Origin of the sequence: Trinickia fusca (assembly GCF_003628145.1) — a bacterium.
Lineage (GTDB): Bacteria > Pseudomonadota > Gammaproteobacteria > Burkholderiales > Burkholderiaceae > Trinickia > Trinickia fusca.
The window spans coordinates 566,960-610,767 of record NZ_RBZV01000003.1 but is presented as its reverse complement, the minus strand read 5'-3'; the positions used below and the strand labels follow the sequence as shown (position 1 = coordinate 610,767).

General features: G+C 64.3%; 44 protein-coding genes and 2 tRNA genes (1 of these 46 cut by a window edge). 29 read left to right on the top strand and 17 right to left on the bottom strand.

Annotated features, from left to right (window positions below):
- On the top strand, window positions 1–109 hold a 109-nt coding region (locus D7S89_RS28285; RefSeq protein WP_425470785.1), incomplete at its 5' end, for an elongation factor 1-alpha C-terminal domain-related protein.
- A gap of 120 nt (window positions 110–229) precedes the next feature.
- Here the strand turns inward: D7S89_RS28285 and D7S89_RS12080 are convergent.
- Entirely contained in the window at window positions 230–421 is a 192-nt protein-coding gene (locus D7S89_RS12080) for a glycine zipper 2TM domain-containing protein (RefSeq protein ID WP_121277878.1), read from the bottom strand.
- Between the two features lie 125 nt (window positions 422–546).
- A complete protein-coding gene (locus D7S89_RS12075) occupies window positions 547–1,158 on the bottom strand; it encodes a helix-turn-helix domain-containing protein (protein ID WP_245982813.1) in 612 nt (203 codons plus the stop codon).
- A gap of 698 nt (window positions 1,159–1,856) precedes the next feature.
- Here D7S89_RS12075 and D7S89_RS12070 point away from each other — a divergent pair.
- From D7S89_RS12070 to D7S89_RS12040, 7 genes are all read left to right on the top strand, one after another.
- On the top strand, window positions 1,857–2,564 hold the full coding sequence (locus D7S89_RS12070; protein ID WP_121277876.1) for a c-type cytochrome: 708 nt from the start codon (window positions 1,857–1,859) through the stop codon (window positions 2,562–2,564).
- Window positions 2,565–2,590: 26 nt separating this feature from the next.
- Window positions 2,591–3,850 (top strand): c-type cytochrome, encoded by a 1,260-nt coding sequence (locus tag D7S89_RS12065; RefSeq protein ID WP_121277875.1) that lies wholly within the window; start codon window positions 2,591–2,593, stop codon window positions 3,848–3,850.
- Between the two features lie 11 nt (window positions 3,851–3,861).
- Complete coding sequence (locus D7S89_RS12060) at window positions 3,862–4,041, top strand: cytochrome c oxidase subunit 2A (protein ID WP_121277874.1); 180 nt, start codon at window positions 3,862–3,864, stop codon at window positions 4,039–4,041.
- A 17-nt stretch (window positions 4,042–4,058) separates the two neighbouring features.
- Window positions 4,059–4,628, top strand: a complete 570-nt coding sequence (locus tag D7S89_RS12055; protein ID WP_121277873.1) for a cupredoxin domain-containing protein — start codon at window positions 4,059–4,061, stop codon at window positions 4,626–4,628.
- Window positions 4,618–6,243 carry a b(o/a)3-type cytochrome-c oxidase subunit 1 gene (locus D7S89_RS12050; protein WP_121277872.1) on the top strand — a complete coding sequence of 542 codons (1,626 nt, stop codon included), beginning with the start codon at window positions 4,618–4,620 and terminating at the stop codon, window positions 6,241–6,243. Before D7S89_RS12055 ends, D7S89_RS12050 begins: the two co-directional genes overlap by 11 nt.
- Window positions 6,240–7,028, top strand: coding sequence for a c-type cytochrome (locus tag D7S89_RS12045; protein WP_121277871.1), 789 nt, complete (start codon window positions 6,240–6,242; stop codon window positions 7,026–7,028). Before D7S89_RS12050 ends, D7S89_RS12045 begins: the two co-directional genes overlap by 4 nt.
- Window positions 7,029–7,251: 223 nt before the next feature.
- Window positions 7,252–7,962 carry a DUF4336 domain-containing protein gene (locus D7S89_RS12040; protein WP_245982812.1) on the top strand — a complete coding sequence of 237 codons (711 nt, stop codon included), beginning with the start codon at window positions 7,252–7,254 and terminating at the stop codon, window positions 7,960–7,962.
- A 23-nt stretch (window positions 7,963–7,985) separates the two neighbouring features.
- Here D7S89_RS12040 and D7S89_RS12035 read toward each other — a convergent pair whose 3' ends face one another.
- The 6 genes from D7S89_RS12035 to D7S89_RS12010 form a co-directional block, all read right to left on the bottom strand.
- Window positions 7,986–8,363: a copper resistance CopC family protein gene (locus tag D7S89_RS12035; protein WP_121277869.1), complete on the bottom strand. Its 378-nt coding sequence runs from the start codon at window positions 8,361–8,363 to the stop codon at window positions 7,986–7,988.
- 127 nt (window positions 8,364–8,490) lie between these two features.
- Complete coding sequence (locus D7S89_RS12030) at window positions 8,491–9,348, bottom strand: hypothetical protein (protein WP_245982835.1); 858 nt, start codon at window positions 9,346–9,348, stop codon at window positions 8,491–8,493.
- Between the two features lie 176 nt (window positions 9,349–9,524).
- The gene (locus tag D7S89_RS12025; RefSeq protein WP_121277867.1) at window positions 9,525–9,908 is read right to left on the bottom strand and encodes a DUF2946 domain-containing protein; all 384 of its coding nucleotides are present in this window, start codon (window positions 9,906–9,908) and stop codon (window positions 9,525–9,527) included.
- Window positions 9,909–10,041: 133 nt separating this feature from the next.
- Window positions 10,042–10,443, bottom strand: a complete 402-nt coding sequence (locus D7S89_RS12020) for a type II toxin-antitoxin system MqsA family antitoxin (protein ID WP_121277866.1) — start codon at window positions 10,441–10,443, stop codon at window positions 10,042–10,044.
- Between the two features lie 2 nt (window positions 10,444–10,445).
- Window positions 10,446–10,742, bottom strand: coding sequence for a type II toxin-antitoxin system MqsR family toxin (locus tag D7S89_RS12015; protein ID WP_121277865.1), 297 nt, complete (start codon window positions 10,740–10,742; stop codon window positions 10,446–10,448).
- Between the two features lie 244 nt (window positions 10,743–10,986).
- A tRNA-Lys gene (locus tag D7S89_RS12010) sits at window positions 10,987–11,062 on the bottom strand.
- A gap of 237 nt (window positions 11,063–11,299) precedes the next feature.
- On the opposite strand from D7S89_RS12010, the gene D7S89_RS12005 reads away from it, so the two are divergent.
- Both D7S89_RS12005 and D7S89_RS12000 read left to right on the top strand, forming a co-directional pair.
- A complete protein-coding gene (locus D7S89_RS12005; RefSeq protein ID WP_121277864.1) occupies window positions 11,300–11,704 on the top strand; it encodes a PaaI family thioesterase in 405 nt (134 codons plus the stop codon).
- Between the two features lie 65 nt (window positions 11,705–11,769).
- Window positions 11,770–12,639 (top strand): patatin-like phospholipase family protein, encoded by an 870-nt coding sequence (locus D7S89_RS12000; RefSeq protein ID WP_121277863.1) that lies wholly within the window; start codon window positions 11,770–11,772, stop codon window positions 12,637–12,639.
- A 33-nt stretch (window positions 12,640–12,672) separates the two neighbouring features.
- On the opposite strand, the gene D7S89_RS11995 is transcribed toward D7S89_RS12000, so the two are convergent.
- Complete coding sequence (locus tag D7S89_RS11995; protein WP_121277862.1) at window positions 12,673–13,692, bottom strand: D-2-hydroxyacid dehydrogenase family protein; 1,020 nt, start codon at window positions 13,690–13,692, stop codon at window positions 12,673–12,675.
- Between the two features lie 306 nt (window positions 13,693–13,998).
- Here D7S89_RS11995 and D7S89_RS11990 point away from each other — a divergent pair, with 306 nt between their 5' ends.
- Both D7S89_RS11990 and D7S89_RS11985 read left to right on the top strand, forming a co-directional pair.
- Window positions 13,999–15,858: a phosphoenolpyruvate carboxykinase (GTP) gene (locus D7S89_RS11990; RefSeq protein ID WP_121277861.1), complete on the top strand. Its 1,860-nt coding sequence runs from the start codon at window positions 13,999–14,001 to the stop codon at window positions 15,856–15,858.
- A 247-nt stretch (window positions 15,859–16,105) separates the two neighbouring features.
- A complete protein-coding gene (locus D7S89_RS11985; protein ID WP_121277860.1) occupies window positions 16,106–17,200 on the top strand; it encodes a LysR family transcriptional regulator in 1,095 nt (364 codons plus the stop codon).
- A 138-nt stretch (window positions 17,201–17,338) separates the two neighbouring features.
- Here the strand turns inward: D7S89_RS11985 and D7S89_RS11980 are convergent, their stop codons facing one another.
- From D7S89_RS11980 to dprA, 3 genes are all read right to left on the bottom strand, one after another.
- Window positions 17,339–20,008 (bottom strand): DNA topoisomerase III, encoded by a 2,670-nt coding sequence (locus D7S89_RS11980; RefSeq protein WP_121277859.1) that lies wholly within the window; start codon window positions 20,006–20,008, stop codon window positions 17,339–17,341.
- A 212-nt stretch (window positions 20,009–20,220) separates the two neighbouring features.
- The gene (locus tag D7S89_RS11975; protein WP_121277947.1) at window positions 20,221–20,598 is read right to left on the bottom strand and encodes a thioredoxin family protein; all 378 of its coding nucleotides are present in this window, start codon (window positions 20,596–20,598) and stop codon (window positions 20,221–20,223) included.
- A gap of 84 nt (window positions 20,599–20,682) precedes the next feature.
- Window positions 20,683–21,945 (bottom strand): DNA-processing protein DprA, encoded by a 1,263-nt coding sequence (gene dprA / locus D7S89_RS11970; RefSeq protein WP_425470781.1) that lies wholly within the window; start codon window positions 21,943–21,945, stop codon window positions 20,683–20,685.
- Window positions 21,946–22,157: 212 nt separating this feature from the next.
- Between dprA and def the strand changes: the two genes are divergently transcribed.
- The 14 genes from def to D7S89_RS11900 all read left to right on the top strand — a co-directional run bounded on the left by def (window position 22,158) and on the right by D7S89_RS11900 (window position 34,707).
- Window positions 22,158–22,661: a peptide deformylase gene (gene def / locus D7S89_RS11965; RefSeq protein WP_121277858.1), complete on the top strand. Its 504-nt coding sequence runs from the start codon at window positions 22,158–22,160 to the stop codon at window positions 22,659–22,661.
- 34 nt (window positions 22,662–22,695) lie between these two features.
- The gene (fmt, locus tag D7S89_RS11960; RefSeq protein ID WP_121277857.1) at window positions 22,696–23,685 is read left to right on the top strand and encodes a methionyl-tRNA formyltransferase; all 990 of its coding nucleotides are present in this window, start codon (window positions 22,696–22,698) and stop codon (window positions 23,683–23,685) included.
- Between the two features lie 58 nt (window positions 23,686–23,743).
- A complete protein-coding gene (locus tag D7S89_RS11955) occupies window positions 23,744–24,385 on the top strand; it encodes a LysE family translocator (RefSeq protein WP_121277856.1) in 642 nt (213 codons plus the stop codon).
- A 109-nt stretch (window positions 24,386–24,494) separates the two neighbouring features.
- A complete protein-coding gene (gene htpX / locus D7S89_RS11950) occupies window positions 24,495–25,352 on the top strand; it encodes a zinc metalloprotease HtpX (protein WP_121277855.1) in 858 nt (285 codons plus the stop codon).
- Between the two features lie 190 nt (window positions 25,353–25,542).
- On the top strand, window positions 25,543–27,000 hold the full coding sequence (rsmB, locus tag D7S89_RS11945; protein WP_121277854.1) for a 16S rRNA (cytosine(967)-C(5))-methyltransferase RsmB: 1,458 nt from the start codon (window positions 25,543–25,545) through the stop codon (window positions 26,998–27,000).
- Window positions 26,997–27,590, top strand: coding sequence for a DUF4390 domain-containing protein (locus D7S89_RS11940; protein ID WP_121277853.1), 594 nt, complete (start codon window positions 26,997–26,999; stop codon window positions 27,588–27,590). The genes rsmB and D7S89_RS11940 overlap by 4 nt, the downstream gene beginning before the upstream one ends.
- A complete protein-coding gene (locus D7S89_RS11935) occupies window positions 27,580–29,991 on the top strand; it encodes a sensor histidine kinase (RefSeq protein ID WP_121277852.1) in 2,412 nt (803 codons plus the stop codon). The genes D7S89_RS11940 and D7S89_RS11935 overlap by 11 nt, the downstream gene beginning before the upstream one ends.
- The gene (gene esaR, locus D7S89_RS11930; protein WP_121277851.1) at window positions 29,992–30,678 is read left to right on the top strand and encodes a response regulator transcription factor EsaR; all 687 of its coding nucleotides are present in this window, start codon (window positions 29,992–29,994) and stop codon (window positions 30,676–30,678) included.
- A gap of 80 nt (window positions 30,679–30,758) precedes the next feature.
- Window positions 30,759–30,834, top strand: a tRNA-Phe gene (locus D7S89_RS11925).
- Window positions 30,835–31,067: 233 nt separating this feature from the next.
- Complete coding sequence (gene queC / locus D7S89_RS11920; RefSeq protein ID WP_121277850.1) at window positions 31,068–31,799, top strand: 7-cyano-7-deazaguanine synthase QueC; 732 nt, start codon at window positions 31,068–31,070, stop codon at window positions 31,797–31,799.
- A gap of 117 nt (window positions 31,800–31,916) precedes the next feature.
- The gene (queE, locus tag D7S89_RS11915; RefSeq protein ID WP_121277849.1) at window positions 31,917–32,549 is read left to right on the top strand and encodes a 7-carboxy-7-deazaguanine synthase; all 633 of its coding nucleotides are present in this window, start codon (window positions 31,917–31,919) and stop codon (window positions 32,547–32,549) included.
- Window positions 32,550–32,559: 10 nt separating this feature from the next.
- Window positions 32,560–33,003, top strand: coding sequence for a 6-carboxytetrahydropterin synthase QueD (gene queD, locus D7S89_RS11910; protein WP_121277945.1), 444 nt, complete (start codon window positions 32,560–32,562; stop codon window positions 33,001–33,003).
- A gap of 193 nt (window positions 33,004–33,196) precedes the next feature.
- A complete protein-coding gene (locus tag D7S89_RS11905) occupies window positions 33,197–33,979 on the top strand; it encodes an HpcH/HpaI aldolase family protein (RefSeq protein WP_121277848.1) in 783 nt (260 codons plus the stop codon).
- Between the two features lie 41 nt (window positions 33,980–34,020).
- Window positions 34,021–34,707: a tetratricopeptide repeat protein gene (locus D7S89_RS11900; RefSeq protein ID WP_425470784.1), complete on the top strand. Its 687-nt coding sequence runs from the start codon at window positions 34,021–34,023 to the stop codon at window positions 34,705–34,707.
- Window positions 34,708–34,750: 43 nt separating this feature from the next.
- Here D7S89_RS11900 and rodA read toward each other — a convergent pair whose 3' ends face one another.
- The 5 genes from rodA to D7S89_RS11875 form a co-directional block, all read right to left on the bottom strand.
- Window positions 34,751–35,899, bottom strand: coding sequence for a rod shape-determining protein RodA (gene rodA / locus D7S89_RS11895; RefSeq protein WP_121277846.1), 1,149 nt, complete (start codon window positions 35,897–35,899; stop codon window positions 34,751–34,753).
- An 11-nt stretch (window positions 35,900–35,910) separates the two neighbouring features.
- A complete protein-coding gene (gene mrdA / locus D7S89_RS11890) occupies window positions 35,911–38,376 on the bottom strand; it encodes a penicillin-binding protein 2 (RefSeq protein ID WP_121277845.1) in 2,466 nt (821 codons plus the stop codon).
- 20 nt (window positions 38,377–38,396) lie between these two features.
- Entirely contained in the window at window positions 38,397–38,909 is a 513-nt protein-coding gene (mreD, locus tag D7S89_RS11885; protein ID WP_121277844.1) for a rod shape-determining protein MreD, read from the bottom strand.
- Window positions 38,906–39,982: a rod shape-determining protein MreC gene (gene mreC / locus D7S89_RS11880; protein ID WP_121277843.1), complete on the bottom strand. Its 1,077-nt coding sequence runs from the start codon at window positions 39,980–39,982 to the stop codon at window positions 38,906–38,908. Before mreC ends, mreD begins: the two co-directional genes overlap by 4 nt.
- 98 nt (window positions 39,983–40,080) lie before the next feature.
- Entirely contained in the window at window positions 40,081–41,124 is a 1,044-nt protein-coding gene (locus tag D7S89_RS11875; protein ID WP_017772379.1) for a rod shape-determining protein, read from the bottom strand.
- Between the two features lie 373 nt (window positions 41,125–41,497).
- Between D7S89_RS11875 and gatC the strand changes: the two genes are divergently transcribed.
- The 3 genes in view from gatC to gatB are tightly spaced (at most 59 nt apart) and all read left to right on the top strand, a layout consistent with a single transcriptional unit that may run on beyond the window.
- Window positions 41,498–41,797 (top strand): Asp-tRNA(Asn)/Glu-tRNA(Gln) amidotransferase subunit GatC, encoded by a 300-nt coding sequence (gene gatC / locus D7S89_RS11870; RefSeq protein ID WP_121277842.1) that lies wholly within the window; start codon window positions 41,498–41,500, stop codon window positions 41,795–41,797.
- A 59-nt stretch (window positions 41,798–41,856) separates the two neighbouring features.
- The gene (gene gatA / locus D7S89_RS11865; protein WP_121277841.1) at window positions 41,857–43,347 is read left to right on the top strand and encodes an Asp-tRNA(Asn)/Glu-tRNA(Gln) amidotransferase subunit GatA; all 1,491 of its coding nucleotides are present in this window, start codon (window positions 41,857–41,859) and stop codon (window positions 43,345–43,347) included.
- Window positions 43,348–43,349: 2 nt separating this feature from the next.
- A protein-coding gene (gatB, locus tag D7S89_RS11860) for an Asp-tRNA(Asn)/Glu-tRNA(Gln) amidotransferase subunit GatB (RefSeq protein ID WP_183085163.1) crosses the window boundary here: on the top strand, window positions 43,350–43,808 show its 5' end (the start). The gene runs 1,011 nt beyond the window's last position; 459 of the gene's 1,470 nt are visible here — the first part of the coding sequence; the start codon lies at window positions 43,350–43,352; its stop codon lies beyond the right edge, outside the window.

Below are 43,808 nucleotides of genomic sequence, written 5' to 3'. Positions count from 1 at the left end.
CGTGTGCGACACGTACGAGGCGCATCCGGGCACGGGCGCGTTCGTGCTGATCGACGAGGCCACGCATCATACGGTCGCGGCCGGCATGATTCGTGCGTTTTCGGCGTGATGGTTCCCACGTTCACAATCGGTAAGGATTGCGAATCATCGTCAGAACGCCGGTCATCGAAAATCGGCGGGAACGCTGCGATGATCTTGTAAAGCGGTAACGTTGAATGAAAAAGCTGGATTACTTGCCGAGCTCGTAGCCGACGATACCGCCTGCTACGGCACCACCGACCGTACCAACGGTGCTATGCGTCGTTTCGTGACCGATATAGCCGCCTGCAGCCGCACCGCCCAATGTGCAGCCGCTCAGCAGCGCAAGCGCCGCGAGCACGCCACCGATGCTCAAATGCTTGAATCGTCCAGATCGAATCATGGGTTGCCTCTTTGCTCGATGGTTTCGCTATAGGCGAAAGCGAGCAAGAGGCGTGCCTTGTTCTCCGATCCACGTGAAGGGTCCCTGCCACTACCGGGCGGTTCAGCCCGCCCGCCACCGCAACGTCAGTGGCCGGCCTGCGTCAGCCCGCCGAAGTCGAGGATGCGCACCTCCTTGCCCTTCACGGAGATCCAGCCTTTCTTCTGAAAGCGCGACAGCGTGCGGCTCACCGTCTCGAGCTTGATGCCGAGAAAGCTGCCCGTTTCCTCGCGCGTCATGCGCAGCACGAACTGCGTCGGCGAATAGGCGCGCTGCTTCCAGCGGCGCGACAGATCGAGCAGGAACGTGGCGACGCGCTCATCGGCGGTCATGGTGCCGAGCAGCAGCATGAGCCCGCTCTCGCGCACGACCTCCGCGCTCAGCACCCGGTACAGGTGGTGCTGGACGGCGCCCACCTCGCGGCTCAGCAACTCGAGCTTTTCGAACGGCATTACGCAGACGCTGCTGTCTTCAAGGGCGATCACATCGTTCGCGTAGCGGCCTGCCGAGATACCGTCGACGCCGAGTGCCTCGCCGGCCAGGAAGAAGCCCGTCACCTGCTCGCGACCGTCGGGCAGCAGCGAGAGTTTCTTGAACGATCCGGTGCGGACCGCGTAAAGGTTTTTGAAAGAATCGCCGACCCGATATAGGGCCTCGCCTTTCTTCAAGTGACGGTAGCTGTGTACAAGTTCGTCCATTTGATCAGTGGACTCGAGCTCCTCCGGCGTCATCGCGCAGAAGTGGCGCATCGAGCACGACTTGCACGAAGGCCCCTTTGCTTCCCCGTCCTTCATGCGCGTTGTGGAGACAGACTCCTCGCACCCCGCGGCAGGCAACGCCGTACGCTCGCTCGCTACCAACATTTGCTTCCCCTTATTCAATCGTTGTCGGACGCCTACGCACGTCCGTGACACCGTTCCCGTGATACGGCCGGTTGCCGCGGGGAAGGCGCCTTGTCCCACCTGCGACAAGCTTCGCTCGGATACGGCCCGTTGTCATCCGATCGCGCGCGGCTAACCGTCGCACAAAGCCGCCGAGCCAAGCCCGGCGTGGCACCCCCTGCGCAGAAGGGCGCCGACTGTCGTTTGTGCACCATAAAACCGGTGCGGATCATGATCTAGATCAAGGTTTGTGTTATGCGCAACAGGTTTAATAGCCCCGTTTTGGCGACCGAACCGGTCTGGCCGACAAACCTGCATGGCGTGGCTCGCTCGGCTGCGAACGCATGCAGGCAAGGACGCTTGGGCCAGGTCGTGTCATTGACTAGAATCGTCGGCACAGCCACAAAAAGTAGCATTGCCGTTCCGGTTCCCACCGCTGTGCGCGTCGCGTGACACTGACGTGACAAGCCGCCCGCGCGTGGCGTATCGATCGTAACACCGGAGTCGAGATTGTGATGCTGAGAAGAACCGCTGCATGGGCTCTGTCGTGCCTACTGTGGGCAGGGGCGCTCCACGCGCAGGAACCGCACATGGAGCGCGCGCCGGACACGATGCAAGCGCGCGTGCTCGGCTGCGCCGCCTGTCACGGCGCAAACGGCGAAGGCACCGACAACGATTACTTCCCGCGCCTGGCGGGCAAGCCTGCCGGTTATCTGTACAACCAATTGATCGCGTTTCGCGACGGGCGGCGTCAGTACCCGCCCATGAACTACCTGCTCGCCTATCTGCCCGACGCCTATCTGCGTCGTATCGCCGAGTACTTTGCCGCGCAGCGTCCCCCCTACCCGCCGGCGCTTACGGCGGCCGTGACGCCGGCCGTATTGCAGCGCGGTCAGCAGCTCGTGAAGGCTGGCGACCCCGCGCAGCACATTCCCGCGTGCGCGGCGTGTCACGGCGCAGCGCTGACAGGCATGGAGCCGGCCATCCCGGGCCTGCTGGGCCTGCACGCCGAGTACATCAGCGCGCAACTGGGCGCTTGGCGCTACGGCACACGCGCTTCGATCGCACCTGATTGCATGCACGACGTGGCCTCGCGCCTGAGCAACGACGACATCAGCGCCGTCGCGGCGTGGCTCGCGGCATCGCCGGGGCCTGCCAATCCCGCGCCCGCAGCCCAGGGCAGTCTCAAGATGCCGCTCGCATGCGGCAGCGAACCGCAATGACGGAGTAACCGGTGGCAGCTTTTTCCATGATCCCACGCATGATTGCGCGCCTCGGCGCAGGCGTCGCGCTGGCGGCGGCGAGTGCGCTTGCCGTGGCGCAGGGCCCCGCCGGCGCGGCCGACATCGTCAAGCGCGGCGAATATCTCTCGCGCGCGGGCGACTGCATCGCCTGTCACACGAAGCCCGGCGACAAGCTGTTCGCGGGCGGTCGCGCGATGCCCACCCCGTTCGGCACCCTCTATTCGCCGAACATCACGTCCGACGGTGAAACGGGCATCGGCAAATGGAGCGCCGACGAGTTCTACACGATGATGCACACGGGCCGCTCGCGCGACGGTGCGCTGCTGTATCCGGCCATGCCGTTCGCCGCGTACACGAAGATCACACGTCCCGACTCCGATGCCATCTTCGCGTATCTGCGCTCGGTGCCGCCCGTGCGGCAGCCGAATCGCCCGCATGAGCTGCGCTTTCCTTACAACAATCGTCAGCTGCTGATCGGCTGGCGCACGCTGTTCTTCCGCGAGGGCGAGTATCAGCCCGACCCGACGCGCTCGGTCGAATGGAATCGCGGCGCCTATCTCGTGCAAGGGCTCGGCCATTGCTCGATGTGCCACACGGCCATCAACGCGCTGGGTGGCAGCTCCGAATCGAAGGCGTTCGAAGGTGGCCTGATTCCGATGCAGGACTGGTACGCGCCGTCGCTGACGTCGAACAAGGAAGCCGGGCTCGGCGACTGGAGCATCGAGGACATCGCCGACTTGCTGCAAAAGGGTGTGTCGCGACGTGGCGCCGTGTACGGGCCGATGGCCGAGGTCGTCTACGACAGCATGCAATACGTGACGGACGACGACGCGCGTGCGATGGCGGTCTATCTGAAGTCACTGCCGCAGCACGGCAACACCGAAAGCGGCACTGCTCCGGCCACGGCCTCACACGAAGAGCGCGCGCTGCTGTTCAAGCTCGGCGGCAAGATTTACGACGCGCAGTGCTCCACCTGCCACGGCAACGTGGGGCAAGGCAAGCTGCCCGACTTTCCGCCGCTCGCGAACAACCAGTCGATCCAGATGACCTCGGCCGTCAATCCGATCCGGATGGTGTTGAACGGCGGCTATGCGCCGGGCACCATCAAGAATCCGATGCCGTACGGCATGCCGCCGTTCGCGCAGTCGTTGTCGGACGAGGAGGTCGCGGCCGTCGTCACGTTCATCCGCACGGCATGGGGCAATCGCGGCACGCCGGTCACGGCGAAAGAAGCGAACGCGCTGCGCTCGGCTCCGCTTAATTGATCGAGGACGTCATGGAACCACGCAACGACGCGCGCGCATCGTTTGACACGGACGAGCAGCGCATCCACGAAATCGTCGGCGCCGGGCCCAAGGGTGCCCTCGCCGTTGCCGGCATCGCGACGGCGATCGTGATCGCCCTCTGGTTCGCGTTTTACTTTTTGATTTTCCTGCCTCGCGGCGTCATTCAATGATTCACTGATCGAGCCACATGTCGAACCTTCCTCTACCCGGCCACTCCGATGCCGGCGACGTCGCGGCGCGCGTCGAACGCAAGTGGGCGTTCTTCGTTGTCGGCCTGATGTTGCTGCTGGTGGCGATGGTCGTCTACACCGGCCTGCACTGGGCCATGATGCCGCCCTCCCGCGTCGAAACCATCGATCCGACGACGCTCCATGTCTCGGGCGAATTCATCGAAAGCAACCTCGGCACCGCGCGCGAGGCGGACGGCTCGGCGACGGTGCGCATCGTCGCCCAGCAGTACTCGTTCACGCCGCAGTGCATTCTCGTGCCGGCCGGCACGCCCGTGACGTTCCGCGCGACGAGCGCCGATGTCGTGCACGGCTTTCTGATCGCCGACACGAATATCAACTCGATGCTCGAGCCCGGCTACGTCGCCACGTTCAAGACCACGTTCGACAAGCCGGGCGAGCACCTGATGCCGTGCCACGAGTACTGCGGCACGGGTCACGAAGGTATGTGGGCGCATGTGAAGGTCATCGACCGCGCCCGTTTCGATTCGCTCGCGGCAACCGCCCGGAGGCTCAGCTGTGCTAACTAACCGACGACTCGTGCTCGCGCATTTCTGGCTGGCGTTCGCGACATTCGGGGTCGCCTTGCTGCTCGGCGCATGGCAGATGTATGTGCGCAGCCCGCTCAGTGGCTGGCTGCATCACCCCGAGCTCTACTATCGTTCCGTCACGGCGCATGGCTCGGTGATGGGGTATGTGCTGCCCACGCTGATCGCGATGGGCTTCGGCTATGCGATCACCGAGCTCGCGCTCGAGCAGCCGGTGCGCGGCGCGCGCTGGGCGTGGCTCGGCTGGTGGCTCGTCGCCATCGGCTCGGTCGTTGCGATGGTGCCGGTGTCGCTTGGCCACGCATCGGTGCTGTACACGTTCTATCCGCCGATGATCGGCAGCCCGTTCTATTACATCGGTGTCGTGCTCGTCGTCGTGGGCTCGTGGATCTGGGTCGCGCTGATGTCGGTGAACCTCTACGTGTGGAAGCGTGCGAACCCCGGCAAGCCGGTGCCGCTCGCCATGTTCGCGAACGTCGCGGGCTCGTATCTGTGGGGCTGGACCGCGATCGGTGCGGCCATTGAGATCCTGTTCCAGATCCTGCCCGTCGCGCTGGGTCTGAGGTCGACGATCGACTCGGGGCTCGCGCGCGTGTTCTTCTCGTGGACGCTGCATGCGATCGTCTACTTCTGGCTCATGCCGACCTACATCGCCTATTACACGCTCGTGCCGCGTGCGATCGGCGGGCGGCTCTACAGCGACATGATGGCGCGCATCTCGTTCATCCTGTTCCTCGTGATCGCGATGCCGATCGGTATTCACCACCTGTTCGCCGATCCGCAAGTGGGTTCGGGCTTCAAGTTCCTGCAATCGGTGTTCACGGCGCTCGTCGCCGTGCCGACACTGCTGACCGTGTTCACGATCTGCGCCTCGGTCGAGATCGCGGGCCGGCTGCGTGGCGGACGCGGCATCTTCGGCTGGCTGCGCGCGCTGCCGTGGCATGAGCCGATGATGCTCGCGCTTGCGTTCTCGTTCGTGATGCTGGGCTTCGGGGGCGCGGGCGGCCTCATCAACATGAGCTACCAGCTCGACTCGACCATCCACAACACGCAGTGGATCACGGGGCACTTTCACCTGATCTTCGGCGGGGCGATCGTCATCATGTACTTCGCCATCGCCTATGAGCTGTGGCCGTACCTGACCGGCCGTGCGCTCGGGAGCGTCACGCTGATCAAGTGGCAGCTGTGGCTGTGGTTCATCGGCATGCTCGTGACGACGTTCCCGTGGCACTACGCAGGCATTCTCGGCATGCCGCGACGCATGGCGTACTTCGATTACAGCAATCCGGGCATCGCACCCGAGGCCATCACCGTCGTGATCTCGTTCATCGGGGCGTTGATTCTCGTCGCGTCGGCCGTGCTGTTCTTCATCGTGCTCTGGAAGGGGCACACAGGTAAGCGGACTACCGCACCACGCTTCACGTTTGCCAAGGCCGTGCATGAGCCTGCGTCGTTGCCGGTGGCACTGAACAGCTTCGGTTTGTGGATCACGCTGATGATTGCATTGACGGTCGTCAACTATGGCTACCCGATCGCGCAGTTGATGGTGCTCAAGCAAACGTCCGTGCCGGCCGTCTGGATGGGAGCGCCGCGATGAGCCAAGAACGCCTTTTCTCGCTGCGCAATCGGTGGTTCACACTGAGCGTCGGCGCGACGATCGTCACAGTCATCGTGTCGATCCTGATCGGCTTCGTTTGGCTGCCGTCGGCGCAGCGCGACGCGCAGTTCACCGGTATCTGGAACGCCATCTGCAGCGCGGCCGGCGTGCCGCAGAAATGGCTCGTGTCGGAGCCTGAAACCTCGCATGTGAAGACGAGCGAGGTCGTCCTTACGCCGACGACGCTGGCCGGCGCCGACGCGCTGTCGATTGGCCGTGGCGCGACGCTGTCATTGCGCTGCACGATGTGCCATGGCCCGCAGGGGCTCAGTTACGCCAATTCACCGAATCTGGCGGGACAGTATGCGACTGTCGTCTATAAGCAGCTGAAGGATTTTCAGAGTGGTGCGCGCGTCAATGCCGTGATGAGTCCGATGGCGACCTCGCTGACTGATCAGGACATACGCGACCTCGCCGCGTACTATGCGTCGCTGCCGCGGCTCGGTGCTGAGCATCCGGTGGGGCAGAGCGTGCCCGAGATCGTTGCAACGGGTTCGCCGATGCGCAACATTGCACCGTGCGCGGCATGTCATGGGGCGGCTGATCATAAGATCGGTACGCCGTGGCTCGAGGGGGAGCCGGCTGTCTATATTCGTGCGCAGTTGCAGGCTTTCGTTTCGGGCGAGCGGCACAACGATATCAGCGCGCAAATGCGCAATGTGGCGCGGCAGATGACGCCGGCCGAGGTCGAGGCAGCGGCAAGGTATTACTCGGGGCAACCGTAAGCGTTACGCTGACGAACGAGTACAAGAAGGGGGCTGCAAGCGACCGATGCTTGCGGCCCTTTTGCTTTTTGCTATGCGTTGGGACTGGCCGCGTGCCGGTGGCCATAGCGTCGCGCGAAGAAGCAACCAAACGATGCGGACTGCCTGCGCAATTATCTCGCGGGTTTCGGCGTCGATTGGGGGATGTGATCAGGCGTTAATATGTGCTGGCTGAGTATAAAAGTTGGCAACCACAAAGGGCACTTATCCCATGCTCAAGGCTATTACCCAAGATCTCTGGCATGTCCAGCATGCGTTCAAGATAGCAGGCATGCCTGTGTCGTCGCGCATGACCGTCGTGAGGCTCAGCGATCGGTCTCTCTGGCTGCATTCCCCTGTGCCGTTGTCGCACGAGGTTCGTGCTCAAGTGGACGAGCTGGGGCCTGTGCGGTACGTGATCGCGCCCAACAAACTGCATCATCTGTTCGCCGGACCATGCCTCGCCGCATATCCGAAAGCCGTGCTGTTTGGCGCGCCAGGGCTGTCGAGCAAGCGCCCCGACTTGCGGAACATGCGCGAACTCGGCGGGTCTGCGGAGCCCGAATGGGAGACCGATCTCGATCAGGTCTTTTTCGCGGGGATTCCGTTCGGTAACGAAACCATTTGGTTTCACAAGCCATCACGCACGTTGATCGTGACGGATCTGTGCCAATGGTGGCAAGGAGACCTGTCTTTCGGGGCACGCGCCTATGCCGCGCTGACAGGTGTCAGGACGCGGCTGGCGGTGCCCCGCACGATCCGCTTGGCCGTCAAGGATCGCCAGGCCGCGCGCGCCAGCGCCCAGCGCATTCTCGATTGGCCGTTCGTTCGTGTGATCACGGCGCACAACGCGATCGTCGAGCACGACGCACACCGTGCCGTGGAGGCGGCGTTCTCTATCTTCTTGCGCGACTAGGCCGAGTCTGGCGCTGCCTTACCTTATTTGACGGTGAACGTGTAATGGCCTTGCGTGCGGTGTCCGTCGGCCGCGACGGCTACCCACGCCACCGAATACACGCCCGGCGCCAGTGCGGCGAGGCGAACCGACATGCGCTTGGCATTGGCCGGGTCGAACACCGCTTTGCCGCTGGTCACGGATTTGCCGTGCGCATCGGTGACGGCGATCGAGCTGAATGCCGGTTCGAGTGCGTCGTCGAAGTCGATGATCACTTCGTTCTGCGAAGTGTTGACTGTGGAGCCTGCTGCCGGCGCTTGATGAGTCGGATAGGCATGTGCATGCGCGAGCTGCGCGACGGCAAGCGTCAGTGCGGCGGCGAGGCCGCGAGCGCTTAGTGCATTCAAGCGATACGTCTTCATGATGGTCGATGGCTCTCAAGAGAGTCGGCGCGAATGGCCCGCCGACGATAGTTGTTGGACGTTCTGCCCGAGCGGCCCGCTAACCGGTTTCCCATAGCGGGCCGCTCATTGCGGATTGCTTTGCTGGCTACTGGAACAACGGCTTGCCCAATGTCTTGGGTGCGATGTCGTCGAAGAACAGATGGGCCTGCACGAGAATGCCTACGTGCGACCCACTCGCACTGTTGATCGGTATCTGCGCCTCGACGCCGAACTGGCCATAGCGATTGATCCAGATGAAGCCCGGGTTGATCGTGCCGGTCGTCTGGCCCTGACTTCTCGACAACGGCACCTCGACGATCGGAATCAGATTCGCCAGCGGCTGCGGCAGACCGATATCGCGCACGTGCTGCTGCAGGTACGGCAGACTGTACTGCACGGTGAAGCCGTAGTTGAACGCATTGGGCTGGTCGGCGCCGGTGTTCAGCGCGGGCGCGGCTTCGGCGGTCACCGCAATGGGGCGCAGGTATGCCAAAGCATCGGGCAGATCGCCCATCCCCTTGCCTACGTAGACAGTCGGCGAGATCGTCGAGAAGTTGTTGGCGATCGCGTGGCTGCCCGTGCCGCCGAGCTCCGCATGCACACCGACCGACGTCATGAATTCATGGGCGTCGTTCACATACAGCAGATACTTCAGGCCGATGCCGAAGTTGTCGAAGCCGCGCGTGGTCGGGTTGTTCTGCATGACGTAGCTGCCGTCGATCGATGCCGCCAGCCTTGGTGTGATCAGCTTGTCGTATTCGAAGCCGAAGGTGTTGATGCTTTGATCGCCGTTGTCGCCGGAGGTGCGCGTGTGGCTGTATTGGAGGTTGGCTTCGTCGCCGACGCCGGGATCGTCGACGGCCAACGTGGCGGGAAAGACGCGGTCGCCGGCAATGGCGTGGGCGCTAGCGGGGGACGATGCGAGCGACAGGGACAGCGGCAATACGGCCGCGGCGGCGGAAATGAGCGTGATCGAGAAAAGCGGCTTGCTACGGTGCTTGGAGGTGGTCAGCACGTTTCATCCTGCGTTTTGATGTTGTTCGAGGTCGTAGCGACGCCCTCGCACGCTTGATACAAACGTGCGAGGTTCTGCGATGCGATCGATGCATCGCGTCGGCTGCGGTAAGGCTCAACGTAAACTTAGGATGAAATCGGCGGGGCGCGAGGCTGCGTGAAGGTGACCGGCTCGGCGAGGCGAACGCTCTCGAAGGTGGTCGCCGCTTTGTGCTGAATGACCCAGACGGCCACCGCGAAGGCGGATTGCGCGCCAGGCAGCACGACGGGCATATGCGCGAGCAGGCTGCAATAGCCGCAAGTCTGCCAATGGGCGGTCAGCGAGTGGGATGCGTCCTGATTGCCCGGTGTGTCGTCGGGCGCAGATTGTGCGGAGCAGATCGATGCCGAAAGCGCCGCTGCTTGCTCGTGACCGGCTAGAGCATGCGAAATCGTCGGCGCGAGCGTGACCAGCAGGATGGCAAGCAATCCCAAGATGCAGCCAATCTTCTGGTGAAAGCGGTTCAGCACGGCGCCGGCAGTTCGTGGTCCATGAGGGGGGAGCAGCGCGGCGGATTATGCCATGCACGGGAATCGCGTCTGAGCGTTTTTGCTGAGTGTGTTTGCAAGCGACGCTGTGCCTGGCATCGCGCGCGTGTCGATGCTATAGCGCACGCACTTCGGGCAACAGATCCGGGTGCTTGTCCAACACCTTTAGCAACTTGACGAGCGCCACGGGCGGCTTCGTCTTGCCTGTCTCATACCGCGAAAATGCGTTTACGCCACCGCCGAATATTTCCGCGGCTTCGCGTTGATCCAAAGCCAGCTTCTTCCGAACACTTGTGATGAACGCGGGATCGACCAGCGACGCATTGACTTCCTTGGCAAAGGTGTTCATCGCATCCATCACGCGCGTCGATTCGGCCGCTTCCAGAACCGACTCACCGCAAGCTGCGCAGAAATCGCCCGTGACATCGGGAATCGTGGTTGTTTCGCCCTTGTACATATAGGGTATGTCGCGCGTGTCGTGAATCAGATCCGCCGCGCCGCACACAGGACATTTCATTTTCACAACTCCTTGAAGGATACGATCAACACGTCGTCGATCACGGTAAGTTTCAGATACCCATCACCGTGTGGCGTGCGCGGGCGATACACGTCTTGCCAGACAGTGTGATCCGCGTAGGTCGTCATGCTCTTGTAGAAGTCCACCGACTGTAGGGCCGCTACGACTTCGAGCAACCCTTCGTAGTTGAGCCCCAACGCGACTGCGCCGACACGCGCCGAATTTGTGGTGCGCACCTTGCCCTGCTGAACCAAGGATTTGACGACGCTTAGCTTGCAATGTGGGGTTCGTTTCTCCATGAAAGAAGATTAACCTACTAGGTTAGTATAGCAGGTAGGCTAGGGAGAATCAGACGGACTGAATATGCAGACGCGTGGGTGCGTGCTTGAAAACGGTGAGGTCGTTTTGTCCGGGGAGGCCGCGATGCTGCTTGCCGACGCGCGCATTCGAAGTGCTTATTTCGGCATTTGAGATCGAGGGGGGATTCGGGATTCAGAAAGCAAAAAGCCCAGTCACGAGGACTGGGCTTTTTGCTTGAATTTTTGGTGGGGCGTGAGTGACTCGAACACTCGACCTACGGATTAAGAGTCCGCTGCTCTACCAACTGAGCTAACGCCCCAACAGAAGGCGAATTATGCAGGACTTTTTTTCGCTTGCCTAGCCCCTTTCGTCATTTTTTCTTAAAAATTGTGCACCGGGGCCTGCGAAGCCCCGTCCTACAGCCCGCCACTAACCCCGATGTCCCCCTCCCCGGTGCGATTTTCCGCGCGCCGGTATGATTGCGCCACGACAAGCGCCGCTCGCATGCGACCGACACGGTGACGGCGTCCGCAGCAAGCAGCCAGGAGACCTTCCCATGAACGAAAACGCGATTATCGCCCTGCTCGACCGCGTGCTGGCCCCGTGGGTGCGCGCCCTCGGCCTCACGCCCGTCTCGGCGACGGATGAGAGCGCCACGTTGCGCCTGCCCTTCTCCGGCGAACTGCGCCATTCGGGCGGCGTCATCTGCGGCCAGGTCTTCATGGCCGCAGCCGATACCGCGATGATCGTCGCGATTTCCGCCGCGCTCGGCGAATTCCGGCCGATGACGACGGTCTCGCTGAACATCAGCTTCATGCGCGCCGTCCGCAAGGGCGACGTGCTCGTGACCGCGCGCGTGCTGCGCATGGGCCGTAATCTCGTGTTCGGCGAAGTCGAGCTGTTCGACGAGGACGGCAAGATGGCCGTGCACGCGACCACCACCTACGCACTCGTCAACTGACGGTGCGCTCATCGACTAACTAACGACGGGCGCGCGCGCACCGCCAACGCAAGGAAACAGCAAGCATGTTCGATCAGGTCGTCTTTGCTGGCGGCGGTAACCGATGCTGGTGGCAAGCGGGATTCTGGGACGTCGTTCAGCCCGAAATCGCACTGAAGCCGCGCGTGATCGCCGGCATCTCGGCCGGCGCGGCCACCGCATGCATGCTCTACACGCGCGACTCGCAATGGGTCATGCGCTACTACGAGCAGGTGCTGCGCGGGAATACGAAAAATGCCTATTGGGGCAACCTGTGGCGGCGCGGCGCGTCGGTGTTTCCGCACTACCGCATTTATCGTCAAGCACTACTCGACATCTACGGCGAGTCGTTCGCAGGCCTTTCCAGTGCACCGGAGATTCGCGTCGGCGTGTCGCACGTCCCGAGCTGGCTCGGCGCGCGCAGCGCGGTGGCGGCCGGCCTCATCGCGTACAACATCGAAAAGCACGTCCGCAAGACGCTGCATCCGACGCTGGGCCAGACGCTCGGCTTTCGCCCCGAATACGTGCGCGTACAGGATTGCGCGCGCGTCGACGAACTCGCCGACCTGATCCTGCAATCGTCGTGCACGCCGCCCTTCACGCCGGTGCTCCGGCGCGGCGGCAAGCCTGTGCTCGATGGCGGCATGGTCGACAACGTGCCTGTCGGCGCGCTCGATGCGTCGCCAGGGCGCGTCCTCGTGATGGTCACTCGCCAGTATCCGCGTCCGCAGATGTTCGTGCTCTCACACGGCGAGCAGCAGCGCCTGTACGTGCAGCCGTCGCGCAAAGTGCCGATTTCGAGCTGGGATTACACGCAGCCGGCGTTGATGCGGCCGGCTTATGAGCTGGGTCGCGCCGACGGCGAAGCTTTCCTGCGCCGCCTGCCGACACTGTTCCAGCCGGCTACGCACGCCTGACGTGCGCAGCCGTTCCATCAGATCAATCGCCGATCAATAACCTCGCCGTCGTCCGACCGTCAGTGCCGCAGGGTTCACGGCGCTCGACACATCGCCCTTGTCGAAGGCGAGGATGTTCTTGAACGCCGCGCTGAAGTAGAGCTCGTAGCTTTCGCGCTCGACGTAGCCGATGTGCGGCGTGCAGATGACGTTCTCGAGCCGCAGCAGCCCATAGCCCTGCAGGATCGGCTCGCTTTCGAAGACGTCGATTGCGACCATCCCGGGCCGGTTGCGCGCCAGCGCGCTTGCCAGCGCATTCTCTTCGAGCAACTCGGCGCGGCTCGTGTTGACGAACAACGACGTCGGCTTCATGCGCAGCAGGTCGGCCTGCTTGACGATGCCGCGCGTGTCGTCGTGCAGACGCAGATGCAGCGTCAGCACGTCGCTTTGCTCGAACAGCGCCTCGCGGTTTTCCGCCACGTCGTAACCGTCGGCCTTGGCCGCTTCGAGCGAATGCTCGCGACCCCAGATCAGCACCTTCATGCCGAACGCTTTGCCGTAGCCGGCCACGATTCGGCCGACTTTGCCGTAGCCCCAGATGCCGAGCGTCTGTCCGCGCAGCACTTGGCCGAGACCGAAGTTCGGCGGCAGCGCCGACGTCTTCAAGCCCGATTGCTGCCACGCGCCCTGTTTGAGGTTCGCAACGTACTGAGGAATGCGCCGCTGCGCGGCCATGATCAGCGCCCACGTCAGTTCGGCGGGCGCCACGGGCGAGCCTACGCCTTCGAGCACGGAGATGCCGCGTTCGGTACAGGCGCCCAAATCGATGTGATTCGAAACTTTTCCCGTCTGACTAATCATCCGCAGATGCGGCAATTTATCGAGCAGCTGCGACGTAATGCGTGTGCGCTCTCGAATCAGCACGAGCGCATCGACTTCGGCGAGTCGGCTGGCCAACTGACCCAAGCCGCGCACGGTGTTATTGAAGACTTTGACTTCATGGCCCACAAGCAGCTGAAAACAATCGAGCTTGCGGACGGCGTCCTGGTAGTCGTCAAGAATGGCAATCTTCATAAGTAAGCGGGGATATTGCAGTGCACGATGTACACAGTAGACGGGGTGATATCCTTGTCGGTTCCAACCTGTCATAGGGAGCACAAGTTGGCATGAGCGATGCAACGCCGCTGGTTACGATGCCCACAGCTTCGACTAGGCAGGACCGCTTCTTTTTAACAGCTTGTCGCACCCGCGCGCAAGCTGCTTAGCTCCTGACGTACTGCCCGTCGTCACGCGCAGCGTTCGCGTGCCCACGCGCCTCTCGCCCGCAGCGTCAGCGAGCGCAACCGTTTCCTTTAATGAAGACAAAACGGAGACTGCTCGATGAATCACCCCGCTTTTGCAGGTATGGCTACAGTTGACGCCCCTGCCTACGTCAAGAATCACAAGCTGATCGAATGGGTGGAGCGCGTGGCCGCGCTCGCCAAGCCCGACAAGATCGTCTGGTGCGATGGCTCGCAAGAAGAAAACGACCGTCTCTGTGCGCAGATGGTCGAGGCCGGTACGCTCAAGCGTTTGAACCCCGAGAAGCGCCCGAACTCGTATCTCGCGTGCTCCGATCCGTCCGACGTCGCGCGCGTCGAAGACCGCACGTTCATTTGCTCGCAGCAGCGCGAAGACGCTGGTCCGACGAATAACTGGGTCGAGCCCGCGCAGATGCGTGAGACCCTCAACGGTCTGTTCGACGGCGCGATGCGCGGTCGCACGATGTATGTCGTGCCGTTTTCGATGGGCCCGCTGGGCTCGCCGATCGCGCACATCGGCATCGAGCTGACCGATAGCCCATACGTCGTCGTCAACATGCGCATCATGACGCGCATGGGCCGCCAGGTGTACGACGTGCTCGGTGCCGACGGCCATTTCGTGCCGTGCGTGCACTCGGTGGGCGCGCCGCTCGTCGACGGGGCCAAGGACGTGTCGTGGCCCTGCAACGACACGAAGTACATCGTGCATTTTCCCGAGACGCGCGAGATCTGGAGTTTCGGCTCGGGCTACGGCGGCAACGCGCTGCTCGGCAAGAAATGCTTCGCGCTGCGCATTGCGTCGACGATGGGCCGCGCCGAAGGCTGGCTCGCCGAGCACATGCTGATTCTGTCGGTGACGTCGCACGAGGGGCGCAAATACCGCGTCGCGGCCGCGTTCCCGTCGGCGTGCGGCAAGACGAACTTCGCGATGCTGATTCCGCCGCGTGGCATGAGCGGCTGGTCGATTTCGACGATCGGCGACGACATCGCATGGATCAAGCCGGGCACGGACGGCCGCCTGTACGCGATCAATCCCGAGGCCGGCTACTTCGGCGTCGCGCCGGGCACGAGCGAGAAGACGAACTACAACGCGATGGCGACGCTCAAGCAGAACGTCATCTTCACGAACGTGGCGCTGACCGACGACGGCGACGTCTGGTGGGAGGGTATGTCCGATGAGGCGCCCGCGCACCTGATCGATTGGCAAGGCCAAGACTGGACGCCTGCGATCGCCAAGGAGACGGGGCGCAAGGCCGCGCACCCGAACGCGCGCTTCACGGCGCCGGCCTCGCAATGTCCGTCGATCGATGCCGACTGGGAGAACCCGGAAGGCGTGCCGATCGACGCCTTCATCTTCGGCGGCCGCCGCTCGAGCACGGTGCCGCTCGTGACCGAGGCCCGAAACTGGGTCGAGGGCGTGTACATGGCCGCGACGATGGGGTCGGAGACGACGGCGGCGGCAGTGGGGCAGCAAGGCGTCGTGCGTCGCGATCCGTTCGCGATGCTGCCGTTCTGCGGCTACAACATGGCCGATTACTTCGATCACTGGCTCAAGGTCGGCGCGCGGCTCGATGCGCTCGGTGCGAAGCTGCCCAAGATTTTCTGCGTCAACTGGTTCCGCAAGGGGCCGGACGGCAAATTCGTCTGGCCGGGCTTCGGCGAGAACATGCGCGTCCTGCACTGGATGATCGGGCGCATCGAAGGTCACACGGAGGGCGTCGATCACGCATTCGGGATGTCGCCGCGCTATGAGGACATCGACTGGAATGGCCTCGATTTCACGCGCGAGCAGTTCGAGCAGGTGATTTCGGTCGACGACGCGGCCTGGCGCCAGGAACTCGCGCTGCACGCCGAGCTGTTCGATACGCTGCGCCACCGCTTGCCCGAGGCATTGACGCAGACGAAAGCGCAGATCGAGGGGCGGCTCGCCGCTGCTTGAAGGATTCCTCAAACAAGCTGTTTACGTTTGATTTATCGAAAAGACCGCCTTCGGGCGGTCTTTTTTTGCGCGTTCCGGCCAGCCGATGTGGGTTTTCTGCCGGAAATGCGCTTATTTGCGGCGAACCTGACGATTCGAAAATTAAACACCGTGTTTAGGCAACTCTGCGCGAGATTCAAAGTCGTAGGACAATTACGAATTGGCTCGGGATTTTTTTTCTGAGCAACAACAGCGGTAGGAGTCGTCAATGGATCATTTGCAGTCGATGCGTGTGTTCGTGAAAGTGGCGGATCTCGGCAGTTTCGCTCGCGCAGCCAGCGCGATGGACATTTCGAACGCCGTTGCCACGCGCCATGTGGCCGATCTCGAAGGCCGCCTCGGCACCCGTCTGCTCAACCGCACGACCCGCAGCCTCTCGCTGACCGAATCGGGGCAGGTCTACCTCGAACGCGCCCGGCAGATTCTCGACGAACTCGAGGACGTCGAGCAAATGGTCGTCGCCCGCAATCACGAGCCCGTCGGCACGCTGCGCATCGTCGCGCCCGTCGTGTTCGGGCTGCATAACCTCGCGCCCGTGCTGCAAACGTACGCGCAGCGCTATCCGAAGGTCATTCCAGATCTGACCCTCGTCGATCGCGGCGTCGATCTGGTCGAGGAAGGATTCGACGTCGGGATCGTGATCGCGCAGAAGATGCGCAGTGCGAGCATCGTCACGCGCCGGCTCACGACGGGCTGCATGATCGTCTGCGCCACGCCGGCGTACTTGGAGAAGCACGGCACGCCCACGCGTCCCGAACAGCTGGCCGAGCACGCGTGCCTGAGCCTGCCTTCGGAATACTGGGGCGACGAGCGCGTGTTCACGGGGCCCGAGGGCGAAATTCGCGTTCGTCCGTCGAACGTCATCGTCGTCAACAACACCGAGATGCTGCGTCAGTTCGCGCTGCTCGATATGGGCATCGCGATTCTGCCGAGCTATCTGATCGGCAGCGACGCTACGCGCGGCAATCTCGTGCGGCTGCTGGCCGATTACCGGTTGCCGCAGCTCGAGGTCAATATCGGCTACCCGAGCCGGCGTCACCTGCCGGCCAAGGTGCGGACCTTCATCGATCACCTCGTCGACCACTTCAGCCAGACACCGAATGGCACGCTCGGCGAGCTGTGGCTCAAGGACGGCCCGCTTCCGGTGGCGCCGGTGATGCCGCGGGCGGAGGAACCGCAGTTGGCCGCGGAGCCGTTCGAAGCCGGCGCCAAGCCCTACACGGTGCGGCGCGGCGGCGGCAATTCGGCCCCGAAGGTGCCGCGGGCTGCGCGTGAGCGCGTGACGACGCCCTCGCCGGTTTGATTTGATATCTCGATATTGCGGATGAGGCGCGCGCCGGCTTCAGCGCGTTTGCTCACGCATTGATCGAAACGACGCAGCGGCGCTTCACCGATTCGTGAAGCGCCGCTGCGTTTTATCGGGGCTCGAGGGGTTTGACGGTCAGGTGGCGACGCGCTTGCGGGTGGTCGTCTTCTTTGCGGCCGGCTTGGCGGCAGTCTTGGTCGCCGTCTTCGCGGCGGTTTTCACCGCCGTTTTCACCGCCGTTTTCTTGGCCGGTGCTGCAGCGGTTTCACCCTCACCGTTGCCATTGGCTTCCGCCTCACCGGTCGAGCGTGCACGCGAAGCCGACTTGGCCGCGGTTTTTGCCGACGGTTCCTTCTTCTCGAACTCGAAGCCGATCTTGCCGTCGTTCTGCTTGACCAGGTAAGCCTTGAAGTTGCGGCCCGTACGCGAGGACTTGAAGCTCGTGAGCAAATCGGTGCGGCCTTCGCCGAGCAGCTTGGCCATTTGCTCGCGCGTGATCTCCTGCTGCAGGATGACCTTGCCCGAACGGAAGTCGCAGGACTTCGGCGTGGCGACCGAGTTCTCGCAGACATAGCTCATGCCGTGTTCGAACACGCGTGCCTGGCACTTCGGACACGCGCCGACCGGCTCCTGCTCGGAGAAGTCGGGCGCTTCGCCGTCTTCGCCGCCCTGGTCCTGGCCGAAGTCGAACTCGAGCTTGTAGTTCTTCGTTTCGTCGTCGAACGCGAGCTTGAGGATCGCCGAGAACGGACGCCCCATCTTGCTGCGAAAGCCCGACAGCGGCCCGATTTCCTTCGCGGCAAGCAGCGTCTCGACTTCCTCGATTTCGAACTGGCGGCTGCCCGGAATCTTCGAAATCGAGAATTCGCACTGCGTACAGGCGAAGCGCCGATAGTTCTCTTTGACCTGCCCGCCGCAATTGGGGCATGGCGTGGAGAGCGTCGCGTAGTCGCCAGGGATCGTATCGGAGTCGTACTCTTTCGCGCGCTTGACGATGGTCTGCGTCATGCGGGCGATTTCCTGCATGAACGTATCGCGCGCGAGCTTGCCGCGCTCCATCTGCGAGAGCTTGTATTCCCATTCGCCCGTGAGCTCGGGGGCCGTCAGTTCCTTCACGTCGAGGCCGCGCAGCAGCGTCATCAACTGGAAGGCCTTGGCCGTCGGGATCAGCTCGCGGCCTTCGCGCACGAGGTACTTTTCGCCGAGCAGGCCTTCGATGATGGCCGCGCGCGTGGCTGGCGTACCGAGGCCCTTCGCGGCCATCGCCTCGCGCAGCTCGTCGTCTTCGACGAGCTTGCCCGCGCCTTCCATGGCCGAGAGCAGCGTCGCTTCGTTGTAACGCGCGGGCGGCTTGGTGACGAGGGCGTGCGCGGCGATCTTGTCGGTCTTGACCTTCTCGTCCTTTTGCACGGGCACGAGGTTCGCGTCCTCACCGCTCGTCTCGCGGCCGTACACCTGCAGCCAGCCCGGCTCGACGAGCACCTTGCCTTCGGTCTTGAAGTGATGGCCCGCGATTTCGGTCAAGCGCGTCGTGACGCGGTATTCGGCGGCCGGGAAGAACACGGCCAGGAAGCGCTTCACGACGAGGTCGTAGAGTTTCTGCTCGGGCTCGGACAGCGACTTCGGCGCTTGCAGCGTCGGGATGATGGCGAAGTGATCGCTGATCTTCGAGTTGTCGAAGATGCGCTTGTTCGGCTTCACCCAACCCTTGTCGAGTACCTGCTTCGCGAACGGCAGGTAGTTGTTGCTCTCCTTGAGCATCTCGAGCGTGCTTTTCACCGTGCCCAGATAGTCTTCGGGCAGCGCGCGCGCATCGGTACGCGGATAGGTCAGCACCTTGTGCTTTTCATACAGCGCCTGTGCGAGGCCGAGCGTGTTCTTTGCCGAGAAGCCGAAGCGACCGTTCGCTTCGCGCTGCAGGCTCGTCAGGTCGAACAGCTGCGGCGAGAGCTGAGTCGATGGCTTCGACTCCTCGCTGACGGTGCCCACTTGATCGCGGCACGCCGCCACGACCGATTCGGCCGCAGCAAGGCTCCACAAACGCGAATCGCGCTTTTCGGGATCGAACTCGTCGCGCTTGAATTTCGTATCGAACCAGCGGCCTTCGTAGAAGCCGCCCGCGCACACGAACTCGGCACGCACTTCCCAGTAGTCGCGCGGCACGAATTGGCGGATCTTCTCTTCGCGCTCGACGACGATCGACAGCGTGGGCGTCTGCACACGGCCGACGGTCGTCAGGAAGAAGCCGCCGCCCTTGCTATTGAATGCGGTCATCGCCCGCGTGCCGTTGATGCCGACGAGCCAATCGGCCTCGGAGCGGCAGCGCGCCGCATCGGCGAGCGGCTGCATGTCGGCATCGGTGCGCAGTTGCGCGAACCCGTCGCGGATGGCGGCCGGTGTCATCGATTGCAGCCACAGTCGCTGAACCGGCTGCTTGGCCTTGGCGTGCTGTGCGATCAGACGGAAGATCAGCTCACCTTCGCGGCCCGCGTCGCAGGCATTGATCAGACGTTCGACGTCCTTGCGCTTGATGAGCTTGGTCAGGACTTTGAGCCGCGACTCGCTCTTGGCGATCGGCTGCAAGTCGAAATGCGGGGGGATGACGGGCAGATGGGCAAAGCTCCATTTGCCGCGCTTCACTTCATATTCTTCCGGCGCCGCGATCTCGACCAGATGGCCGACCGCCGACGACAACACGAATTCGTCGTTTTCGTAATACTCGTCATGTTTGGTGAAGCCGCCGAGCGCGCGCGCGATGTCGTTCGCGACAGAAGGCTTCTCCGCAATGATCAGTGCTTTGGACATGACAGGATGGTGTAGTAACCGGGGTCAAATCCCGGATTGTGGTCCCTTTAACGACCGCTTTATAGCACACGCCGAGTGCGCGGCGTCCGTTCGTCGGAAAAAGTGCCTTGCTTGGGCAACATAGCTTCCGTATGAATGAAGCCCTTGCTGCCGTCTGCCGCACGTCTTGTAGCGGCCCTTGCCAGGCACGGTTTCCGACCGCGCGAACAGCGTCAAACCGCGGCGAGCGCCGGTCGCAATTTCGGCGCGCCGATGGCACCCGGCAGCGCAGTCAGGTCCGACAGCATGCGTTCGGCGATCGATACGTGCGGCAGCACCGTGCCGAAGAATCGGGTGGTCACGCTGTCTTCGATCAGCAGCGTCGGGAAGTTCTCGACGTCGAGATCGTCGAAGCGGTCCGCGTGCGTTTCGATGTCGATCCACACGAAGCAGATCTCGGGGTGCGAGTCGGCCAGGCGATCGAAGCCTTCGCCATACTCGCGGCATGTCCCACACCATTGCGCACATAGACACGCGACGAGCAGCGTGTCGCTATCGGCAATGCGCTCGGCGATCCGGTCTCCGTCGGTATCGAGATTCAGCGCGGGCATGATGGCATTCCTTGCGTGATATTCCATGTCTTTGATTCGAGCGAATGTAGCACGGTAGTGCGGAGAGTCCGTTGTGGCCCTACTTCAGTGCCGGGCAATGCGGGCGAAGCGTCCACCCGGCAAGGTGGTCAGGTGACCGGCCAGTTCGAGCGAGAGCAGTACGCCTTGTAGCGACGCGCTGTCCATCTCGGTGCGCTCGGCCAGGACTTCGAGCGTTGCCGGTGCGTGGCCGAGCGCGGCCAGCAAACGCTCGGCGGCCGGTTCGAGCTCGCGCGTCGAGACCCGATGCGAAGTGGGGCCTGATGCCAATCTCGAGGGCTTGTCGACGGACGCACCAAGCGGCATCCGTGCCTCGCTTTCGCCCTCGCCCTGCGTCCCCGTCGCTGGTTCGGGCGGTGCTGCGGGCTGCGCGATACCGAACTCCTCGAGCACGTCCGCCGGCGTTTCGGTGAGCTTCGCGCCTTCCTTGATCAACTGGTGACAGCCGCGCGCGAGCGGTGCGTGGATCGAGCCCGGCACCGCGAACACGTCGCGCCCGGCTTCGTTGGCCAGCCGCGCCGTGATCAGCGACCCCGAGCGCAGCGCGGCCTCGATGATCAGTACTCCGCGCGCCAGCCCCGCGATCAGACGATTGCGCTGGGGGAAATGCGCGGGCCGGGCCGGCGTGCCGAGTGGCCATTCGGACACGATCGCACCGCAGGCTGCAATCTCGTGCGCAAGCGCCCGGTGCTTGGCCGGATAGACGAGGTCGGCACCCGTGCCGATCACCGCCAGAGTGCCCGCGTGCGCGTTGAGCGCGCCGCGATGTGCGGCGGCGTCGATGCCGAGCGCGAGGCCGGACACGATCGTCAGGCCCGCGTCGGCGAGCGTGCGCGCAAAGTGCCCGGCATCCTCGAGACCTTGTGGCGTCGCACTGCGGCTGCCGACGATCGCGACGCTCGGCGCGTGCAGCAGCGCGAGGCGGCCTCTTACATATAGCAACGGCGGCGGATCGTGCGTGGCCAGCAGCATGGCCGGATAAGCGGGATCGCTGAGTGTGACGATGGCGTTGCCCGGCACTTCGAGCCAGGCGCGCGTGATGGCAAGCCGCTGCTCGAAGCCTTCCTCGGGTTCGGCAAGGATGGCGCGCGCGGCGTTCTCGCTGGCTGCTCGCGCAAGTGCCGCGAAGGGCTGGGCACGCAACGCCTCGGGAGCGCCGAACTCGGCCAGCAGCTTGCGCAGCGTGGCGGGTGGCAGGCCGCGCGCAGCCGCAAGCGCGAGCCATGCGGCCAGCTCTGCATCGGTCATCGACAAGGCCTGCATCGTGTGTCGCCCATCGGCCGCCGCCAGCGAAGGCGCGGGGGCCATGCTAAAATTTTCACCATCCGGAATCACCTTCTGCGCGTCGCGAATGCTCGCCTGCCTTCGCGTGGCGGCACTTCGGCGCGCGTTGTTCGACGTATGTTCGATGTACGGCAAGACGCGTACAAGCTGGCCGAACGGCCTATCGAACCTCGACGGCACATGCCGTAACTTACGGACTGTGCCCCGCGTCATGCGTAACCGACGACTTTCACATCATGGCCTTACTGAGCATCCTCAATTACCCCGATAAACGCCTGCACACGGTCGCGAAGCCCGTCGCCGAGGTCAACGATCGCATTCGCAAGCTCGTCGCCGATATGGCCGAGACAATGTACGCGGCGCCCGGCGTCGGCCTCGCCGCGACGCAGGTCGACGTGCATGAGCGCGTCATCGTCATCGATGTGTCCGATGCGCACGACGAGTTGCGTGCGTTCATCAATCCCGAGATCGTGTGGTCGAGCGACGAGCGCAAGCTGTCCGAGGAAGGCTGCCTGTCGGTGCCCGGCGTCTACGACAACGTCGAGCGCGCCGAGCGTGTGCGCGTGCGCGCGCTGAACGAAAAGGGCGAGCCGTTCGAGCTCGACTGCGAAGGCCTGCTCGCCGTGTGCGTCCAGCACGAGATGGATCACCTGATGGGGCGCGTGTTCGTCGAATATCTTTCGTCGCTCAAGCAGACACGCATCAAGACCAAGATGAAGAAGCTCGCGCACGCGATGTAACGCGCGACCCAGCGATCCCTCGACGTTCGTTGCCATGACCCATACGCTGCGTGTCATTTTCGCCGGCACGCCCGAGTTCGCCGCGGCGGCCCTCGCCGCGATCGACGCGGCCGGCTTTCCGATTCCGCTCGTCCTGACGCAGCCCGACCGCCCTGCCGGTCGCGGCATGAAGCTGCAGGCGAGCGCCGTCAAACGCTATGCGCTCGAGCGCGGGCTCGAGGTGGCGCAGCCGCCGTCGCTGCGCCGTAGCGGCAAGTTCCCGGCCGAAGCCGAGGCAGCCATCGAACGGCTGCGAGCGACGCCGCACGACGTGATGGTCGTCGCAGCCTACGGGCTGCTGCTGCCGCAGGAAGTGCTGGACATCCCGCGCTACGGTTGCATCAACATCCACGGGTCGCTGCTGCCTCGCTGGCGCGGCGCGGCGCCGATCCACCGCGCGATCGAAGCCGGCGACAGCGAAACCGGCATCACGCTGATGCAGATGGACGCGGGGCTCGACACCGGCGCGATGCTCAGCATGGCGCGCATGCCCATCGAGCCCGTCGACACCACGGCGACGCTGCACGACAAGCTCGCGGCCGACGGCGCACGGCTCATCGTCGAAGCGCTGACGCAACTCGAGCGCGACGGCTCGCTCGCCGCCACGCCGCAACCGGCCGCAGGCGTGACCTACGCGGAAAAGATCGGCAAGCACGAAGCCGCACTCGACTGGCGCAAGCCGGCCACTGTGCTGGCGCGTCAGGTTCGTGCGTTCGACCCGTTTCCGGGCGGTGTGGCCACGCTTGGTGATGGCACGGCACTGAAAATCTGGGCGGCCGAGCCGATGGCCGATCGCTCGCATGTCGCGCCACCGGGTACGATCGTCGACGTATCGGCCGATGGCGTCGTCGTCGCTTGCGGCGAAGGGGCGCTGCGCCTGCTGCAATTGCAGAAGCCGGGCGGCAAGCGCTTGCCGGTGCGCGATTTTCTGGCCGGTGCGACGCTCACCGCAGGCGAGCACCTGAGCCTGCCAACGCAGGCGTGACGCCGGTGAAGGCGCATTTGGCCTCTATTTGAACCGCAGGTCAGCGAAGGAGCCCAGGATGTTCGGTATCGTGCATTTCCCGTTGTTCGTCGCCGCAGTCTTTCTTCTGAACATCACGCCGGGACCGGATACGGCATACATCGTCGGGCGCAGCATCGCGCAAGGCCGTGGCGCGGGCTTGATGTCGGCGCTCGGCATTTCGGCCGGCTGCTGCGTGCATGCACTCGCTTGTGCATTCGGGTTGACGGCGCTGCTGGCGGCATCCGCGGCGGCCTTTACCGTGATCAAGATCGCGGGCGCGATTTACCTGATCTATCTGGGCGTGCGGTTGCTGCTCGCGTCGCCCGACAAGGTCGCGCAAGTCTCCGAAACGCGCATGCCCGGCGCGCCCAAGCCGCTCCGGCAGCTGTTCGTGCAAGGCTTTTGGACGAACGTGCTGAACCCCAAGGTCGTGCTGTTCTTCGTCTCGTTCTTCCCGCAATTCGTGTCGGCCGACGCCGACCACAAGGTGCTCGCGTTCCTCGCGCTGGGCGCCGTGTTTCTCGCGATGAGCACGGTCTGGAACAGCTTCGTCGCATGGGTGGCCGGCAGTGTGACGCGTCGGCTCGGCGGCAAGCCCGGCGTGAAGAAGTGGCTCGATCGCGTGGTCGGCAGCGCGTTCGTCGGCCTGGGCCTGAAGCTCGCCACCGCGCACCGCTGATTGAATTTTTCCTGCGCGCGCTTGCCTGACGAATCGCTTACAATTATTCGCTGTGCTGCCCTGACGGCAGCGGGTACTGGTAGGCAAGGCAACGAGAAAAGGAGTCGACATGTTCAACTGGGTCAAAACTGCGATGCTGATGGCCGCCATCACGGCCCTCTTCGTCACTATTGGCGGGATGATCGGCGGCTCGCGCGGCATGATGTTCGCGCTCGTCATCGCACTGGCGATGAATTTCTTCTCGTACTGGTTCTCGGACAAGATGGTCCTGAGCATGTACAACGCGCAGGAAGTCGACGAAACCAGCGCGCCGCAGTTCTACCGGATGGTCCGCGAATTGGCCACGCGCGCAAGTTTGCCGATGCCGCGCGTCTACCTGATCAACGAAGAGGCGCCCAATGCGTTCGCAACGGGCCGCAGTCCCGAGCATGCCGCCGTGGCGGCTACGACGGGCATCCTGCGCATCCTGTCCGAGCGCGAGATGCGTGGCGTGATGGCGCACGAGCTGTCGCACGTCAAGCACCGCGACATCCTGATTTCGACGATCTCGGCGACGATGGCCGGCGCGATCTCGGCGCTGGCGAACTTCGCGATGTTTTTCGGCGGTCGTGACGAGGAAGGCCGCCCGGCCAATCCGATCGCGAGCATTGCCGTCGCGCTGCTCGCGCCGATCGCCGCGGCCATGATCCAGATGGCGATCTCGCGCGCTCGCGAGTTCGAGGCCGACCGCGGCGGTGCGGAGCTGTCGGGCGACCCACAGGCGTTGGCTTCGGCGCTCGACAAGATTCATCGCTATGCGTCGGGTATCCCGTTCGCCGCAGCCGAAGCCCACCCCACCACGGCGCAGATGATGATCCTGAACCCGCTGTCGGGCGGCGGCGTCGCCAATCTATTCTCGACGCACCCGGCGACGGAAGAGCGTATCGCGCGCCTGCAGGAGATGGCGCGCACGGGCCGTTACGACTGATCGATACCTGAAGGCTGAATGGCATGCCGTGCGCGGTATGCCCTGATGGGAAAGAAGGGCGGGCTGTGCAGCTCGCCCTTTTTGCTTGCGGGACGGTGCGCGGCAAGGGTCGTCCGCGGTCACGTTACAATGCGGCGTTTGTCTTGCTTGTGCGCGGTGCCCCGTACCGTGCCCGGTTCACCCTCCTTCCATGACTCGACCTTCCTCCGCACGTCGTCATTCGATTAAGCCGTCCGCTTCTGCTGCGCGCCCTATGCCTGCCCGCGAGTCACGCTTGTCGCAACTGCATCTGCCGCCCGACTCGCTGGGCTTCGCGCTCGATGGCGCCGCGCAGGCGGTCGGCGCCGTGCGTAGCGGCACAGCTTTGCCGGCGGCGCTGGCGGCCGTGCAAGCTGCGCTACCCGCCACTTCGGCTGCCAGCGCGCGCGGCGCCATGCAGGACATTGCTTACCGCACGCTGCGCCGTCTCGGCACGGTCGACTGGATCGCTGCACGGCTCGTGCGCAAGGCGCCGCCGCAGCATGTCGGCAACATGCTCGCGTGCGCGCTGACGTTGCTCGTCGATGAAACCGACGCGGCCCCCTACGCGGCGCATACGGTCGTCGATCAGGCGGTGAACGCAATCGGGGCACGTCGCGAAGTCTCGTTCGCGAAAGGCCTCGTCAATGCCGTGTTGCGCACTTTCCTGCGTGACCGCGACACGCTGATGAGCACTGCGCGTGCCGACGCGCCGGCCGCGTGGAACTATCCGCAATGGTGGATCGACGCCGTCAAGGGCGCATGGGACGAGCGCTGGCAGGACATCCTCGCTGCCGGCGATCGTCCCGGCCCGCTGACGTTGCGCGTGAACGCACGCCGCGCGACGGTGGCCTCCTATCTGGATACGCTGCGCGAGCATGGGATCGAGGCCGCTCAGATCGGCACTCACGCGGTGCGACTGGCCGCGCCGCTCCCGGTCGAGCGCATCCCCGGCTTTGCGCAAGGCGTCGTCTCGGTGCAGGATGCCGGCGCGCAACTGGCGGGCGAATGGCTGGGTGTGCGTGACGGCATGCGTGTGCTCGATGCTTGCGCGGCGCCCGGCGGCAAAACAGGGCACGTGCTCGAGTTGGCCGACGTGACGCTCGTCGCGCTCGAAAGCGACGCAACGCGCGCCGCGCGCATCGGCGAGAACCTCGCGCGGCTCGAACTGCAAGCACAGGTGCGCGTGGGCGATGCGGGTGAGCCCGCGCAATGGCACGACGGCATCGCATTCGACCGCATCCTGGCCGATGTGCCGTGCTCGGCCTCGGGCATCGTGCGGCGCCATCCCGACATCCGCTGGCTGCGGCGTGCCTCCGACATCGCTGCGCTCGTCGCCGAGCAGCGCCGCATCCTCGATGCGCTGTGGCCACTCCTGAAGCCGGGCGGCGAGCTGCTTTACGTGACGTGCTCGATCTTCCCCGAGGAAGGCGAGGCGCAGGCCCAGTGGTTTGAACGCGTACATGAAGATGCGGTACGATTGGACGCGCCGGGGCAACTGGCGCCCGTTTCGGCAGCGGCCGGAGCCACGTCGTCGGTGCCCCAATCGACCGGCCTGCGCACCGACGAGCGCACCGGGTTTGCCATCGACCACGACGGTTTTTTCTACGCGCGCTTTCAGAAACGGTGACGATCAGCAAACGCTTCTTCCCGCTGCGGCTTGCGGCCTCGCTCTGGATTGGGCTGACCTTGTTGCTCGCTGCGGCGGTGCCTGCGCATGCCGAGTCGATTGCCGTGCAGCGCGCTTCGCTGCAGGCGGACGGCAGCGGCTGGACGCTCGATGCGCGCTTCGACTTCGAGCTCAACAGCAGCCTCGAAGATGCCGTGAACAAGGGCATTCCGCTGTACTTCACGACCGATTTCGTGCTGTCCCGTCCGCGCTGGTATTGGCTCGACGAGCAGCCCGTATCCGTGTCGCAAACGCTACGCCTGTCGTTTCAGCCGCTCACGCGCGAGTACCGCGTCTCGACGGGCGGCTTGCAGCTCGGCTTCGCCTCGCTTTCCGATGCGCTCGCCGTGATCAAACACGTGACGTCGTGGCATGTGATCGAACGCAACCAGGTCCAGCAAGGCGAAACCTATACGGCGTCGGTGCGTATGGAGCTCGATACGGCATTGATGCCCAAGCCGTTCCAGGTCGATGCGGTCAACAACCGCGACTGGACGCTCGCTTCCGATTGGAAGCGCTTCCCCTTTACGGTGGCCGAACGTGCTAAGTAGGGTGCGCCGCGTCGCGGACGCGAAAAGCATCGTCGCCCGCGTGCTGGTCTCGACAGTCGCGATCACCGCGTTGCTGCTGCTCGTGCTGCTCGCAGCCGCGAGCGCGAACACGGAGTTCTTCGACCGCTACTACTCGTGGCTGTACGCCGCGAACATCGTGGTCGCGCTCGTGTTCCTGCTGGTCGTCGTCGCGCTCGCCGTGATGATCATCGCGCGTTTGCGCAAGGGCAAATTCGGCACGCGGTTGCTGGCGAAGCTGGCCATCTTCTTTGCGCTCGTCGGCGTCGTGCCAGGCGGGATCATCTACGTCGTTTCGTATCAGTTCGTTTCGCGCAGCATCGAGTCGTGGTTCGACGTGAACGTCGAAACGGCGCTGACGGCGGGTCTCAATCTCGGGCGCGGCATGCTCGACGCCTCGCTGTCCGATCTGCAGACGAAGGCGCGGCTGATGGCTGAGCAGCTCGCGAGCACGCCCCCCAACAACACCACGCTGACGCTGCTGCGCCTGCGCGATCAGTTCGGCGTGCAGGAGGCGATGCTGGTCGAATCCTCGGGCAGCGTGATGGGCGCGTCGCCCGATCTGCATGTGGTCGCGCAGGCGTCGAGCAACATCGCGTCGTTCGTGCCCGACGACATGCCGACGCAGATCATGATCGATCAGGCGCGCGGGCACGGCTATGCGTCGATCGAAGGCGAAATCGACGGCGATCCGCACGCCCGGGGCAGCAAGGGCACCTTGCGCTTGCGCGTGCTCGAACGCATTCCCGATGCGAATACGACGCAGCTGCTGCCGACCGAACGCTTCCTGCAGCTCACGCAGCCGGTATCGCCGACGCTCGCGCGCAACGCCGACTCCGTGCAGCGGGCCTACCGCGAGTATCAGGAAAAGGCGCTTGGTCGCACGGGGCTGCGCAAGATGTACATCGGCACGCTGACGCTCGCCCTGTTTTTGGCGACGTTCGTGGCGATGATGCTCGCGTTCGCGCTCGGCAATCAGCTCGCCCGGCCGCTGTTCCTGCTCGCGAAGGGTACGAAGGAAGTGGCTGAAGGCGACTACACGCCCAAGCGCGAGATCAAGACGCGCGACGAGCTCGGCTTCCTCACGCAGTCGTTCAACGCGATGACGCGCCAGCTGTCGGAGGCGCGTGCGGCCGTCGAGCGCAATCGCGTCGCGCTCGAACATTCGAAAGCGTATCTCGAGAGCATTCTGGCGAACCTGACGGCCGGCGTGTTCGTGCTCGACCGACAGTTTCGGCTCACGACGGCCAATCGTGGCGCCGAGCGGATTTTCCGGCAGCCGTTCCAGTCGATGCTGGGCGCCTCGCTCGAGCACATCGGCGTGGTTGCCGAGTTCGCCGTGATGGTGCGCAAGGCGTTTGCCGATCGCGAGGCCGCGAGTACGAACGGTGTCGACGACGGCGGCCACTGGCAGCAGCAATTTGCCGTCCCGGTGCCGGGTGAGAGCGAGCCGCTGACGCTGCTCGTGCGCGGCACGCGGCTCGCCTCGGGCACGCAGGGCGACGAGGCGCAGGCGACCGGCTACGTAGTCGTGTTCGACGACATTTCGGATGTCATATCGGCGCAGCGTTCGGTGGCCTGGGGCGAGGTGGCGCGTCGGCTTGCGCACGAGATCAAGAATCCGCTCACCCCGATCCAGCTGTCGGCCGAGCGCCTGCAGATGAAGCTCGCCGATAAGCTTTCGCAGCACGATGCCGACGTGCTCAAACGCGGTGCGACGACGATCGTCAATCAGGTCGCGGCGATGAAGCAGATGGTCGACGATTTCCGCGACTACGCGCGTACGCCGCCGGCCGTGCTCGCGCATCTCCAGTTGAACGACCTGGTGACGGAAGTGCTCGGGTTGTACGGCATCGAGGAAGGCAAGAGCCCGATCGCGGTGGAGCTGTCGGCGCTGCCCGTGATCAAGGGCGACGCGACGCAGTTGCGTCAGGTGATTCACAACCTGCTGCAGAATGCGCAGGATGCGGTGGCCGATGCGGAAAGCCCGCATGTGCTCCTCGAAACCAAAACAGTAGAATATGGCGACCCCGACGTGCACGGCAAAGTGAGCGTCGCGGTGCGCCTGACCGTGTCGGACAACGGCCCGGGCTTCCCCGCGCGCATTCTCACGCGCGCGTTCGAACCTTACGTGACGACGAAGGCCAAAGGAACGGGGCTCGGGCTTGCCACGGTCAAGAAGATCGTCGACGAACACGGCGCACGCATCGACATTCGCAATCGCGTGAAAGCGGGTAGCGAGACGGTCGAAGGCGCGCAAATCTCGATTTTGTTCCTGCAAATGGCAGACGACGCTCCAGCAGCTGGGGCGGCGAGCGCGCCATCGCGCGGCGGTGCCGCGCCGGGAACGACAAAAGCAACAGTGCAGACAAGGGCAGCATAAATGGCAACCATCCTGGTAGTAGACGACGAAATGGGTATCCGGGAATTGCTCTCGGAAATCCTGAGCGACGAGGGACATGCCGTGGAAGTGGCGGAAAACGCGCAGCAGGCGCGCGAATCCCGCTTGCGTCAGGCGCCTGATCTGGTGCTGCTCGATATCTGGATGCCCGACACCGACGGCGTGACGCTGCTCAAGGAGTGGGCAGCGCAGGGGCAGCTGACCATGCCCGTCATCATGATGTCGGGCCATGCGACCATCGACACGGCCGTCGAAGCGACGAAGATCGGCGCACTCAATTTCCTCGAGAAGCCGATTGCGCTGCAAAAGCTGCTGAAAGCCGTCGAGCAGGGGCTGGCGCGGGGCACCGCACTGCCCACCGCGCAAGCGGCAGCGGCCAAGGCGGTGCCGGCCAATGCGGCAACCGTCGCGCAAGCCGTCGCATTGCCGATGATGGCCGTCGACAATGTCGCGGCCAGCAGCTTGCCGGCGCAAACGGCTTCGATCTCGTTCGACATTCCGCTGCGCGATGCGCGTGATGCATTCGAGCGCGCCTACTTCGAATATCACCTCGCGCGCGAGAACGGCAGCATGACGCGCGTGGCCGAGAAGACCGGTCTCGAGCGCACGCACCTGTATCGCAAGCTCAAGCAGCTCGGCGTCGACCTCAGCAAGAACAAGGGCGAATAAAGCCGAAGCCGAAACTGAAGCCGCTTGCGAAAAAATGCTTGCGGCAGACAAAACCCATTGCTATACTCTCGCTTCTTCGTGGCCCGGTAGCTCAGTTGGTAGAGCAGCGGATTGAAAATCCGCGTGTCGGTGGTTCGATTCCGCCCCAGGCCACCAGCAGTATCCAACCCCAAGAATCGCAAGGTTCTTGGGGTTTTTCACATGGCCTTTCATGGTTGGGGCCGTCGATGGGCGGCTGGTCAGCGCGTTTCCTTGGCCTTCACTTCTGGTCAATATAAGCGCCGCGCGGCCTGGCCCCAATAGGCGCAGCGTATACTGCGAATGGGCAAGAGGCACGCGCGCATGCGGCACGACGCTTATCATTCATCACGGTCCACGGAGTTTTCACGGTGATTCGGACAGACGCTAACGGCGGCGCGCTCGTGCTGTTTTCCGGTGGTCAGGATTCGACTACCTGTCTCGCCTGGGCGCTCGAGCGCTACGCGACGGTCGAAACGCTCGGCTTCGATTATGGCCAGCGCCACCGCGTCGAGCTCGAATGCCGCGAAGGCGTGCGCCAAGCGCTCATGCGTGAATTCCCGCAGTGGGCTGAGCGGCTCGGCGAGGATCACATGATCGACCTGTCGGTGCTGGGCTCGATCAGCGACACGGCCATGACGCGCGAAATCGAGATCGAGGCCGCAGCGAGCGGACTGCCGAACACGTTCGTGCCCGGCCGCAACCTGATGTTCATGACGATCGCTGCGGCGATCGCCTATCGGCGTGGTCTGCGGGTGCTCGTCGGCGGCATGTGCGAAACCGACTTTTCGGGCTACCCCGATTGCCGCGACGATACGATGAAGGCGCTGCAAGTCGCGCTGAACCTCGGCATGGACAGCCGCTTCATTCTCGAGACGCCGCTGATGTGGCTCGACAAGGCCGATACGTGGCGCCTCGCACACACGCTCGGGGGCGACTCGCTCGTCGAGCTGGTCCGCGTCGAGACGCATACGTGCTATCTGGGCGAACGCGCCGAGCTGCACGCGTGGGGTTTCGGTTGCGGCGAATGCCCTGCCTGCCGCCTGCGCAAGCGTGGCTACGAGGCCTATCTAGCGGGCGAAAAGGTGACGCAGCCGGCTTAGGCCTGGTGCATATCGGCCGGATGGCGAGCGGCATGGGCAGTGTCATCGATATCGTCCGCGATGTCGGTGACGAACCATCGGTCATCGCCCACGGCCATTGAGACGGAACAACGCAGTATGACGTACGCGGTCAAGGAAATTTTCTACACGTTGCAAGGCGAAGGCGCGAACGCGGGCCGCCCTGCCGTGTTCTGCCGGTTCGCCGGTTGCAATCTGTGGTCGGGCCGTGAAGAGGACCGTGAGACGGCCGTGTGCCGCTTTTGCGATACGGACTTCGTCGGCACCGATGGCGAAAACGGCGGCAAGTACCGTGACGCGCAAGCGCTCGTCGAACAAATCGCCTCGCTATGGCCGGCAGGGGAAGCGCATCGCTTCGTCGTCTGCACGGGCGGCGAGCCGATGCTGCAAATGGACGAGCCGCTCGTCGATGCACTGCATGCGGCCGGCTTCGAAGTAGCGATCGAAACGAACGGCTCGCTGCCGGTGCTCGAATCGATCGACTGGATCTGCGTGAGTCCGAAGGCCGACGCCCCGCTCGTCGTCACGAAAGGCAACGAGCTGAAGGTCGTCGTGCCGCAGGACAACCAACGTCTGGCCGACTACGCCAAGCTCGATTTCGACCATTTCCTCGTACAGCCGATGGACGGGCCCGCGCGCGATTTGAACACGCGGCTCGCGATCGACTGGTGCAAGCGTCATCCGCAGTGGCGCCTGTCGATGCAAACCCACAAGTACCTGAACATTCCCTGATTCCATCGTGCTGACGATTACCCGAAAACTCGAATTCGACGCGGGCCACCGCATTCCCGATCACCGCAGCCAATGCCGCAATCTGCACGGGCATCGCTACGTGCTCGAGATCACGCTGCAAGGCGATATCGTCGAAACGGAAGGCGCGTCCGATTGCGGCATGGTGATGGACTTCGCCGATGTCAAAGCGCTCGCGATGGAGCATCTCGTGAGCCGTTGGGACCACGCGTTCCTCGTCTACTCGGGCGACGCGCGCGTGCGCGAATTCCTCGAATCGATGCCGGGCCACAAGACGGTGGTGCTCGATCGCGTGCCGACGGTCGAGAACCTCGCGGCCATCGCGTTCGACACGCTCGCGCACGTCTACGACGCGCACTACGGCGTGAACCTGCGGCTGCACCACGTGCGGCTCTATGAGACGCCAAACTGCTGGGCCGACGTCGTGCGCGACTAATTGCGCGTGCTCGGGCGCACTCCGGTGCACGACCCAACCGCCCGTTTATTGTCACGGTATGATCGAGCCAGGCTGGCACTGCTCTCAGGGCAGCCGGCACTGACGAGAAATCAACAAAAGCGAGACATGCCGGGCAACGATCGCCGATGAGGCGTCGCTCACGTCGCTTGGCGGCTGCGCAAGGAGAGCGTCGATGAGCGCGTTCACGAATCCCCTCAAACAACGTCTGAAGGAAGCGGAGCCGTTGTTCGGCCTGTGGCTGTCGCTCGGCAGTGCCGACGCGGCCGAAGCGCTCGCGCATGCCGGCTTCGACTGGCTCTGCATCGACATGGAGCACGCGCCGAACGATTCGGCCGACGTGACGGCGCAGTTGCGCGCGATTGCCGCCGCGCACTTGCCGACCGAGCCTGTTGTGCGTGTTCCGGCCGGCGAAGGCTGGCTCGTCAAGCGCGTGCTCGACGCAGGAGCCCGGACGCTGATGTTCCCGAATATCGAATCGGCCGAGCAGGCTGCCCACGCGGTGCGCCTGACGCAGTATCCGTGCGCCGGGGCGACCGACGGGCTGCGCGGCGTCGCGGGCGTCGTGCGCGCGGCGGCATTCGGCGCGCGGCGCGACTATCTGCAAAGTGCCAATGCGCAGATCGCCACGATCGTGCAGATCGAGTCGGCGCGCGCACTCGAGCAGGTCGAGCACATCGCCCAAACGCCGGGCCTGGATTGCCTGTTCGTCGGGCCGGCCGATCTGGCCGCCAGTCTCGGTCATCTCGGCGATGCCAAGCACCCCGATGTGCAGGAGGCCATCGCCCACATCGGGCGCGCGGCGCAGCGCGCCGGCGTGGCAGCGGGCATTTTTGCGCTCGATGTCGCGAGTGCGCGGCAATATCGCGAGGCAGGTTTTCGCTTCATCGCGCTCGCAGCCGACGTCATGTGGCTCGTGCGCGCGACGCGAGCTGCGTTGCAGGAGGTACAGGCATGAAGATGCGCGCAATCACGCTGGCCGCGCTGGCGGCATTGATCATGGCCGGTAGCTGGGTCGCGAGCCCGGCACGAGCGCAAGCCTCGGCCGCGAGCGCGGCGCAGGACGATCCGCAAACGCAGACGGCCGTGGCCGATTACAACGCTGGCAATTTCGGCGCGGCGCTCAAGGAATTCCACGACGCTGCCGAGCGCGGCAATCGGCTCGCGCAATTCAACTACGCGATGATGCTGCTGAACGGCGAAGGCACGAAGGCGGATGTCGACGAGGGCCGCAAATGGCTGCGCAAGGCGGCCGACGCGAACATGTCGCATGCGCAATACGTGTACGGGAAGATGTATGACGACGGCGATTTCGTCGCGCGTGACCCGGCCGAAGCGCATCAGTGGTTTCTGAAGGCTGCGCAGCAAGGGCACGTCCAGGCGGAGCTTGCGCTCGCCAATCAGTTTCTCGACGGGCGCGGCACCGCGCGCGACGATAAGCAGGCGTTCTACTGGTACAAGAAGGCCGCCGAAGGCGGCGACATGACGGCGCAGTACGTGACGGGCTCGTTCTACGAACGCGGTGGCGCTGGCGTCGAGCGCAACCTGAACGTCGCGCGCGCCTACTACGCGGCGGCCGCCGCGCAAGGCGACCCGGCCGCCCGGCTCAAATTCCAGCAATTGAGCGCCGAACTCCAGCGCGAGGCGAAATCGCCGGCGGCCAAGCCGAAAGCTGCTTCGCAATGAGCGTATGAGCCGCGTGAGTGGCGTGGGCGCTGGCCCGCGTCACTCAACTCTTCATCAAGCGCTTCTGGCGTCCGACGCTCATGATGAGGCCCACGGCGGTGCCGAGCGTCGTGAGCGCCGTGCCACCGTAGCTCATGAATGGCAGCGGCACGCCGACGACGGGCAGGATCCCGCTCACCATCCCCACGTTGACGAACGCGTAGGTGAAGAACGCCATCGTCAACGAGCCGGCCAGCAGCCGGCCGAACAGTGTCGCGCCGTTGGCCGCGATAAAGAGGCCGCGCGCGATCAGCGCGATGTATAGCGCGAGCAGTACGAGTTCACCCGCGAGGCCGAACTCCTCCGAGAACACGGCAAAGATGAAGTCGGTGTGCTTTTCGGGGATGAAGTCGAGGTGGGCCTGCGTGCCCTTGAGCCAGCCTTTACCGAGCGGGCCCCCCGAGCCGATCGCGATCACGGCCTGAATCGTGTGAAAGCCCTTGCCCAGCGGATCGGACGTCGGATCGAGCAGCGTGCAGATGCGGTGCTTCTGATAGTCGTGCATGAGGGGCCATTGCACCTGCGGCTGACAGATCTTGTCCTGGAACGTGGCGATCGAGCCCGCCGCGATGACCACGGCCACGAGCACGGGCACGATGAGCTTGAACGACAGCCCGGCGAAGTAGATCACGAACAGGCCCGCGGCGAACACGAGCACGGCCGTACCGAGGTCGGGCTGCTTCGCGATGAGCCCGACAGGCACCATCAGGATCGCGAAACCGGCGACGAAGTCGTACCAGCGGATGTTGCTCTCTCGGCGCTGGTAGTACCAGGCCAGCATGAGCGGCGTCGCGATCTTCAGGATCTCGGACGGTTGAATGACGACACCGACGTTGATCCAGCGTTTGGCGCCCTTCTTCGTGATGCCGAACGCCGCCACCGCGACGAGCAAGGCGACGCCGAACGTATATAGCGGGACGGCAAAGCGCATCAGCGTGGTCTGCGGTACGTTCGCGAGCCCCCACATCAGCACGAACGTGAGCACGATGTTGCGCAGCTGGTCTTCGACGCGCCCGGGCACGTCGAGACTCGCGCTGTACAGCGTCACGATGCCGACGCACAGCAACAGGAACACCGTCAGCGCGAGCGGACGGTCAAAGCCCACGAACATCTTCTTGATGCGTTCGAGCCAGGCGCGCTTGTCGAAATGCATGCCTCTCTCCGTTATTCGTCGATGCCGGCTTGAGCCGGCGTAGCCGGTGCCGCGCCCTCGCCCGCAGCGCCCTTATCGTCGGTGCCGTTGCGCGTTGGGGCGAGCGCCTCGTTGTGCGTGTCGCTGGCAGGCTGTGGTGCCGGTGCCGATGGCACGGGCTTGGCGGTAGCCGGTATCGCGGACGCGGCGGCGGCCGCCTTCGGGCCTCGGCCGGTTTTCACGGCTTGGTTGGCGTTGCCGATGGCGGACGAAGCCGGCATAGCGCGCGCCGTGCCGATGGCGGCGGACGCCGCACTCGCCGCGGATGCCGCCGTAGCTCCCGATGCCGCCGCAGCTCCCGATGCCGCCGCAGCTCCCGATGCCGTCGTGGTGCCCGAAGCCGCCACCGCACCCGACACCGTCGCGGCGCCCGACGCATCGCGCGGCGCGGAAGCCGGCACCACGGGCATCGGCAAAGCCTTGAAACCCGCCGCGATCTTGACGGGCTGCGCGCCTTGCGCCTCCGAGGCGCCGATCACGGGACCATTCACGACTTGCGTGGCCGAAGCGGCGTCGGCGACGGCCGCAGCCAGCACGCCAGGCTTGTTGCGTTGAAGCAGGTAGTAATCGAGCACGCGACGCACGATCGGACCGGCCACGCTGGCGCCCCACCCGCCGTTTTCGACGATGACCGCCACCGCGATCTTCGGATCGTCAGCCGGCGCGAACGCGATGAACAGCGAGTGGTCGCGCAGATGTTCGGCCAGCGCGCCGCCGTGATACTTGGCGCCTTGCAGCGAGAACACCTGTGCGGTCCCGGTCTTGCCGGCCACGGCGTACGCCGAGTTGCGGAACACCTCATAGGCCGTGCCCGACGGATTGCTCGTCACGTTGATCATGCCACGCTTCACCACGTCGATATCGGCCTGCGAGACGTCGATGCGCCCGCTTTCGTGCGGCACCGTCTGCCGTAGCAGGTGCGTGATCGGATTTTCGATTTCCTTGACGAGGTGCGGCTTCATCACGACGCCGTTGTTGGCGAGCGTCGCCGTCGCGTGAGCGAGCTGCAGCATCGTGTACGAGTTGTAGCCCTGCCCGATGCCGAGACTGATCGTTTCACCCTCGTACCAGCGCTGCTGTTCGGGCTTGCGATACGCCTTCTTCTTCCAGTCGGTCGACGGCAGGATGCCGCGCGCTTCGCCTGCGATGTCGATGCCGGTGATCTGGCCGAAGCCCCACGGCTTCATGAAGTTGGCGATCGTGTTGACGCCGAGGTCGTGCGCGAGCATGTAGAAATAGGTGTCGTTCGACACCATGATCGCGCGGTTCATGTCGATCCAGCCCTGGCCCTGCGGCACGTCGTTGCGGAACACGTGGCCCGCGAACGTATACGAGCCCGGATCGTGGAAGCCCCAGTCGGGCGTGCGCTTATGCAGTGTCAACGCGGCCAGCGCCATGAACGGCTTGTAGGTCGAGCCCGGCGGATAGGCGCTGTGCAGCGGGCGGTTCAGCAGCGGATGATCGGGCGAGTTGTTGAGCTCGTCCCAGTTTTGCTGGTCGATGCCGTCGACGAAGGCGTTCGGATCGAAGCTCGGCGCGGAGACGAACGCGAGGACGTCGCCCGTGGCCGGCTCGATCGCGACCAGCGCGCCGCGCCGGCCCGCGAACGCCTGCTCTGCCACCTCTTGCAGGCCGATGTCGATCGACAGCACGAGATTGTTGCCGGGCGTCGCCTGCGTGCGCGACATCGTGCGCACGGGACGCCCGCCAGCCGTCACTTCGACTTCCTCGAAGCCGGTGAGCCCGTGGAGCTCGGCTTCGTAGCTCTGTTCGACGCCGATCTTGCCGATGTAGTCGGTGCCGTTGTAGTTGTTCGCGTCGAGTCGCGGATCGTAGTGATCGGGGTCGCTGTCGTTCTGATCGCTGGTGTCGTCGATGCGCTCCTGATCGCGCTGCGAGATGCGGCCGATGTAGCCGATCACGTGCGCGGCGGTCGTGCCGAGCGGATATTGGCGAAACAGGCGCGCGCGCACGTCGACGCCGGGAAAGCGGAACCGCTGGGCCGTGAAGCGTGCGACTTCCTCGTCGGTCAGGCGCGTGCGGATCGGCAGGCTCTCGAAGTGCTTCGAGTCCTCGAGCAGCTTCTTGAAACGGCGCTTGTCGCGGGCATCGATCGTGATGACCGTCGAGAGCTTATCGATGACGTGATCGAGCGTGTCGTCGAGCTTGGACGGCGTGATTTCGAGCGTGTACGCGGAGTAGTTGCGCGCGAGCACGACGCCGTTGCGGTCGGTGATGATGCCGCGGTTCGGCACGATCGGCGCGACCGAGATGCGGTTCTCCTCGGCTTGCAACGAATACTTGCTGTAATGCCACACCTGCAGGAACAGGAAACGCAGTACGAGCAGGCTGAAGAGAACGAGCACGAACAACCCTGCCGCCGCGACGCGTACGCGGAACTTCGAGAGCTGCTGCTGGGTGTTCTTGAATTCCGTCATGCTACGGCGCGCGGGCGCGCTCAGATGGGCCGCGTGTCGTCAGGATTGGCCGGGCGACGTTGCGGCATCAACAACAGGGTGCAGGCGAGCGGCCACAACGCCGCTTCGACGAAGCCGTGCACGAGATAGCCCCAGCCGGGGAACGCCGCGCCCATCAGCAGACGCGTGACGAACGGCACGAGCTGGGCGACGACGAGCAACGGGGCGACGGCGAACACTTGTACGCCGCGCGGCATCCACAGCACGCGCCGGTGAATCGTGATCGCGCCGTACGACAGCAGCGTGTAGGCAAGCGCGTGCTCGCCGAGCAGGCTCGCGTCGTGTACGTCCATCAGCAGACCGAGGAAGAATGCGATGCCCATGCCGACCTTGCGCGGCTGATGGACGTTCCAGAACAGCAGCACGAGCGCGACGAAGTCGGGCACGCCGATGAGACGCCCCCACGGCATCAGGTTCAGCAGAAACGCGCAAGCGAGGCTGAACGTAATGAAGTACGGATTGACCGGCAGCAGGATGTAATGCGGACGGTTCATCGCTGCGCTCCCGATGCGGCGCTCGGCGCCGCCGCGTTCTTCTCGGTCGGCTTGGCCGCCGCCGTACTTGCCGTTTGATCGGCTGCCTTGTCGGCTGCCTTCTCCGCCGGCTTGTCGCCCTGCTTTTCACCGGCCTTGTCGGTCTTTTCGACATTCTTGGGCGCGGCCTTGGCGCCCTTCTTGCCTTTGGTTTCCTTCGTCGACGAGGCGGCTTCCGGCTCCTCGGGGCGCGGCGGCACGTTGCTCTGGTAATGCAGCACGAGCACGTCGCGCGCGCCGCGCACGGCGGCCACCGGCAGGCAGACGACGCGCGCGAACGCGGTATCGGCCTGCTTGTCGACGCGCACGACCTTGGCGACGGGCAGCCCCGACGGGTAGACGCCGTCGAGCCCGCTCGTCACGAGTTCGTCGCCGACCACGAGATCGGCGCTGATCGGCACGAAGCGCAGTTCGAGCGAGTCGCCGTTCGGCGTGCCGTAAACGATGCTGCGCAGCCCCGTGCGCACGATTTCGACGGGCACGGCCTGATCCTTGTCGGTGAGCAGCGTGACTTCGGACTGCAGCGGGAACACACGCGTGATCTGGCCGATCATGCCGTCTTCGCTGACGACCGGCGAGCCGTTCTGGATACCTTGCTGCGAGCCGCCGCCGAGCACGACCTTCTGCGTGAACGGATCACGCGTGTCGTACTGGATCTCGGCCGGCGTCGAGCGTGTGGCAGCGCGTTGCGACAGCTCGAGGATCGCGCGCAGGTGCGCGTTCTCGGCCGCCAGCAGGGTGACTTGATTGGCCCGCTGGGACAGTTGCAGATTCTTGTCCGAGAGCTTGCGGTTGTCGGTGCGCAGCGTGGCGTTCGTCACGACGAAATCGGCGGCCCCGACGATGAGGTCACGCGGCACGAGCGCCGTGCGCTGCAGCGGGTAAAGCCCCACGTCGAGCACCCCGCGGACGATTTCGAGCGTCTTGAAGCGTGCGTCGGAGATCAGCAGCGCGAGCGCGAGGACGACGAAAAAAACGAGCCGGGCGAGCGCGGACGGGCCTTGCTTGAAGAGAGGCGGCGGACTGTATTCCATGGTCGACGCCGAGGGCGCGATCGTAGGCGGCGGGCGGCGCGCTCAGTCGGCGCAACGAATGCGACGGACCGAGCGCGAGAACCGTACTGCGTGTCGCATCACTCGTACGAGAAGATGCTGCCGAGCTTGTCCATGCGCTCGAGGGCCATGCCCGAGCCGCGCACGACGCAGGTGAGCGGGTCTTCCGCGACGAGGACGGGCAGGCCCGTTTCTTCCGCGAGCAGGCGGTCGAGGTCGCGCAGCAGCGCACCGCCGCCCGTCAGCATCATGCCGCGTTCGGCGATATCGGCGCCGAGTTCGGGCGGCGTCTGCTCGAGTGCGATCTTGACCGACGAGACGATCTGATTGAGCGGATCGGTCAGCGCTTCCAGGATTTCGTTGCTCGAGATCGTGAAGCTGCGCGGAATGCCTTCCGACAGATTGCGCCCCTTCACTTCCATTTCCTTCACTTCGGAGCCCGGGAATGCCGAGCCGATTTCCTTCTTGATCGCTTCGGCCGTTTGTTCGCCGATCAGCATGCCGTAGTTGCGGCGGATGTAGTTGACGATCGCCTCGTCGAACTTGTCGCCGCCCACGCGCACCGAGCCCTTGTAGACGATGCCGCCGAGCGAGATCACGCCGACTTCGGTCGTGCCGCCGCCGATATCGACGACCATCGAGCCCGTCGCTTCGGACACCGGCAGGCCCGCGCCGATCGCGGCGGCCATCGGCTCTTCGATCAGATACACCTGCGAGGCGCCCGCGCCGTGTGCCGCTTCCTTGATCGCGCGGCGCTCGACCTGGGTCGAGCCGCACGGCACGCAGATGATGATGCGCGGCGACGGCGAGAACATGCGCGACTCGTGTGCCGTCTTGATGAACTGCTTGATCATCTGCTCGGTGACAGTGAAGTCGGCGATCACGCCGTCTTTCATCGGACGGATCGCTTCGATGTTGCCGGGCACCTTGCCGAGCATCTGCTTCGCTTCGCGGCCGACTGCCTGAATGGTTTTCTTGCCGTTGGGACCGCCTTCCTGACGAATCGAGACGACGGAGGGTTCGTCGAGCACGATGCCTTTGCCGCGCATGTAGATGAGGGTGTTGGCGGTGCCGAGGTCGATCGCCAGATCGTTGGAGAAGTAGCTGCGCAAAAAGCCGAACATGAAATTCCTGTCTCGCGGGAGAGGCCGGGTTTCGCCACTGGGGGCGCCGCCCGACAGCGGAAAAAACAAAAGCTTCGGGTTCGGGCGTGAGCGGCCGCCACACGAGCTCGAAGCTGCAATGAAATTCGACCGGAGGCCGCCGTGCGAGAGGCGAGGTGAGCTGCAAAGCACCGAAAGGCCAGGGGGCTAGGCGGTCCGGATTTGGTTCGAACGCGTAATGATACCTTATAATTTCGTCCTATTTGCAGTAAACGGACGGTCCTTTTTGTCGTCCCCGGCCCGCAGTTTGAGGGCTCGATCCCACGACCTAACTCCCTGGCGCAGCACGGTTTTTTCCCGTTGCGCGCAGCGTTTGTTTTTTCCGGTGAGACGCATGGCTTTGACCTTGACCGATGTGAAACGCATCGCCCATCTCGCGCGGCTCGAATTGGCCGATGCGGACGCCGAACGTACCCTCGTCCAGCTCAACGAGTTCTTCGGGCTCGTCGAGCAGATGCAGGCAGTCGACACCGCCGGCATCGCCCCGCTCGCACACCCGATCGAGCAGATCGAAGAAGTCGCGCTGCGCCTGCGCGCGGACGCCGTTTCCGAAACGGTCGACCGCGACGCCTACCAGCACAGCGCGCCGTCCGTTCAGGACGGGCTGTACCTCGTGCCGAAGGTCATCGAGTAACCGCGCGAATCGCGCTCAAGCGCTTAAGTCCCCCGATTCAGGACAGGAAAGAAATCCACATGCAAGCGAAAAGTCTGGCCGAGCTCGCGAGCGCGCTGCGGAACAAACAGGTATCCGCCGTCGAGCTCGCGCAGTCATATCTCTCGCGCATCGAAGCCACGCGCGAGCTCAACGCGTTCGTGCAAGTGCAACCCGAGCTCACGCTCGAGCAGGCGCGCGCGGCCGATGCGCGTCTCGCGCAGGGCGACGCGAGCCCGCTCACGGGCGTGCCGGTCGCGCACAAGGACGTGTTCGTCACACGCGGCTGGCAGTCGACGGCGGGCTCCAAGATGCTCGCGGGCTACCAAAGTCCGTTCGATGCGACCGTCGTCGAGCGCTTGACCCGTGCCGGCATGGTCACGCTGGGCAAGACCAACATGGACGAGTTCGCGATGGGCTCGTCGAATGAAAATTCGGCCTTTGGCCCCGTGCGCAATCCCTGGGATACGCACGCCGTGCCGGGCGGCTCCTCGGGCGGTTCCGCGGCGGCTGTCGCGGCGGGCCTCGCGCCGGCCGCCACCGCCACCGATACGGGCGGCTCGATCCGTCAGCCCGCGTCGTTCTCGGGCGTGACCGGCATCAAGCCGACTTACGGACGCGTGTCGCGCTACGGCATGATCGCGTTCGCCTCGTCGCTCGATCAGGGTGGCCCGATGGCGAAGAGCGCAGCCGACTGCGCGCTGCTGCTCAACGCGATGGCCGGCTTCGACGAGCGCGACTCGACGAGCCTGCAGCGCGAGGACGAAGACTTCACGCGCCATCTGGGCCAGGCCTGGCGTCCCGAGAATGCCGCGGATAAGCCGCTCGCAGGCCTGCGCATCGGCCTGCCGAAGGAGTACTTCGGCGCGGGGCTGGCCGACGACGTGCGTGCGGCCGTCGACGCGGCGCTCAAGCAGTATGAGGCGCTCGGCGCGACACTCGTGTCCGTGTCGCTGCCGAAGACGGAGCTGTCGATCCCGGTTTACTACGTGCTGGCGCCCGCCGAGGCGTCGTCGAACCTCTCGCGTTTCGACGGCGTGCGCTACGGTCACCGCGCGGCCGAGTACCGCGATCTGCTCGACATGTACAAGAAGTCGCGTGCGGAAGGCTTCGGCCCCGAGGTCAAGCGCCGCATTCTGGTCGGCACGTACGTGCTCTCGCACGGCTACTACGACGCGTACTATCTGCAGGCACAGAAGATTCGCCGCATCATCGCGCAGGATTTTCAGGAAGCGTTCAAAGCGTGCGACGTCATCATGGGGCCGGTGGCGCCATCGGTGGCGTGGGACATCGGCGCGAAGGGCGACGATCCTGTGCAGATGTATTTGGCCGATATCTACACGCTGTCGGTGAGCCTGGCCGGTCTGCCCGGCATGAGCGTGCCGTGCGGCTTCGGCGCGGGCCAATCGGCCAAGCGTCCGGTCGGCTTGCAGATCATCGGCAACTATTTCAACGAAGCCCGGATGTTGCAGATCGCGGATGCATTCCAGCGCGCAACGGACTGGCACGCGCAAGCGCCTGCAGGAGTCTGAACATGGAGTGGGAAGTCGTAATCGGCCTCGAGACGCACGCGCAGCTATCGACGGCTTCGAAGATCTTTTCGGGCGCTTCGACGCGCTTCGGCGCCGAGCCCAACACGCAGGCGTGCGTGGTCGACCTCGCGCTGCCGGGCGTGCTGCCCGTGATGAACAAGGGTGCCGTCGAGCGCGCGATCCGCTTCGGTCTCGCGATCGGCGCGACCGTCGCGCCGCGCAGCATCTTCGCGCGCAAGAATTACTTCTATCCTGATCTGCCGAAGGGCTATCAGATCAGCCAGTACGAGATTCCGGTCGTCCAGGGCGGCACCGTTACGATCCAGGTGCCGGCCAACGAAAAGGCGGGCAAGCCGGCTTACGAGAAGACGATCAATCTCACGCGCGCGCACCTCGAAGAGGACGCGGGCAAGTCGCTGCACGAAGACTTCGCCGGCATGACCGGCATCGACTTGAATCGT

Bases quoted from the DNA above. Each gene is read 5' to 3' on its own strand.
- queE (WP_121277849.1), top strand. From the start codon at position 31,917: ATGACGTACGCGGTCAAGGAAATTTTCTACACGTTGCAAGGCGAAGGC.
- D7S89_RS11975 (WP_121277947.1), bottom strand. From the start codon at position 20,598: ATGCCCGCGCTGAATCTCGATACCGACGGAGACCGGATCGCCGAGCGC.
- D7S89_RS12020 (WP_121277866.1), bottom strand. From the start codon at position 10,443: ATGAAATGTCCTGTGTGCGGCGCGGCGGATCTGATTCACGACACGCGC.
- htpX (WP_121277855.1), top strand. From the start codon at position 24,495: ATGTTCAACTGGGTCAAAACTGCGATGCTGATGGCCGCCATCACGGCC.
- esaR (WP_121277851.1), top strand. From the start codon at position 29,992: ATGGCAACCATCCTGGTAGTAGACGACGAAATGGGTATCCGGGAATTG.
- D7S89_RS12070 (WP_121277876.1), top strand. From the start codon at position 1,857: ATGCTGAGAAGAACCGCTGCATGGGCTCTGTCGTGCCTACTGTGGGCA.
- D7S89_RS11905 (WP_121277848.1), top strand. From the start codon at position 33,197: ATGAGCGCGTTCACGAATCCCCTCAAACAACGTCTGAAGGAAGCGGAG.
- D7S89_RS12000 (WP_121277863.1), top strand. From the start codon at position 11,770: ATGTTCGATCAGGTCGTCTTTGCTGGCGGCGGTAACCGATGCTGGTGG.
- def (WP_121277858.1), top strand. From the start codon at position 22,158: ATGGCCTTACTGAGCATCCTCAATTACCCCGATAAACGCCTGCACACG.
- D7S89_RS11985 (WP_121277860.1), top strand. From the start codon at position 16,106: ATGGATCATTTGCAGTCGATGCGTGTGTTCGTGAAAGTGGCGGATCTC.
- gatC (WP_121277842.1), top strand. From the start codon at position 41,498: ATGGCTTTGACCTTGACCGATGTGAAACGCATCGCCCATCTCGCGCGG.
- D7S89_RS11995 (WP_121277862.1), bottom strand. From the start codon at position 13,692: ATGAAGATTGCCATTCTTGACGACTACCAGGACGCCGTCCGCAAGCTC.
- D7S89_RS12060 (WP_121277874.1), top strand. From the start codon at position 3,862: ATGGAACCACGCAACGACGCGCGCGCATCGTTTGACACGGACGAGCAG.
- D7S89_RS12080 (WP_121277878.1), bottom strand. From the start codon at position 421: ATGATTCGATCTGGACGATTCAAGCATTTGAGCATCGGTGGCGTGCTC.
- D7S89_RS11955 (WP_121277856.1), top strand. From the start codon at position 23,744: ATGTTCGGTATCGTGCATTTCCCGTTGTTCGTCGCCGCAGTCTTTCTT.
- D7S89_RS12045 (WP_121277871.1), top strand. From the start codon at position 6,240: ATGAGCCAAGAACGCCTTTTCTCGCTGCGCAATCGGTGGTTCACACTG.
- mrdA (WP_121277845.1), bottom strand. From the start codon at position 38,376: ATGACGGAATTCAAGAACACCCAGCAGCAGCTCTCGAAGTTCCGCGTA.
- fmt (WP_121277857.1), top strand. From the start codon at position 22,696: ATGACCCATACGCTGCGTGTCATTTTCGCCGGCACGCCCGAGTTCGCC.
- D7S89_RS11875 (WP_017772379.1), bottom strand. From the start codon at position 41,124: ATGTTCGGCTTTTTGCGCAGCTACTTCTCCAACGATCTGGCGATCGAC.
- D7S89_RS11980 (WP_121277859.1), bottom strand. From the start codon at position 20,008: ATGTCCAAAGCACTGATCATTGCGGAGAAGCCTTCTGTCGCGAACGAC.
- mreC (WP_121277843.1), bottom strand. From the start codon at position 39,982: ATGGAATACAGTCCGCCGCCTCTCTTCAAGCAAGGCCCGTCCGCGCTC.
- D7S89_RS12035 (WP_121277869.1), bottom strand. From the start codon at position 8,363: ATGAAGACGTATCGCTTGAATGCACTAAGCGCTCGCGGCCTCGCCGCC.
- D7S89_RS12005 (WP_121277864.1), top strand. From the start codon at position 11,300: ATGAACGAAAACGCGATTATCGCCCTGCTCGACCGCGTGCTGGCCCCG.
- rodA (WP_121277846.1), bottom strand. From the start codon at position 35,899: ATGCATTTCGACAAGCGCGCCTGGCTCGAACGCATCAAGAAGATGTTC.
- D7S89_RS12015 (WP_121277865.1), bottom strand. From the start codon at position 10,742: ATGGAGAAACGAACCCCACATTGCAAGCTAAGCGTCGTCAAATCCTTG.
- D7S89_RS12065 (WP_121277875.1), top strand. From the start codon at position 2,591: ATGATCCCACGCATGATTGCGCGCCTCGGCGCAGGCGTCGCGCTGGCG.
- mreD (WP_121277844.1), bottom strand. From the start codon at position 38,909: ATGAACCGTCCGCATTACATCCTGCTGCCGGTCAATCCGTACTTCATT.
- D7S89_RS11990 (WP_121277861.1), top strand. From the start codon at position 13,999: ATGAATCACCCCGCTTTTGCAGGTATGGCTACAGTTGACGCCCCTGCC.
- rsmB (WP_121277854.1), top strand. From the start codon at position 25,543: ATGACTCGACCTTCCTCCGCACGTCGTCATTCGATTAAGCCGTCCGCT.
- D7S89_RS11900 (WP_425470784.1), top strand. From the start codon at position 34,021: ATGGCCGGTAGCTGGGTCGCGAGCCCGGCACGAGCGCAAGCCTCGGCC.
- D7S89_RS12055 (WP_121277873.1), top strand. From the start codon at position 4,059: ATGTCGAACCTTCCTCTACCCGGCCACTCCGATGCCGGCGACGTCGCG.
- D7S89_RS12075 (WP_245982813.1), bottom strand. From the start codon at position 1,158: ATGGACGAACTTGTACACAGCTACCGTCACTTGAAGAAAGGCGAGGCC.
- dprA (WP_425470781.1), bottom strand. From the start codon at position 21,945: ATGGCCCCCGCGCCTTCGCTGGCGGCGGCCGATGGGCGACACACGATG.
- gatA (WP_121277841.1), top strand. From the start codon at position 41,857: ATGCAAGCGAAAAGTCTGGCCGAGCTCGCGAGCGCGCTGCGGAACAAA.